At 71.2% G+C, this 57,671-nt stretch carries 51 protein-coding genes (2 of these 51 only partly in view); 42 read left to right on the forward strand and 9 right to left on the reverse strand.

Going from position 1 to position 57,671, the window contains the following annotated elements; translation table 11 throughout:
• Positions 1 to 1,000, forward strand: partial view of a RelA/SpoT family protein gene (locus tag ACFYY1_RS22080; protein ID WP_388587984.1) — the 3' end only. The gene continues 1,580 nt to the left of window position 1, outside the view; the window shows 1,000 of its 2,580 coding nt (coding positions 1,581-2,580); its start codon lies off the left edge, out of view; its stop codon occupies positions 998 to 1,000.
• Between the two features lie 64 nt (positions 1,001 to 1,064).
• Here ACFYY1_RS22080 and ACFYY1_RS22085 read toward each other — a convergent pair whose 3' ends face one another.
• The 3 genes from ACFYY1_RS22085 to ACFYY1_RS22095 form a co-directional block, all read right to left on the reverse strand.
• Positions 1,065 to 1,670 (reverse strand): ALF repeat-containing protein, encoded by a 606-nt coding sequence (locus ACFYY1_RS22085; RefSeq protein WP_388587986.1) that lies wholly within the window; start codon positions 1,668 to 1,670, stop codon positions 1,065 to 1,067.
• Positions 1,671 to 1,926: 256 nt separating this feature from the next.
• Positions 1,927 to 3,156, reverse strand: a complete 1,230-nt coding sequence (locus ACFYY1_RS22090) for a DUF349 domain-containing protein (RefSeq protein WP_266735896.1) — start codon at positions 3,154 to 3,156, stop codon at positions 1,927 to 1,929.
• Between the two features lie 196 nt (positions 3,157 to 3,352).
• Positions 3,353 to 4,144, reverse strand: coding sequence for a peptidylprolyl isomerase (locus tag ACFYY1_RS22095; RefSeq protein WP_388587988.1), 792 nt, complete (start codon positions 4,142 to 4,144; stop codon positions 3,353 to 3,355).
• 148 nt (positions 4,145 to 4,292) lie between these two features.
• On the opposite strand from ACFYY1_RS22095, the gene ACFYY1_RS22100 reads away from it, so the two are divergent.
• The 4 genes from ACFYY1_RS22100 to ACFYY1_RS22115 all read left to right on the forward strand — a co-directional run bounded on the left by ACFYY1_RS22100 (position 4,293) and on the right by ACFYY1_RS22115 (position 8,874).
• Entirely contained in the window at positions 4,293 to 4,979 is a 687-nt protein-coding gene (locus tag ACFYY1_RS22100) for an MBL fold metallo-hydrolase (protein WP_266917225.1), read from the forward strand.
• 13 nt (positions 4,980 to 4,992) lie between these two features.
• The gene (gene hisS / locus ACFYY1_RS22105; RefSeq protein ID WP_388587990.1) at positions 4,993 to 6,255 is read left to right on the forward strand and encodes a histidine--tRNA ligase; all 1,263 of its coding nucleotides are present in this window, start codon (positions 4,993 to 4,995) and stop codon (positions 6,253 to 6,255) included.
• A 536-nt stretch (positions 6,256 to 6,791) separates the two neighbouring features.
• Complete coding sequence (locus ACFYY1_RS22110; protein WP_388587993.1) at positions 6,792 to 7,427, forward strand: vitamin K epoxide reductase family protein; 636 nt, start codon at positions 6,792 to 6,794, stop codon at positions 7,425 to 7,427.
• Between the two features lie 67 nt (positions 7,428 to 7,494).
• Positions 7,495 to 8,874 carry a replication-associated recombination protein A gene (locus ACFYY1_RS22115; protein ID WP_266735889.1) on the forward strand — a complete coding sequence of 460 codons (1,380 nt, stop codon included), beginning with the start codon at positions 7,495 to 7,497 and terminating at the stop codon, positions 8,872 to 8,874.
• Between the two features lie 23 nt (positions 8,875 to 8,897).
• On the opposite strand, the gene ACFYY1_RS22120 is transcribed toward ACFYY1_RS22115, so the two are convergent.
• Positions 8,898 to 9,599, reverse strand: coding sequence for a DUF2470 domain-containing protein (locus tag ACFYY1_RS22120; RefSeq protein WP_388587996.1), 702 nt, complete (start codon positions 9,597 to 9,599; stop codon positions 8,898 to 8,900).
• Positions 9,600 to 9,787: 188 nt separating this feature from the next.
• On the opposite strand from ACFYY1_RS22120, the gene rpsD reads away from it, so the two are divergent.
• Positions 9,788 to 10,402 carry a 30S ribosomal protein S4 gene (gene rpsD / locus ACFYY1_RS22125; protein ID WP_072484525.1) on the forward strand — a complete coding sequence of 205 codons (615 nt, stop codon included), beginning with the start codon at positions 9,788 to 9,790 and terminating at the stop codon, positions 10,400 to 10,402.
• Between the two features lie 27 nt (positions 10,403 to 10,429).
• On the opposite strand, the gene ACFYY1_RS22130 is transcribed toward rpsD, so the two are convergent.
• Positions 10,430 to 12,532, reverse strand: a complete 2,103-nt coding sequence (locus ACFYY1_RS22130) for an ATP-binding protein (protein WP_388587998.1) — start codon at positions 12,530 to 12,532, stop codon at positions 10,430 to 10,432.
• A gap of 296 nt (positions 12,533 to 12,828) precedes the next feature.
• On the opposite strand from ACFYY1_RS22130, the gene ACFYY1_RS22135 reads away from it, so the two are divergent.
• The 13 genes from ACFYY1_RS22135 (at position 12,829) to nusB (ending at position 26,011) form a co-directional block, all read left to right on the forward strand.
• Positions 12,829 to 13,266 carry a DUF948 domain-containing protein gene (locus ACFYY1_RS22135; protein ID WP_388588118.1) on the forward strand — a complete coding sequence of 146 codons (438 nt, stop codon included), beginning with the start codon at positions 12,829 to 12,831 and terminating at the stop codon, positions 13,264 to 13,266.
• Positions 13,267 to 13,273: 7 nt separating this feature from the next.
• Positions 13,274 to 13,636, forward strand: coding sequence for a DUF6167 family protein (locus tag ACFYY1_RS22140; protein WP_388588000.1), 363 nt, complete (start codon positions 13,274 to 13,276; stop codon positions 13,634 to 13,636).
• Complete coding sequence (alaS, locus tag ACFYY1_RS22145; protein WP_388588002.1) at positions 13,636 to 16,305, forward strand: alanine--tRNA ligase; 2,670 nt, start codon at positions 13,636 to 13,638, stop codon at positions 16,303 to 16,305. Before ACFYY1_RS22140 ends, alaS begins: the two co-directional genes overlap by 1 nt.
• Complete coding sequence (gene ruvX, locus ACFYY1_RS22150; protein ID WP_266735879.1) at positions 16,302 to 16,787, forward strand: Holliday junction resolvase RuvX; 486 nt, start codon at positions 16,302 to 16,304, stop codon at positions 16,785 to 16,787. The genes alaS and ruvX overlap by 4 nt, the downstream gene beginning before the upstream one ends.
• Positions 16,788 to 16,882: 95 nt before the next feature.
• Complete coding sequence (gene mltG, locus ACFYY1_RS22155) at positions 16,883 to 18,586, forward strand: endolytic transglycosylase MltG (RefSeq protein ID WP_388588004.1); 1,704 nt, start codon at positions 16,883 to 16,885, stop codon at positions 18,584 to 18,586.
• On the forward strand, positions 18,573 to 19,409 hold the full coding sequence (locus tag ACFYY1_RS22160; RefSeq protein WP_388588006.1) for a shikimate dehydrogenase: 837 nt from the start codon (positions 18,573 to 18,575) through the stop codon (positions 19,407 to 19,409). The genes mltG and ACFYY1_RS22160 overlap by 14 nt, the downstream gene beginning before the upstream one ends.
• A gap of 145 nt (positions 19,410 to 19,554) precedes the next feature.
• On the forward strand, positions 19,555 to 20,739 hold the full coding sequence (gene aroC / locus ACFYY1_RS22165; RefSeq protein ID WP_388588008.1) for a chorismate synthase: 1,185 nt from the start codon (positions 19,555 to 19,557) through the stop codon (positions 20,737 to 20,739).
• A complete protein-coding gene (aroB, locus tag ACFYY1_RS22170; protein WP_388588011.1) occupies positions 20,736 to 22,382 on the forward strand; it encodes a 3-dehydroquinate synthase in 1,647 nt (548 codons plus the stop codon). Before aroC ends, aroB begins: the two co-directional genes overlap by 4 nt.
• On the forward strand, positions 22,379 to 22,819 hold the full coding sequence (gene aroQ / locus ACFYY1_RS22175) for a type II 3-dehydroquinate dehydratase (RefSeq protein ID WP_388588013.1): 441 nt from the start codon (positions 22,379 to 22,381) through the stop codon (positions 22,817 to 22,819). Before aroB ends, aroQ begins: the two co-directional genes overlap by 4 nt.
• 126 nt (positions 22,820 to 22,945) lie before the next feature.
• Positions 22,946 to 23,767 carry a Pro-rich N-terminal domain-containing protein gene (locus ACFYY1_RS22180; RefSeq protein WP_388588015.1) on the forward strand — a complete coding sequence of 274 codons (822 nt, stop codon included), beginning with the start codon at positions 22,946 to 22,948 and terminating at the stop codon, positions 23,765 to 23,767.
• Positions 23,768 to 23,853: 86 nt separating this feature from the next.
• Positions 23,854 to 24,960 carry an aminopeptidase P family protein gene (locus ACFYY1_RS22185; protein WP_388588017.1) on the forward strand — a complete coding sequence of 369 codons (1,107 nt, stop codon included), beginning with the start codon at positions 23,854 to 23,856 and terminating at the stop codon, positions 24,958 to 24,960.
• 50 nt (positions 24,961 to 25,010) lie between these two features.
• Positions 25,011 to 25,577: an elongation factor P gene (efp, locus tag ACFYY1_RS22190; protein ID WP_376624340.1), complete on the forward strand. Its 567-nt coding sequence runs from the start codon at positions 25,011 to 25,013 to the stop codon at positions 25,575 to 25,577.
• Between the two features lie 2 nt (positions 25,578 to 25,579).
• Positions 25,580 to 26,011, forward strand: a complete 432-nt coding sequence (gene nusB / locus ACFYY1_RS22195) for a transcription antitermination factor NusB (RefSeq protein WP_266735866.1) — start codon at positions 25,580 to 25,582, stop codon at positions 26,009 to 26,011.
• A gap of 183 nt (positions 26,012 to 26,194) precedes the next feature.
• Here nusB and bldD read toward each other — a convergent pair whose 3' ends face one another.
• A complete protein-coding gene (bldD, locus tag ACFYY1_RS22200) occupies positions 26,195 to 26,695 on the reverse strand; it encodes a transcriptional regulator BldD (protein WP_014044812.1) in 501 nt (166 codons plus the stop codon).
• Positions 26,696 to 26,916: 221 nt separating this feature from the next.
• On the opposite strand from bldD, the gene pyrR reads away from it, so the two are divergent.
• From pyrR to ACFYY1_RS22270, 14 genes are all read left to right on the forward strand, one after another.
• Positions 26,917 to 27,501 (forward strand): bifunctional pyr operon transcriptional regulator/uracil phosphoribosyltransferase PyrR, encoded by a 585-nt coding sequence (gene pyrR / locus ACFYY1_RS22205; protein ID WP_388588021.1) that lies wholly within the window; start codon positions 26,917 to 26,919, stop codon positions 27,499 to 27,501.
• Positions 27,502 to 27,594: 93 nt separating this feature from the next.
• The gene (locus ACFYY1_RS22210) at positions 27,595 to 28,581 is read left to right on the forward strand and encodes an aspartate carbamoyltransferase catalytic subunit (protein WP_360920546.1); all 987 of its coding nucleotides are present in this window, start codon (positions 27,595 to 27,597) and stop codon (positions 28,579 to 28,581) included.
• A 2-nt stretch (positions 28,582 to 28,583) separates the two neighbouring features.
• Complete coding sequence (locus tag ACFYY1_RS22215) at positions 28,584 to 29,870, forward strand: dihydroorotase (RefSeq protein ID WP_388588023.1); 1,287 nt, start codon at positions 28,584 to 28,586, stop codon at positions 29,868 to 29,870.
• The gene (locus ACFYY1_RS22220) at positions 29,867 to 30,445 is read left to right on the forward strand and encodes a hypothetical protein (protein ID WP_388588026.1); all 579 of its coding nucleotides are present in this window, start codon (positions 29,867 to 29,869) and stop codon (positions 30,443 to 30,445) included. The genes ACFYY1_RS22215 and ACFYY1_RS22220 overlap by 4 nt, the downstream gene beginning before the upstream one ends.
• Complete coding sequence (gene carA, locus ACFYY1_RS22225; RefSeq protein ID WP_388588028.1) at positions 30,442 to 31,584, forward strand: glutamine-hydrolyzing carbamoyl-phosphate synthase small subunit; 1,143 nt, start codon at positions 30,442 to 30,444, stop codon at positions 31,582 to 31,584. The genes ACFYY1_RS22220 and carA overlap by 4 nt, the downstream gene beginning before the upstream one ends.
• Positions 31,577 to 34,885 (forward strand): carbamoyl-phosphate synthase large subunit, encoded by a 3,309-nt coding sequence (gene carB, locus ACFYY1_RS22230; protein WP_388588030.1) that lies wholly within the window; start codon positions 31,577 to 31,579, stop codon positions 34,883 to 34,885. The genes carA and carB overlap by 8 nt, the downstream gene beginning before the upstream one ends.
• A 64-nt stretch (positions 34,886 to 34,949) precedes the next feature.
• A complete protein-coding gene (locus tag ACFYY1_RS22235; protein WP_388588033.1) occupies positions 34,950 to 36,059 on the forward strand; it encodes a quinone-dependent dihydroorotate dehydrogenase in 1,110 nt (369 codons plus the stop codon).
• On the forward strand, positions 36,056 to 36,895 hold the full coding sequence (gene pyrF, locus ACFYY1_RS22240; protein ID WP_388588036.1) for an orotidine-5'-phosphate decarboxylase: 840 nt from the start codon (positions 36,056 to 36,058) through the stop codon (positions 36,893 to 36,895). The genes ACFYY1_RS22235 and pyrF overlap by 4 nt, the downstream gene beginning before the upstream one ends.
• Positions 36,896 to 37,140: 245 nt before the next feature.
• On the forward strand, positions 37,141 to 37,464 hold the full coding sequence (locus ACFYY1_RS22245; protein WP_014157387.1) for an integration host factor: 324 nt from the start codon (positions 37,141 to 37,143) through the stop codon (positions 37,462 to 37,464).
• A gap of 38 nt (positions 37,465 to 37,502) precedes the next feature.
• Entirely contained in the window at positions 37,503 to 38,120 is a 618-nt protein-coding gene (gmk, locus tag ACFYY1_RS22250) for a guanylate kinase (protein WP_388588040.1), read from the forward strand.
• Between the two features lie 98 nt (positions 38,121 to 38,218).
• Positions 38,219 to 38,491 carry a DNA-directed RNA polymerase subunit omega gene (rpoZ, locus tag ACFYY1_RS22255; protein WP_003970369.1) on the forward strand — a complete coding sequence of 91 codons (273 nt, stop codon included), beginning with the start codon at positions 38,219 to 38,221 and terminating at the stop codon, positions 38,489 to 38,491.
• Between the two features lie 133 nt (positions 38,492 to 38,624).
• Positions 38,625 to 39,827 (forward strand): bifunctional phosphopantothenoylcysteine decarboxylase/phosphopantothenate--cysteine ligase CoaBC, encoded by a 1,203-nt coding sequence (gene coaBC / locus ACFYY1_RS22260; RefSeq protein WP_388588043.1) that lies wholly within the window; start codon positions 38,625 to 38,627, stop codon positions 39,825 to 39,827.
• A 243-nt stretch (positions 39,828 to 40,070) separates the two neighbouring features.
• Positions 40,071 to 41,279: a methionine adenosyltransferase gene (metK, locus tag ACFYY1_RS22265; RefSeq protein ID WP_266735852.1), complete on the forward strand. Its 1,209-nt coding sequence runs from the start codon at positions 40,071 to 40,073 to the stop codon at positions 41,277 to 41,279.
• A gap of 127 nt (positions 41,280 to 41,406) precedes the next feature.
• Positions 41,407 to 43,551, forward strand: coding sequence for a primosomal protein N' (locus tag ACFYY1_RS22270; protein WP_388588047.1), 2,145 nt, complete (start codon positions 41,407 to 41,409; stop codon positions 43,549 to 43,551).
• Positions 43,552 to 43,682: 131 nt separating this feature from the next.
• Here the strand turns inward: ACFYY1_RS22270 and ACFYY1_RS22275 are convergent, their stop codons facing one another.
• A complete protein-coding gene (locus ACFYY1_RS22275) occupies positions 43,683 to 44,225 on the reverse strand; it encodes a hypothetical protein (protein WP_266735848.1) in 543 nt (180 codons plus the stop codon).
• 229 nt (positions 44,226 to 44,454) lie between these two features.
• Between ACFYY1_RS22275 and fmt the strand changes: the two genes are divergently transcribed.
• The 4 genes from fmt (at position 44,455) to ACFYY1_RS22295 (ending at position 48,933) form a co-directional block, all read left to right on the forward strand.
• The gene (fmt, locus tag ACFYY1_RS22280) at positions 44,455 to 45,387 is read left to right on the forward strand and encodes a methionyl-tRNA formyltransferase (protein WP_388588051.1); all 933 of its coding nucleotides are present in this window, start codon (positions 44,455 to 44,457) and stop codon (positions 45,385 to 45,387) included.
• 73 nt (positions 45,388 to 45,460) lie between these two features.
• A complete protein-coding gene (locus ACFYY1_RS22285) occupies positions 45,461 to 46,894 on the forward strand; it encodes an RsmB/NOP family class I SAM-dependent RNA methyltransferase (protein WP_388588054.1) in 1,434 nt (477 codons plus the stop codon).
• Between the two features lie 186 nt (positions 46,895 to 47,080).
• On the forward strand, positions 47,081 to 47,764 hold the full coding sequence (rpe, locus tag ACFYY1_RS22290) for a ribulose-phosphate 3-epimerase (RefSeq protein WP_388588056.1): 684 nt from the start codon (positions 47,081 to 47,083) through the stop codon (positions 47,762 to 47,764).
• 152 nt (positions 47,765 to 47,916) lie between these two features.
• Positions 47,917 to 48,933 (forward strand): sugar-binding transcriptional regulator, encoded by a 1,017-nt coding sequence (locus ACFYY1_RS22295; protein WP_072484555.1) that lies wholly within the window; start codon positions 47,917 to 47,919, stop codon positions 48,931 to 48,933.
• A 191-nt stretch (positions 48,934 to 49,124) separates the two neighbouring features.
• On the opposite strand, the gene ACFYY1_RS22300 is transcribed toward ACFYY1_RS22295, so the two are convergent.
• Entirely contained in the window at positions 49,125 to 50,147 is a 1,023-nt protein-coding gene (locus ACFYY1_RS22300; RefSeq protein WP_388588058.1) for a terpene cyclase, read from the reverse strand.
• A gap of 307 nt (positions 50,148 to 50,454) precedes the next feature.
• Here ACFYY1_RS22300 and ACFYY1_RS22305 point away from each other — a divergent pair, with 307 nt between their 5' ends.
• From ACFYY1_RS22305 to ACFYY1_RS22325, 5 genes are all read left to right on the forward strand, one after another.
• Positions 50,455 to 51,921 (forward strand): GuaB1 family IMP dehydrogenase-related protein, encoded by a 1,467-nt coding sequence (locus ACFYY1_RS22305; RefSeq protein WP_388588061.1) that lies wholly within the window; start codon positions 50,455 to 50,457, stop codon positions 51,919 to 51,921.
• Positions 51,922 to 52,133: 212 nt separating this feature from the next.
• The gene (locus ACFYY1_RS22310) at positions 52,134 to 53,591 is read left to right on the forward strand and encodes an aldehyde dehydrogenase family protein (RefSeq protein WP_388588064.1); all 1,458 of its coding nucleotides are present in this window, start codon (positions 52,134 to 52,136) and stop codon (positions 53,589 to 53,591) included.
• Positions 53,592 to 53,705: 114 nt separating this feature from the next.
• Positions 53,706 to 54,161, forward strand: coding sequence for an Lrp/AsnC family transcriptional regulator (locus ACFYY1_RS22315; RefSeq protein WP_189543760.1), 456 nt, complete (start codon positions 53,706 to 53,708; stop codon positions 54,159 to 54,161).
• A gap of 197 nt (positions 54,162 to 54,358) precedes the next feature.
• On the forward strand, positions 54,359 to 55,156 hold the full coding sequence (locus tag ACFYY1_RS22320; RefSeq protein WP_388588066.1) for a carbon-nitrogen hydrolase family protein: 798 nt from the start codon (positions 54,359 to 54,361) through the stop codon (positions 55,154 to 55,156).
• A gap of 47 nt (positions 55,157 to 55,203) precedes the next feature.
• Positions 55,204 to 56,895, forward strand: a complete 1,692-nt coding sequence (locus ACFYY1_RS22325; RefSeq protein WP_388588069.1) for a flavin monoamine oxidase family protein — start codon at positions 55,204 to 55,206, stop codon at positions 56,893 to 56,895.
• Positions 56,896 to 56,915: 20 nt separating this feature from the next.
• On the opposite strand, the gene ACFYY1_RS22330 is transcribed toward ACFYY1_RS22325, so the two are convergent.
• Positions 56,916 to 57,671: the 3' portion of a fumarylacetoacetate hydrolase family protein gene (locus tag ACFYY1_RS22330; RefSeq protein ID WP_388588071.1), read on the reverse strand. The gene runs 93 nt beyond the window's last position; 756 of the gene's 849 nt are visible here — the last part of the coding sequence; its start codon lies beyond the right edge, outside the window; its stop codon occupies positions 56,916 to 56,918.

The raw sequence follows: 57,671 nt of genomic DNA on the forward strand, positions 1-57,671 counted from the left end.
CGTCATAGCGCTGCCCGCGGGCGCGACCCCGGTCGACTTCGCGTACGCGGTGCACACGGAGGTCGGCCACCGGACGATAGGAGCGCGGGTCAACGGGCGGCTCGTACCGCTCGAATCGACGCTCGACAACGGCGACCTGGTGGAGGTCTTCACCTCCAAGGCGGCCGGCGCCGGACCCTCCCGGGACTGGCTGGGCTTCGTCAAGTCGCCCCGCGCCCGCAACAAGATCCGGGCCTGGTTCTCCAAGGAACGCCGCGACGAGGCGATCGAGCAGGGCAAGGACGCCATCGCGCGTGCCATGCGCAAGCAGAACCTGCCGATCCAGCGCATCCTGACCGGCGACTCCCTGGTCACCCTCGCCCACGAGATGCGCTACCCCGACATCTCGTCGCTGTACGCGGCGATCGGCGAGGGACATGTCGCGGCCGCCGGTGTCGTGCAGAAGCTGGTCCAGGCGCTCGGCGGCGAGGACGAGGCCAACGAGGACATCGCGGAGAGCTCGCCGCCCTCGCGCGGCCGCGGCAAGCGCCGCTCTAACGCCGATCCGGGCGTGGTCGTCAAGGGCGTCGAGGACGTCTGGGTCAAACTGGCCCGCTGCTGCACGCCCGTTCCCGGCGACCCGATCATCGGCTTCGTCACCCGGGGCAGCGGCGTCTCCGTGCACCGCGCCGACTGCGTCAACGTCGACTCGCTGTCGCAGCAGCCGGAACGGATCCTGGAGGTCGAGTGGGCGCCGACCCAGTCCTCGGTCTTCCTGGTCGCCATCCAGGTCGAGGCCCTCGACCGGTCCCGGCTGCTCTCGGACGTCACCCGTGTCCTGTCCGACCAGCACGTCAACATCCTGTCGGCGGCCGTACAGACCTCCCGGGACCGGGTGGCCACCTCGCGCTTCACCTTCGAGATGGGCGACCCGAAACACCTCGGCCACGTACTGAAGGCGGTACGCGGCGTGGAGGGCGTCTACGACGTCTACCGGGTGACCTCGGCCCGCAGGCCGTAGGAACCGACCGGCAACCCGCCGGCGGCCGGGCCCGGGCCCCGCGCCGCCGGCGGAAGACGCCCGGCTACGCGTCGACCTCGTACTGCCCGTACTCCAGGAAGTACCGCATCTCCTCCGGCGTGCCGTCGATCGCCTCGCTGACCGCCGCGCGCATCGCCTCGCTGATGTCCGGGCGGGCCAGGATGCGGAAGAGGGCGACGCGGTCGTCCTCGGCCTGGGCGAGGCGGTAGCCGGTCTCCAGCCACTGCCGGATCTCCTGCGGGGTGCCGCTGTCGAGGAGCTGGTTCACCTCCTCGATGACCCGCTTGCCCGAGTCCGGGTCGGCGAGGATGCGGACGATGGCGACCCGGTCGTCCTCGGCCTGGGCCAGGGCATAGCCGGTGTTCAGGAAGTACCGCATGGCTTCCGTGGTGCCGATGTCCAGGGCTTCGTTGGCCTCCCGGACGACCCCCTTGCCGCTGTCCTCGTCCGCCAGGATGCGCAGGATCGCGATCCGGAGGTCGTCGTCGGACATCTCGTCCACCGGTGTGCCGGAGCCGTCGGCCGCCGCTGCCGTGGCCACGGCCGTGGACGGGGAGGCTTCCCCGGCGGCGAAAGCCGGACCGGTCAGCAGCAGCGCGGGGGCCAGTGCGGTGGCCGCGACGGTCAGGGCGGCACGGGTCAGTCTCATCTGTGGACCTGCCTCAAGGACGTAGTGATCTCGGCGGATCCGGCAGCCGCACGAAGCGCGCCGGTACGTAGATCATCTCTTCCGTCCCGTCCCCATGTCACTGCCCGTTCCCGGCAGTTGACACGGCGCCTCGCTGCCGGGTGCCCGCAGTCGGTCGCACCACGGCGGGACCGGTGAGCGCCTCGTACGGCCGGGTATGCGAGAGGGGCTTCCCCGCGCGAACGCGGGGAAGCCCCTCGGGCGAAGTCAGGAGGTGTCAGCCGCCGAACTCCTCCAGGCCCTTGAGCGCCTGGTCCAGCAGCGCCTGCCGGCCCTCCAGCTCCTTGGCGAGCTTGTCGGCGCGGGCGTTGTTGCCCGAGGCGCGGGCCGTGTCGATCTGCGAACGCAGCTTGTCCACGGCCGCCTGCAGCTGACCGGTCAGACCCGCGGCGCGCGCACGCGCCTCCGGGTTCGTCCGACGCCACTCCGACTCCTCGGCCTCCTGGAGCGCCCGCTCCACCGCGTGCATCCGCCCCTCGACCTTCGGGCGGGCGTCACGCGGTACGTGGCCGATGGCCTCCCAGCGCTCGTTGATGGCCCGGAACGCGGCCCTGGCCGCCTTCAGGTCCTTCACCGGCACCAGCCGCTCGGCCTCGACCGCGAGCTCCTCCTTCAGCTTGAGGTTCTCGCCCTGCTCCGCGTCCCGCTCGGCGAAGACCTCGCTGCGGGCGGCGAAGAAGACGTCCTGAGCACCGCGGAAGCGGTTCCACAGCTCGTCCTCGGCCTCGCGCTGGGCGCGGCCCGCCGCCTTCCACTCCGTCATCAGGTCGCGGTAGCGGGCGGCCGTGGCCGCCCAGTCGGTGGAACCGGAGAGCGACTCCGCCTCGACGACCAGCTTCTCCTTGGCCTTGCGGGCCTCCTCGCGCTGGGCGTCCAGCGACGCGAAGTGGGCCTTGCGGCGCTTGGAGAACGCCGAGCGGGCATGCGAGAAGCGGTGCCACAGCTCGTCGTCGGACTTGCGGTCGAGCCGCGGCAGGCCCTTCCACGTGTCGACGAGCGCACGGAGCCGCTCGCCCGCGGAGCGCCACTGCTCGCTCTGCGCCAGCTCCTCGGCCTCGGCGACCAGCGCCTCCTTGGCCTGCTTCGCCTCGTCGGTCTGCTTCGCCTTCTGGGCCTTGCGCTCCTCGCGCCGCGAGTCGACCGTCGCGACGAGCGCGTCGAGCCGCTTGCGCAGCGCGTCGAGGTCACCGACGGCGTGATGCTCGTCCACCTGCAGACGCAGATGCTCGATGGCGGTCGTGGCGTCCTTCGCCGACAGGTCGGTGGTCTTCACCCGCCGTTCGAGGAGGCCGATCTCGACCACAATGCCCTCGTACTTGCGCTCGAAGTAGGCCAGAGCCTCCTCGGGGGAACCCGCCTGCCACGATCCGACGACCTGCTCGCCGTCGGCTGTCCGCACGTACACGGTGCCGGTCTCATCGACACGGCCCCACGGGTCGCTGCTCACAGCGCCTCCTCCACCTGATGCCCGCGAGGGGGTTCGCCCCCCTGGCATCGTCCACAGTTTCCTGGGGCGGGCAGCGCCCGCCCTGCACAACGCCAATCTAGGCGACCGGCCGCCCGGCTGTCCGCACTCAGCGCGGCCGAAAAAAATCCGTCCCGCCCCAGGACCTGTCAGGGCCGGGCCGGCCGCCCCGGGCCGGTCACGACTTGTCGACCGCGGCCTTCGTGATCTTCACGGCCTTCTTCGGCGCACCGTCGGGGGTGCCGCCCTCCGTGCCCGCCGCGGCGATGTCCTTGAGGACCTTCATCGAGGCGTCGTCCATCGTGCCGAACGGGGTGTAGTTGGGCGGCAGCTTGCTGTCCTTGTACACCAGGAAGAACTGGCTGCCACCGGTCTGGGGGCCGGCGTTCGCCATCGCCACCACGCCCGCCGGGTAGGTCACCGTGCCGTCGGCGCCCGCCTTGCCCAGCCCCGTCAGGTTCTCGTCCGGGATCGTGTAGCCGGGGCCGCCGGTGCCGTCGCCCTTGGGGTCGCCGCACTGCAGGACGAAGATGTTCTCGGTGGTCAGCCGGTGGCACTTGGTGCCGTCGAAGAAGCCCTTGTCGGCCAGCGACTTGAAGGAGTTCGTGGTGTGCGGGGTCTTCGCCGCGTCCATCGTGAACTTGATGTCGCCCTGGCTCGTCTTGAGCGACATGGCGTACTCGGCCTTCTTGTCGATCTTCATCGCGGGCTCGGGCGCCTTGCTCTCGCTGGGCGCCGGCGACGCGTCGGCCGACGGGTTCGCGCTCGCTGCGGCGTCCGCCTTGTCCTTCTTGCCGTCGTCGTCGAGGGCGAGATAGGAGCCCACACCGATGACCGCCACCACGGCCACCGCGGACGCGATGACGGCCGTCAGCCGCTTCGTCCTGCGGCGGGCCTCCTCCCGGCGCTGCTGCTGCCGCTCGAACTTCTCCCTGGCGAGCTGCCGCCGCCGCTGATCGCTGCTGACCACCGGGTGATCTCCTTGTAGGTCGTGTGATGGGCCTTGGCTGCCCCGTACCGTATATGGGTTAGCTGTGGAATGAGGAGCGCCGGTAGGCTCTGAACTGCCGCGACCCTCTCGGTCGCCATCCGCCGTCGGACGACCATTAAGGACGATCGTGCTCATTGCCGGGTTCCCCGCAGGGGCCTGGGGGACCAACTGTTATCTGGTCGCCCCGGCCGCAGGCGAGGAGTGCGTGATCATCGACCCGGGCCACCAGGCCGCGGCCGGAGTCGAGGAAGCACTGAAGAAGCATCGGCTGAAGCCCGTCGCCGTCGTACTGACCCACGGCCACATCGACCATGTCGCCTCGGTCGTCCCCGTGTGCGGCGCGCACGACGTCCCCGCCTGGATCCACCCCGAGGACCGCTACATGATGAGTGACCCGGAGAAGGCCCTCGGCCGCTCCATCGGGATGCCGCTCATGGGCGAGCTGACGATCGGGGAGCCGGACGACGTCAAGGAGCTGAGCGACGGCGCTCTGCTGAAGCTGGCCGGTCTGGAGTTCGGTGTCGCGCATGCGCCCGGCCATACCAAGGGGTCGGTGACGTTCAGGATGCCCGAGGCCGCGGATGTTCCGCAGATCCTCTTCTCGGGCGACCTGCTCTTCGCCGGCTCCGTCGGACGCACCGACCTGCCCGGCGGCGACCATGCCGAGCTGCTCGAGTCGCTGGCCCGTGTGTGCCTGCCGCTCGACGACTCGACCGTGGTGCTGTCCGGCCACGGACCCCAGACGACCATCGGCCGTGAGCGCGCCTCGAATCCGTTCCTGAACGGTATGGACGCGCCCCGACGAGGAATGTGACGAGAGAAATCCCGTGAGCACTTTCAAGGCCCCCAAGGGCACGTACGACCTGACCCCGCCCGACTCCGCCAAGTATCTGGCTGTGCGCGAGGCCATCGCCGCCCCCCTGAAGAACTCCGGCTACGGCTACATCGAGACCCCCGGCTTCGAGGACGTCGCGCTCTTCTCGCGCGGTGTCGGTGAGTCCACCGACATCGTGACCAAGGAGATGTACACCCTCACCACCAAGGGCGGCTCCCAGCTGGCCCTGCGCCCCGAGGGCACCGCTTCGGTGCTCCGCGCCGCGCTGGAGGCCAACCTCCACAAGCTCGGCAACCTGCCCGTGAAGCTCTGGTACTCCGGCTCGTACTACCGCTACGAGCGCCCGCAGAAGGGCCGCTACCGCCACTTCTCGCAGGTCGGTGCCGAGGCGATCGGCGCCGAGGACCCGGCGCTGGACGCCGAGCTGATCATCCTGGCCGACCAGGCGTACCGCGCGCTGGGCCTGCGGAACTTCCGCATCCTGCTGAACTCGCTCGGCGACAAGGAGTGCCGCCCCGTCTACCGGGACGCGCTCCAGGGCTTCCTGCGCGAGCTCGACCTGGACGAGGAGACCCGCCGCCGCATCGAGATCAACCCGCTCCGGGTCCTGGACGACAAGCGGCCCGAGGTGCAGAAGCAGCTGGCCGGCGCCCCGGTGCTGCGCGACTACCTCTGCGACGCCTGCAAGGCGTACCACGAGGAGGTGCGGGACCTGCTCTCGGCGGCGGGCGTGGTGTACGAGGACGACGAGAAGCTCGTCCGCGGCCTCGACTACTACACCCGCACCACCTTCGAGTTCGTCCACGACGGGCTCGGCTCGCAGTCCGCGGTGGGCGGCGGCGGCCGCTACGACGGTTTGTCCGAGATGATCGGCGGACCGGCGCTCCCGTCGGTCGGCTGGGCGCTCGGCGTGGACCGTACGGTGCTCGCGCTGGAGGCGGAGGGCATCGAGCTCGAACTGCCCGCCGCCACCAGCGTCTTCGCGGTGCCGCTCGGCGAGGAGGCCCGCCGGGTGCTCTTCGGCGTCGTCACGCAGCTGCGCCGCGAGGGCGTGGCGGCGGACTTCGCGTACGGGAACCGGGGCCTCAAGGGCGCGATGAAGAGCGCGAACCGGTCGGGGGCCCGCCTCACGATCGTCGCGGGCGAGCGCGACCTGGCCGAGGGCGTCGTCCAGCTCAAGGACATGGAGTCCGGCGAGCAGACGGCCGTGCCGCTGTCCGACGCGGTCGAGGCGGTCCGCGAGCGCCTGGCCTGAGGCGTCGTCGGGGTGGCCGGCGGGAGCTTCCTCCCGTGGGCCACCCCGAAGTCATGTCCGGCCCCGGCCTTCTCCCGCAGCGGGCCGAGTGCGCCACCGCCTCCCGTACCGTCAACTCGGCGCGTGCGGATTCACCCTGACGGGAGAGGTCGAACCGGGAGCGCCCATGGCGGCCGGCGCGGACCGGATCGACGCCGGACACCGTGGCTGACCCTTCGGCACGGCTGCGACGACCCGGCGGGTGCGCCGCGCCCGTGCCCTTCCCGGCCCGTCCGGCCCGAGGGTCCTGAACATCTCGCCCCGGTGGATCCCCAGGTCCGGGCCGTACGCGGAGGCCGGTTCGCCGCAGTGCCTCCGCAGTACGCGTACTGCTGCCACGAGTTCGGTCGGGGCGCGGAGCCTCTCGTGGCCCTGAGTTCCGCGCCGGTCGTACGCGGACCTTCGGGTACACCTTTATGTCCATCGAACGGAAGAGCTGTGTCGTGGTACGGCACAATGACCGTGCCCAGCAGGCCACTCACTGATGGAACGGCGATATGACGACTGCAGCGGTTGACCATCCCTCCTCCGAACAGGACGAGGACAGCGGGAAGAGGACCATCGGCGGCAGTCGGGCGCTCGCACTGCTGCTGGTGATCACGGGGGCCGCCGGACTCCTCGCCGCCTGGGTCATCACCATCGACAAGTTCAAGTTGCTGGAGGACCCCAACTTCACACCGGGCTGCAGCCTCAACCCGGTCGTCGCGTGCGGCAACATCATGAAGAGCGAGCAGGCGGCGGCCTTCGGCTTCCCGAACCCGATGCTCGGCATGGCCACCTACCCGGTGATCATCGGAATCGGGCTCGCACTGCTCGCGGGAGCCCGCTTCCGCAGCTGGTACTGGCTCGGGATGAACGCCGGCACGCTGTTCGGCGTGGGCTTCTGCACCTGGCTCCAGTACCAGTCGCTCTACAACATCAACTCGCTCTGCCTCTGGTGCTGCCTGGCCTGGGTCGCCACGATCTTCATGTTCTGCTACGTCACCACGCACAACATCAAGCACCGGATCATCCCGGCGCCGAGCTGGCTGCGCAACGGTCTGACGGAGTTCCACTGGGTGCCGCCGGTCCTGTGGGTCGGCGTCATCGGCATGCTGATCCTGACCCGCTGGTGGGACTTCTGGACCAGCTGACCGTCCCCCTCCTGCCCGGGCGACCGGCCCGGCGGGGATGTCAGTGCCGTGGCATAGGCTTCAAAACGTGGAGCCCGACCTCTTTACCGCAGCAGCCGAAGACCGCCAGGAGAAGGACCCGTCCAGCAGCCCACTGGCTGTCCGGATGCGCCCCCGCACCCTCGACGAGGTCGTCGGCCAGCAGCATCTGCTCAAGCCGGGCTCGCCACTGCGCCGCCTGGTCGGCGAGGGCAACGGCGGGCCGGCGGGCCCGTCGTCGGTGATCCTCTGGGGCCCGCCCGGCATCGGGAAGACGACTCTGGCGTACGTGGTCAGCAAGGCCACCAACAAGCGCTTCGTCGAGCTGTCCGCGATCACCGCGGGCGTCAAGGAGGTGCGCGCCGTCATCGAGGGCGCCCGCCGTGCCACCGGCGGCTACGGCAAGGAGACCGTCCTCTTCCTCGACGAGATCCACCGCTTCTCCAAGGCGCAGCAGGACTCCCTGCTGCCGGCCGTGGAGAACCGCTGGGTGACGCTGATCGCGGCGACCACCGAGAATCCGTACTTCTCGATCATCTCGCCGCTGCTGTCCCGTTCGCTGCTGCTCACCCTGGAATCGCTCACCGACGACGATCTGCGCGGACTGCTCGGGCGCGCGCTCACCGACGAGCGGGGGCTCGGCGGCGCGGTGACGCTGCCGGAGGAGGCCGAGGCGCATCTGCTGCGGATCGCGGGCGGCGACGCCCGCCGGGCGCTGACCGCGCTGGAGGCCGCGGCCGGTGCCGCGCTGGCCAAGCAGGAGAAGGAGATCAGCCTCCTGACCCTGGAGGAGACCGTCGACCGCGCGGCCGTCAAGTACGACCGGGACGGTGACCAGCACTACGACGTGGCGAGCGCGCTCATCAAGTCGATCCGCGGGTCCGACGTGGATGCCGCGCTGCATTACCTGGCCCGGATGATCGAGGCGGGGGAGGACCCCCGGTTCATCGCCCGGCGGCTGATGATCTCGGCCAGCGAGGACATCGGTCTCGCCGACCCCACGGCGCTGCCCACCGCCGTCGCGGCCGCCCAGGCGGTCGCGATGATCGGTTTCCCGGAGGCGGCGCTGACCCTGAGCCATGCCACGATCGCCCTGGCCCTCGCCCCCAAGTCCAACGCGGCGACCCTGGCGATCTTCGCCGCCCAGGAGGACGTACGGAAGGGGCTCGCGGGCCCCGTTCCCGCCCATCTGCGTGACGGTCACTACAAGGGCGCCGCCAAGCTGGGCCACGCCCAGGGCTATGTGTATCCGCACGACGTCCCCGGCGGCATCGCCGCCCAGCAGTACGCGCCGGACGCGGTGCGCGACAAGCACTACTACCAGCCCACGCGCTACGGAGCGGAGGCGCGCTACGCGGATGTGGTGGAGCGGGTCCGCGAGCGGCTCGGCCGCACGGCCGGCGACGGCACCGGCCCGTCCGCGGGCTGAGCCCGCGCGGGGGCGCGCCCCGTTCAGCGCGCCGCGGCCTCGAAGAGCGTGTACATGGCCTCGCGCAGTTCGTCGACGTCCCGCACCGGAGCGGGGAACTCGAAGCGGGCGTCGTAGCTGCGCCCCCGGTCCTCGCACAGCCGCAGCCGCAGCCCGTACCGGTCCAGCGCGAGCGGCACGACGGAAGGCAGGTGGGCAGGGCAGCGGCCCGCCGTCCGGTCGCCCAGCAGCCCGCACAGCGTCGCCAGCTGCTCGCCGTGCGCCGCGTGCAGATGCTGCAGCAGCTCCGCCTCGTACCCGATCAGCGGATCGGGCGCCGCGTCCCGGAACGCCTCCGGCCCGACCTCCTCGGCGCCCCACAGATCGTCGACGTACGCCTCGCCCGTCTCCAGCCTGAGCGTCGTCCGGCCGGGCCCCGACAGGCCGGGTACGGTGGTGAGCCAACCCGAGACCCACGCGCGGCCGCGGATGCGGTGCGGGACGGATACCGGGGCCACGTCCGTGAGCTCCAGCACAACCGGCAGCTCGTCCTCCTCGGCGTGTGTCGCGGTCCGTACCACCGGGGAATCGGTGGGGAGTTCGAGGAACAGATCCCCGTCGGGACCGACGCTTCGGGTGAGCGGCATCAGCTGGTCCCAGGCCGTCGTATCCACCCCGGGGATGAGCAGCACCGACGAGCAGGTACTCTGTACGAGAGTTCGTGTGCGCTCGGCTGCTGACGGCATCCGAGTGTTTTCAAGCCCGCCGGGACGCGGCTGACCACGATCTGATCGGTCCTCCGTCGTATCGGCACCCCGAGGGGTGTCGACGCTGTCAGTGCTGTCCGTGATGTGACTGGTGTTCCCCGGGCGAGACATGCGATCTCCTTAAGTAAGGTGAGCCTAACCTAACCTACAACGGAGGTCTGGAGAACGTGCCTAACCAGTCGCGTCCCAAGGTCAAGAAGAGCCGCGCGCTCGGCATCGCGCTGACGCCGAAGGCCGTCAAGTACTTCGAGGCCCGCCCCTACCCGCCGGGCGAGCACGGCCGTGGCCGCAAGCAGAACTCGGACTACAAGGTCCGTCTGCTGGAGAAGCAGCGTCTGCGTGCCCAGTACGACATCAGCGAGCGCCAGATGGCGCGCGCGTACGACCGCGCCAAGAAGGCCGAGGGCAAGACGGGCGAGGCGCTGGTCGTCGAGCTCGAGCGCCGTCTCGACGCGCTGGTTCTGCGTTCGGGCATCGCCCGCACCATCTACCAGGCCCGTCAGATGGTCGTGCACGGTCACATCGAGGTCAACGGTGGCAAGGTCGACAAGCCGTCGTTCCGCGTCCGTCCCGACGACATCGTGATGGTCCGCGAGCGCAGCCGCGACAAGCACCCCTTCCAGGTGGCCCGCGAGGGTGGCTACGCCCCCGACGGCGAGACCCCGCGCTACCTGCAGGTGAACCTGAAGGCCCTGGCCTTCCGCCTTGACCGGGACCCGAACCGCAAGGAAATCCCGGTGATCTGCGACGAGCAGCTCGTCGTCGAGTACTACGCCCGCTGATCCAGGCGTAGTCGCTCCCACCAGCGCTCAGGCCCGCCCCTCCCGGATGTACGGGAGGTGGCGGGCCTCCGCGTTCTCCCGGGGACCCGGCAGCGTTCCGGGCAGCCGCCCCGGCGTCTTCGAGTGGTCCGCGGTGCCGGTCGCCAGGGCCCTGGCGACCGCCGCGTCCGCGTCCAGTTGCCCGCCCGCGCGCAGCCCCGCCTCGTACCGGCCGTCGCCCAGTGCCCGGCGGGCCAGCTCCTCGCAGCGCGCCCGGGGCTGCCCGTAGTGCGCCGATCCGAACAGCGGCAGTCCCACCGACGGCCAGATCCGGTCGGCGGCCCCCTGGAGCACCGCCGCCTCCGCGGCGTCGCCCTCGATGGCCGTGATCAGCGCCAGCAGCTCCAGGGCGAGCGCCGAGCCGAGCAGATCGTGGAAGGCGTGGCTGATCGCCAGCGACTGGCCGAGCAGTTCCCGGGCCCGCTCCGCCCGGCCGCGCTGCAACGCCGCGAAGGCCAGCACGTACAGCGCGTACGACAGGGCCCACCGCTCCCCGTGGTCCTCGCAGATCTCCTTGACCTCCTCGCAGATGGCGGCCGCACCGTCCAGATCCCCCTGGAAGCCGACCGCCATCGCGAGCTCGATCTGGGCCATCAGCACATTGCTGTTCAGCTCGCCGAGCTCCCGGTAGCGGCGCAGCGCCTCGTCCAGCAGCTCCTGGGCCCTGGCCATGTCGTCGGTGACGAGCGCCAGGCATCCCGTCCGGTGCACCGCGTACGCGAGCGCCGTGGAGTCACCGGACAGCTCCGCCTCGTCCCGGCACTCCTGCAGCGCGGAGACGGCGCCGATCGGATCGCCCTGCAGCACGGCCACGTACCCGAGCACCCACAGCGCCTTCAGCCGGGAGGAGTCGTGCGGGGTGTCCTCCTCCAGTACGTGGGCCAGCCAGTGGCGGCCTTCCGAGAGCCGCCCGCAGCCCACCCAGAGGAACCACAGGGTGCCCGCCAGATACTGCGCGAGATGGGCCTCGCCCGGACTCTCCAGCGAACATTCCATCGCCCGCCGCAGGTTCGGCAGTTCGCTCTCGGCCCGCGCGGCCACCTCGCCCTGGCGCGGGCTGAACCAGTCGAGCTCGCACCAGGTCGCCAGCCCCAGGAACCAGTCCCGGTGACGGCGCCGCAGCCGGTCCGTGTCGTCGGTGGCCGCCAGCCACTCGGCGCCGTACTCCCGCACCGTGTCCAGCATCCGGTAACGGGTGCCGTGCGCCGAGTCCTCGCGCAGGACGACGGACTGCGCCAGCAGCCCGGAGAGCACGTCGAGCACCGAGTCGGCCGGGAGATCGGCACCGCTGCAGATGTACTCGGCCGCTTCCAGGTCGAACTGTCCGGCGAAGACCGAGAGCCGCGCCCAGAGCAACCGCTGCTCCGGGGCGCAGAGTTCATGGCTCCAGCCGATGGCCGTGCGGAGCGTCTGGTGGCGTGCCGGTGCGCTGCGGCTCGAACCGGTCAGCAGCCGGAAGCGGTCGTCCAGACGCTGCAGGACCTGGGCGGTGGACAGGGCGCGCAGCCGTCCGGCGGCCAGTTCCAGCGCGAGCGGGATGCCGTCCAGGCGGCGGCACAGCTCGCGGATGGTCGAGCGGTTCTCGTCGGTCAGCCGGAAGTCCGGCCGTACGGCGACGGCCCGCTCGGCGAAGAGCAGCATCGCGTCCTCGTCCGCCATCGGCGGGAGCGGGAAGACGAACTCCCCGTCCAGCTCCAGCGGCAGCCGTCCGGCGGCCAGCACCCGCAGGTGCGGGGCCCGCCGCAGCAGTACCCGAACGAGGTCGGCGCAGGCGTCGACCAGATGCTCGAAGCCGTCGATCACCAGGAGGAGCCGGAGGCCGGCCAGGTGCTCGATCAGGGTCGTGCGGGGCGGTCTGCTGGTGTGGTCGGTGAGGCCCAGGGCGTCGACCAGGGCGTGTTCCAGCAGTTCGGGGTCGTGGACGGCGGAGAGCTCGGCCATCCGGACACCGTCGCAGTACCGTTTCTCCAGGAGTGCGGCGATCCGGGCGGCGCAGCGGGTCTTGCCCACGCCGCCCACGCCGACCATGGTCACGAGCCTGGACTCGTCCAGGAGCTGAGCGAGACGGACGAGTTCGTTCTCCCGTCCCACGAATCTGTTCAGTTCCGCCGGGAGATTTCCGGGCGCTGTGGGGGCACTCGGATCGTGGGGGGACGGAACGGAGCGCTGGGGGCGTCGCATGAGACACGCAGAGTACTGGCCCGAAAGCTCTCCGTACAATCTCCTTATGGCAACGCCCGCCCTTTCCGCGGATAATGCGGTACGGGGTGCGACCACCGGCGCGATAGGCTCGGGGGACGACGACCGGCCGCTGCGACGGCCGTCGCCGGAGAGACAGACAGAGACAGCGACAAGCTAGAGAGCGGTGCACTGTGTCCGGTGGAGAGGTGGCCGGGATCCTGGTGGCCGTCTTCTGGGCGATCCTGGTTTCGTTCCTCGCCGTCGTGCTGGTGAGGCTCGCCCAGACGCTCAGGGCGACCACCAAGCTCGTGGCGGACGTGACCGAACAGGCGGTCCCGCTGCTCGCCGACGCCTCCGCGACCGTGCGGTCCGCGCAGACCCAGCTCGACAAGGTCGACGCGATCGCCACGGACGTCCAGGAAGTCACCTCGAACGCCTCCGCGCTCTCCACCACCGTCGCCTCGACCTTCGGCGGCCCGCTCGTCAAGGTCGCCGCGTTCGGCTACGGGGTGCGGCGGGCGATCGGCCGGAAGGCCGGCCCCGAACCGGAGCCCGCCCGCCGCGCGGTGGTCGTCGGCCGCACCGTGCCGTCCGCACGGGGCAGGAAGCGCGGCGGCAGAAACCCCCGCGGACCGAAGGACTGACGCAGCCATGTTCCGCCGTACGTTCTGGTTCACCGCAGGCGCCGCCGCCGGTGTCTGGGCCACCGCCAAGGTCAACCGGAAGCTCAAGCAGCTGACCCCCGAGAGCCTCGCGGCGCAGGCCGCGGACCGGGCGATCGAGACGGGTCACAAGCTCAAGGACTTCGCCCTGGACGTCCGTGAGTCCATGGCGCGGCGCGAAGCCGAACTGGGCGAGGCGCTGGGCCTGGAGGCGCCGGTCGACCCGGACCTCCCGGTGCGGCGGCACTACGTCGTCGAGGCGTCCGAGCCCGTCGGACCCGAAAGGTCCCTCGGGGCCACCGAATACCGCAAACTCCCCTACACGTCGTACAACCGGAATGAGGACCACTGATGGAGTCGGCTGAAATTCGTCGCCGCTGGCTGAGCTTCTTCGAGGAGCGCGGTCACACCGTCGTCCCTTCGGCGTCGCTCATCGCGGACGACCCGACTCTGCTGCTCGTCAACGCGGGCATGGTTCCCTTCAAGCCGTACTTCCTCGGCGAGACGAAGCCGCCGGCCCCGCGCGCCACCAGCGTGCAGAAGTGCGTGCGCACGCCGGACATCGAAGAGGTCGGCAAGACCACCCGGCACGGCACGTTCTTCCAGATGTGCGGCAACTTCTCCTTCGGTGACTACTTCAAGGAAGGGGCCATCGCCTACGCCTGGGAGCTGCTCACCAATTCCGTGGCGGACGGCGGCTACGGCCTCGACCCCGAGCGGCTGTGGATCACGGTCTACCTCGACGACGACGAGGCCGAGCAGATCTGGCGCGAGAAGATCGGCGTTCCCGCCGAGCGCATCCAGCGCCTGGGCAAGAAGGACAACTTCTGGTCCATGGGCGTCCCCGGCCCCTGCGGTCCCTGCTCCGAGATCAACTACGACCGCGGCCCCGAGTTCGGCGTCGAGGGCGGCCCGGCCGTCAACGACGAGCGGTACGTGGAGATCTGGAACCTGGTCTTCATGCAGTTCGAGCGCGGCGCCGGTGACGGCAAGGAGGACTTCCCGATCCTCGGCGACCTGCCGTCGAAGAACATCGACACGGGTCTGGGCCTGGAGCGCCTCGCCATGATCCTGCAGGGCGTACAGAACATGTACGAGACCGACACCCTGCGCGTCGTCATGGACAAGGCCACCGAGCTGACCGGTGTCCGCTACGGCGACAAGCACGACTCGGACGTCTCGATGCGCGTGGTCGCCGACCACATCCGCACCTCCGTGATGCTCATCGGTGACGGCGTGACGCCGGGCAACGAGGGCCGCGGCTACGTGCTGCGCCGCATCATGCGCCGCGCCGTCCGCAACATGCGCCTGATGGGCGCCGACGGACCGGTCGTCAAGGACCTGGTCGACGTCGTGATCGAGACGATGGGGCAGCAGTACCCGGAGCTGATCACCGACCGCAAGCGCATCGAGACCGTCGCCCTCGCCGAGGAGGCCGCCTTCCTCAAGGCCCTCAAGGGCGGCACCAACATCCTCGACACCGCCGTCACCGAGACCAAGGCCGCCGGCGGCAGGGTCCTCGCCGGCGACAAGGCGTTCCTGCTCCACGACACCTGGGGCTTCCCGATCGACCTCACCCTGGAGATGGCCGCCGAACAGGGCCTCTCGGTGGACGAGGAGGGCTTCCGCCGCCTCATGAAGGAGCAGCGGGACCGCGCCAAGGCGGACGCCCGCGCCAAGAAGACCGGTCACGCCGACCTGTCCGCCTACCGCGAGGTCGCCGACAACTCCGGCGCCACCGACTTCACCGGCTACACCGCCACCGAGGGCGAGTCGACCATCGTCGGTCTCCTCGTCGACGGCGTGTCCTCCCCGGCCGCCTCGGAGGGCGACGAGGTCGAGGTCGTCCTCGACCGCACCCCGTTCTACGCCGAGGGCGGCGGCCAGATCGCCGACCAGGGCCGGATCAGGCTCGACACCGGCGCCGTCATCGAGGTCCGCGACGTCCAGAAGCCGGTCCCCGGCGTCCACGTCCACAAGGGTGTCGTCCAGGTCGGCGAGGTCACCGTCGGCGCTCCGGTCCTCGCCTCCATCGACGTCAAGCGCCGCCGCGCCATCGCCCGCGCCCACTCCGCCACGCACCTCACGCACCAGGCGCTGCGCGACGCGCTGGGCCCGACGGCCGCCCAGGCCGGTTCCGAGAACCAGCCCGGTCGCTTCCGCTTCGACTTCGGCTCGCCGAACGCCGTTCCCGGCTCGGTCATGACCGACGTCGAGCAGAAGATCAACGACGTGCTCTCGCGCGAACTCGACGTCCAGGCCGAGGTCATGTCGATCGACGAGGCCAAGAAGCAGGGCGCCATCGCCGAGTTCGGCGAGAAGTACGGGGAGCGGGTCCGGGTCGTCACCATCGGCGACTTCTCCAAGGAGCTCTGCGGCGGTACGCACGTCCACAACACCGCCCAGCTGGGCCTGGTGAAGCTGCTCGGCGAGTCGTCCATCGGCTCCGGCGTGCGTCGCATCGAGGCCCTCGTCGGCGTCGACGCGTACAACTTCCTCGCCAAGGAGCACACGGTCGTCGCCCAGCTCCAGGAGCTGGTCAAGGGGCGTCCCGAGGAGCTCCCGGAGAAGATCGCCGGAATGCTCGGCAAGCTGAAGGACGCCGAGAAGGAGATCGAGAAGTTCCGCGCGGAGAAGGTCCTCCAGGCCGCCGCCGGACTGGCCGAGTCCGCCAAGGACGTACGCGGCGTCGCCCTGGTCACCGGCCAGGTCCCCGACGGCACGTCCGCCGACGACCTGCGCAAGCTCGTCCTCGACGTCCGTGGCCGCATCCAGGGCGGCCGCCCGGCCGTCGTGGCCCTGTTCACCACGGCCAACGGCCGCCCGCTGACCGTCATCGCCACCAACGAGGCCGCCCGCGAGCGCGGTCTCAAGGCCGGTGACCTGGTCCGTACCGCGGCCAAGACCCTCGGCGGCGGCGGTGGCGGCAAGCCCGACGTGGCCCAGGGCGGCGGCCAGGACCCCGAGGCCATCGGCGCCGCGGTGTCCGCCGTCGAACGCCTCGTCACCGAGACGGCGTGACGACGGGAATGACGCAGATGCGCCGCGGTCGTCGTCTCGCGATCGATGTCGGGGACGCCCGGATCGGGGTCGCCTCGTGCGACCCCGACGGGATCCTCGCCACGCCGGTGGAGACCGTTCCGGGACGTGATGTCCCGGCGGCCCACCGGCGGCTCGGACAGATCGTCGAGGAGTACGAGCCGATCGAGATCATCATCGGCCTGCCGCGGTCCCTCGGCGGCGGTGAGGGACCCGCCGCCGCCAAGATCCGGGTCTTCGCCCAGGAGGTCGCCCGCGCGGTCGCACCCATTCCGGTGCGACTCGTGGACGAGAGGATGACCACAGTCACGGCCAGTCAGGGGCTGCGCGCTTCGGGCGTGAAGTCCAAGAAAGGCCGATCCGTCATCGACCAAGCTGCCGCTGTGGTGATCCTTCAGAACGCTCTGGAGTCCGAACGGGCGTCGGGCCGGGCCCCGGGCGAAGCCGTCGAAGTGGTTGTCTGATCGCGATACGGTAACGTTCCGCGCGATGCGGCGGTGCTTCGAACAAACACCGCACAGCAAGAGGCGGAACGTCGTCTCGCGGCTCTAGGGGATCGATGACTGAGTATGGCCGGGGCCCCGGCTCCGAACCGTGGCATCCCGAGGACCCGTTGTACGGGGACCAGGGATGGGGAGGACAGCAGCCCGCCCACGGCCAGAACCAGTACGGCGGGCAGCAGCAGCAGCCCTACCCGCACGATCCGTACGCGCAGCAGCAGGACCCATACGCGCAGCAGCAGCAGTACCAGCAGCAGCCCGGCTACGGAGTCCCGCAGGACCCGTACGCGCAGCAGCCCCAGCAGCCCCAGCAGCCGCAGTACGACAACGGCGGCTGGGGCACCGGGCAGCAGCCCGCCGCGATGCCCTACGACGCCCAGCCGGCTGCCGACCCGTACGGCGGGGGACAGGGCGGCTACGGCGAGACGCAGGACCACTACGGCACGTCGGAGGCCTACCCGCCGCCGCAGCCCCCGGGCCGTCGTGAGGCCGCTCCCCAGCAGGCCCCGGCGCAGACTCCCGACTGGGACCCGGAGGTCCAGCCGGAGGAGACCCACCCGTTCTTCACGGGCACCGACGACAGCGGTGACGGCAAGGACGACGACTACGACGACCACGACGACGACCCGCGCGAGTCGCGCCGTGGCAGCCGCGGCGGCAACGAGCGCCGCGGCAAGGGCAAGAAGAAGAACCGCAGCGGCTGCGCCTGCCTGGTCGTCTCGCTGATCCTGGTCGGCGGCCTCGGCGGGGTCAGCTACTTCGGCTACTCGTACTGGAAAGACCATTACGGCGCGGCGCCCGACTACGAGGGCAGCGGCTCGGGGTCGGTCGAGGTGGAGATCCCCAAGGGCTCGTACGGGACCGACATCGGCAACATCCTCAAGAAGCAGGGTGTGGTCAAGAGCGTCGACGCGTTCGTCGCCGCGCAGGGCGAGAACCCCAAGGGGAAGTCGATCCAGGCCGGGGTGTATCTCCTCCACGAGAAGATGTCCGCGGCCGAGGCCGTGAAGATGATGGTCGACCCCAACAGCCAGAATCTCCTGGTGATTCCCGAGGGCTACCGCAATGCCTACGTCTACGACCTGGTCGACAAGAAGCTGAGCCTCAAGAAGGGCACGACCAAGGAAGTCGCCGCGGCCAAGAGGTCCCAACTCGGCCTGCCCGACTGGGCGGTCAACGGCAGGAACGTCAAGGATCCGCTGGAAGGGTTCCTCTACCCGGCCGCGTATCCGGTCACGAAGGAAACCAAGCCCGAGGCCATTCTCAAGAAGATGGTCGAGCGGTCCAACGAGGAGTACAAGAAGCTCGACCTCGAAGGAGCCGCGAAGAAGTACAAGCTGGACGGCCCGTGGCAGGTGCTCACCGTCGCCAGCCTGGTGCAGGCGGAGGGGCTCACGCACGACGACTTCCGCAAGATGGCCGAAGTCGTCTACAACCGCTTGAAGCCCGACAACATCGCCACGAACCGCAAGCTCCAATTCGACTCTGCCTTCAATTACCTCAAGGGGCAGAGCAAGATCAAGATCAGTTCGAACGAGATCCTGACCAACCCGGATCCCTACAACACCTATTACCACGCGGGACTTCCGCCGGGTCCGATCAGCAATCCGGGCGACGAAGCCCTGCGGGCCACGCTCAGCCCCACCGGCGACGGGTGGATGTACTTCATCTCGCTCGACGGCAAGAAGACGCAGTTCACCAAGACGGCCGCCGAGCACGAGAAGCTCAACAAGAAGTTCAAGGAAAAGCATGGCCTCGAATGACGGGCCCCGCCGGGCGGCCGTCCTCGGTTCGCCCATCGCGCACTCGCTCTCCCCGGTGCTGCACCGGGCCGCGTACGCCGAACTCGGCCTCGACGGCTGGACGTACGACCGGTTCGAGGTCGACGAGGCCGCGCTCCCCGGCTTCGTCCAGAGGCTCGACGCCACCTGGGCCGGGCTCTCGCTGACCATGCCGCTCAAGCGGGCGATCATCCCGCTGCTGGACTCCGTCAGTGAGACCGCGTCGTCGGTGGAGGCCGTCAACACGGTCGTTCTCACCGAGGACGGCCGGCGGACCGGCGACAACACCGACATCCCCGGGATGATCGCCGCGCTGCGCGAGCGCGGGGTGGAGAAGGCCGAGTCCGCCGCCGTGCTCGGCGCCGGCGCCACCGCCTCGTCCGCGCTCGCCGCGCTCTCGCGGATCTGCACGGGGCCGGTCACGGCCTATGTCCGCAGCCGCGAGCGCGGTGACGAGATGCGCGGCTGGGGCGAACGCCTCGGCATGGACGTCCGGATCGCCGACTGGGCGGAGGCCGCGCAGGCGCTGCGCGCCCCGCTGGTCGTCGCGACGACGCCGGCCGGGGCCACGGACGGGCTGATGGACGACGTACCGGAGCATCCCGGCACGCTCTTCGACGTGCTGTACGAGCCCTGGCCCACCGGACTCGCGTCGGCCTGGGCGGCTCGCGGCGGTCCGGTCATCGGAGGTCTTGACCTCCTGGTGCACCAGGCCGTCCTCCAGGTCGAGCAGATGACGGGCCGTTCGCCGGCCCCGCTGGCCGCCATGCGCCGGGCCGGCGAGCAGGCGCTGGCCGCCCGCTGAGTGCGGATCCGGCCCGCTGATCCGTCCGTCTGATGGACCGGCGGCGGGCCGGGGCCCCTGGCCGTGGGAGGATCGAAGGCGGCGGGCCAGGGCCGCGCACCCGGTCGCGCCGTTGCAGTTCCAGGCGCGAGCATGAGGAGCACCGTTGAGCAGGTTGCGCTGGCTGACCGCGGGGGAGTCGCACGGCCCCGCACTCGTGGCGACGCTGGAGGGTCTTCCGGCCGGCGTCCCGATCACCACGGAGATGGTGGCGGACGCACTCGCCAGGCGGCGGCTCGGTTATGGCCGCGGTGCGCGGATGAAGTTCGAGAAGGACGAGGTCACCTTCCTCGGCGGGGTGCGCCACGGTCTCACCATGGGCTCCCCGGTCGCCGTGATGGTGGGCAACACCGAGTGGCCCAAGTGGGAGCAGGTCATGTCGGCCGACCCGGTCGACCCCGAGGAGCTGGCCGCGCTGGCCCGCAACGCCCCGCTGACCCGCCCCAGGCCCGGCCACGCCGACCTCGCGGGCATGCAGAAGTACGGCTTCGACGAGGCCCGGCCGATCCTGGAGCGCGCCAGCGCCCGGGAGACGGCGGCCCGCGTCGCGCTCGGCGCCGTCGCCCGGTCGTACCTCAAGGAGACCGCCGGCATCGAGATCGTCAGCCATGTCGTCGAGCTGGCCTCGGCCAGGGCGCCCTACGGCGTCCTCCCGACCCCCGCCGACGTGGAGAAGCTCGACGCCGACCCGGTGCGCTGCCTGGACGCCGACGCGAGCAAGGCGATGGTCGCCGAGATCGACCAGGCCCACAAGGACGGCGACACCCTCGGCGGCGTCGTCGAGGTGCTGGCGTACGGCGTGCCCGTCGGCCTCGGCTCGCACGTCCACTGGGACCGCCGGCTCGACGCCCGCCTCGCCGCCGCGCTCATGGGCATCCAGGCCATCAAGGGGGTCGAGGTCGGCGACGGCTTCGACCTGGCCCGGGTCCCCGGTTCCAAGGCGCACGACGAGATCCTGGTCACCGAGGACGGCATCAAGCGCGCCTCCGGCCGCTCCGGCGGCACCGAGGGCGGTCTGACCACCGGCGAGCTGCTGCGGGTCCGGGCCGCGATGAAGCCCATCGCGACCGTGCCGCGCGCCCTCGCCACCGTCGACGTGGTCACCGGCGAGCCCGCCAAGGCCCACCACCAGCGCTCCGATGTCTGCGCCGTTCCGGCTGCGGGCATCGTCGCCGAGGCGATGGTCGCGCTGGTCCTGGCCGACGCCGTCGCGGAGAAGTTCGGCGGCGACAGCGTCGCCGAGACCCACCGGAACGTGCAGTCGTACCTCGACCACCTCCAGATCCGATGAGCGGCCCGCTGATCGTCCTCGTCGGCCCGATGGGCGTCGGCAAGTCCACGGTCGGTGAGCTGCTCGCCGACCGCCTCGGCACCGGCTACCGCGACACCGACGCGGACGTCGTGGCCGCGGCGGGCAAGCCGATCCCGGAGATCTTCTACGACGAGGGCGAGGAGCACTTCCGCGAGCTGGAGCGGCGCGCGGTGCACACCGCCGTCGCCGAGCACACCGGCGTCCTCTCCCTCGGCGGCGGCGCCGTGCTCGACGCGACGACCCGCGAGCTGCTCGCCGGCCGCCCCGTCGTCTATCTCTCGATGGACGTGGAGGAGGCTGTCAGGCGGGTCGGCCTGAACGCCGCCCGCCCGCTGCTCGCCGTCAACCCTCGCCGGCAGTGGCGCGAGCTGATGGACGCCCGCCGCCACCTGTACACCGAGGTGGCCCGGGTGACCGTCGCCACCGACGAGCGCACCCCCGAAGAGGTCGCCCAGGCGGTCCTCGACGCACTGGAACTGCCGGAGCGCACGGACGATCCCGTCGCGCCCGGCCGGGAGAACACACCCATGACCGAGCAGGGCCTCATCCGTATCCCGATCGCAGGCAGCGCGGGCACCGACCCGTACGAGGTGCTGGTCGGCCGGCAGCTGCTGGGCGAGCTGCCCACGCTCATCGGCGACCGTGCCAAGCGTGTCGCGGTGCTGCACCCGGAGGCGCTCGCCGAGACCGGTGAGGCGGTCCGCCAGGACCTCGCCGAGCAGGGCTACGAGGCCATCGCCGTCCAGCTGCCCAACGCCGAGGAGGCCAAGACCGCCGAGGTCGCGGCGTACTGCTGGAAGGCGCTCGGCCAGACCGGCTTCACCCGCACCGACGTCATCGTCGGCGTCGGCGGCGGCGCCACCACCGACGTGGCCGGATTCGTCGCGGCGACCTGGCTGCGCGGCGTGCGCTGGATCGCCGTGCCCACGACCGTGCTCGCCATGGTCGACGCGGCCGTCGGCGGCAAGACCGGCATCAACACCGCCGAGGGCAAGAACCTCGTCGGTGCCTTCCACCCGCCGGCCGGGGTGCTCTGCGACCTGGCCGCGCTGGACTCGCTGCCCGTGAACGACTACGTCAGCGGCATGGCCGAGGTCATCAAGGCCGGCTTCATCGCCGACCCGGCCATCCTCGACCTGGTCGAGGCGGACCCGGAGGGCGCCCGCAGGCCCACCGGGCCGCACACCGCCGAGCTGATCGAACGCGCCATCAGGGTCAAGGCCGAGGTCGTCTCCAGCGACCTGAAGGAATCCGGGCTGCGCGAGATCCTCAACTACGGCCACACCCTGGCCCACGCCATCGAGAAGAACGAGCGCTACAAGTGGCGGCACGGCGCCGCGGTCTCGGTCGGCATGGTCTTCGCCGCCGAGCTGGGCCGGCTGGCCGGGCGGCTCGACGACGCCACCGCCGACCGGCACCGCGCCGTCCTGGAGTCCGTCGGACTGCCGCTCACCTACCGCGGCGACCAGTGGCCCAAGCTGCTGGAGAACATGAAGGTCGACAAGAAGTCCCGCGGCGACCTGCTGCGCTTCATCGTCCTGGACGGCCTGGGCAAGCCCACCGTCCTGGAGGGCCCCGACCCGGCCGTGCTGCTGGCCGCCTACGGGGAGGTGTCGGCGTGACCCGCAAGGTGCTCGTCCTCAACGGCCCGAACCTCGGCCGGCTCGGCTCCCGCGAGCCGGACGTGTACGGCGCCACGTCCTACGCCGGACTCGTCGAGACCTGCCAGGCGCTCGGCAAGGAGCTCGGCTTCGACGTCGACGTCCGCGAGACCAACGACGAGGGCGAGCTGATCCGCTGGCTCCACGAGGCCGCGGACGGTTCAATTCCGGTCGTTCTCAACCCGGGTGCCTTCACCCACTACTCGTACGGGATGCGGGACGCGGCGGCCCAGCGCACCGCCCCGCTGATCGAGGTGCACATCTCGAACCCGTACGCGCGGGAGGAATTCCGTCACGACTCCGTGGTCGCGCCGGTCGCCACGGGGACCGTGGCCGGATTCGGCATCGGCTCCTACCGCCTCGCCCTGCGCGCCCTCGCGGACGAGCCGACCGGCTGACGGACCGGTTTCCCGGCCATCCGGGCACTGTCACGCGTCCCCGGCCGTTGTCCCAGCGGCGGCCGGGGACGGTACGGTTGCCGTTCCACCAGCGCCAGTTGACTGTACGAGACGGAGTGGCACCGGATGCAGCACGCAGTGGGGGCCCCGCTGCCGCCGCCCCAAGGACCCGGAAGCGGACCTGCCGGCTGGTCGCACCAGGCCCAGCACCCCGGCCACCCCGGTCCGCCGGGGCCGCCGCCCATCACCCCGCCGGCGCCCGGCGGGTGGAGCGGGCCCGCCCCGCACCACGCCCCGGGCCCTCCCCTCAGGGAGACCACGGGACACGTCCAGCTGCCGCCCGGCGGCCCGGTCCCGCTGCCCGCGCCGCCCGCCGAGCCCGGCACCGGCAGCACGACCCTCGCGGTCCTGCTGATCGGCCCCGCGGGCGCCGGCAAGACCACCGTGGCCAAGCTGTGGGCCAGCCGCCGCCGGGTGCCCACCGCCCATGTCAGCCTCGACGACGTGCGCGAATGGGTCTGCTCCGGTTTCGCCGACCCGCAGTCCGGGTGGAACGACCACTCCGAGGCCCAGTACCGCCTGGCCCGCCGCACCTGCGGCTTCGCCGCCCGTAATTTCCTCGCCAACGGCATCTCCTGCATCCTCGACGACGCCGTCTTCCCCGACCGCCCGGTCGTCGGGCTCGGCGGCTGGAAGCGCCACGTCGGCCCCGGGCTCCTGCCCGTCGTCCTGCTGCCCGGCCTGGAGATCGTGCTGGAGCGCAACGCCGCCCGAAGCGGCAACCGCCGCCTCTCGGACGAGGAGGTCGCCAGGATCCATGGCCGGATGGCCGGCTGGTACGGCTCCGGCCTGCCGATCATCGACAACTCGACGTACGACGTGGAGACCACAGCCCGCGTCCTGGACGACATCCTCGCCCGCTCCATAGCCAGCCCGCCGACCTGGTGAACCGGGTGGTGCATCCGGTGCCCGTCAGCCCCCCGGTCGGGCGCGCTGACCGAGCAGGCCCGCGCCGTCGCTCGTAGGCTCGTGACATGTCAGAGGTGTACGCCGTCCGCCGCGGGCTGCTTCGCGACCGGTGCGCCGCCGTCGGATCCGCGGCCGCCCTGGTCTCCCGCCCCGCCAACGTCCGCTATCTCGCGGGCGGTGCACCGCCGGGCGCCGTGCTGTTGCTCGGACCCGCCGGGGACGTCCTGGTCTCTCCCCGGGCCTCGGGCGGCGACCCGGCCGACGGGCGCACCGACGATCAGCTGCGGGTCGCCCTGCTGCCGCCCTCCGACGGCGATCCGGTGGTCGCGGCCGCCGATCTGGCCGGTTCCTCGGGCGCCGAGTCGCTGGCCGTCGAGGAGCACCATCTGACGGTCGCCCGCCACCGGGCCATGGGCTCGGTCGCCCCGCGGCTGAGGCTGGAAGATCTCGGGGCCACCGTCGAGCAGCTGCGGGTGGTCAAGGACGAGGAGGAGATTGCCTGCCTGCGGATCGCCGCCGAGATCACCGACCAGGCCCTGGGCGAACTCCTCGAATCCATCCTGGTGGGCCGCACCGAACGGCATCTCGCCCTGGAGCTGGAGCGCCGCCTGGTGGACCACGGCGCCGACGGCCCCGCCTTCGCCACCTCCGTGGCCACCGGCCCGAACTCGGGCCAGGGCCGCCACCGCCCCTCGGACCGGCGGGTGGAGGAAGGAGATTTCCTCTCCGTCTGCCTCGGCGCGAACTATCGCGGCTACCGCTGCGAGATCGGCCGCACGTTCGTCATCGGGACGACGCCCGCCGACTGGCAGATCGAGCTCTACGACCTGGTTTTCGCCGCTCAGCGGGCCGGGCGCGAGGCCCTCGTACCGGGCGCCGCCTACCGCGACGTGGACCGCGCGGCCCGCCATGTCCTGGACTCGGCGGGGCACGGAGGGGGCCTGGCACCCTGGACCGGGCACGGGGTGGGACTCGAAATCGACGAGGACCCGCAGTTGGCACCTGCGGCCATGGGTAAACTGGACGCTTGTGTGCCGGTCACCGTCGAACCGGGGGTCCACCTCCCGGGCCGGGGCGGGGTCCGGATCGATGACACGCTCGTCGTGCGCCCCGAGGCGGACGGCGGACCCGAGCTACTCACCATTACGACCAAGGAGCTGCTCGCGCTCTAGCGCGCATCCTCGGTCGTTCCACCAGCTTCAGTCCAGGAGATTCCGCAACCGTGGCTTCCACGAACGACCTCAAGAACGGCATGGTGCTCAAGCTCGACGGAGGCCAGCTCTGGTCCGTCGTCGAGTTCCAGCACGTCAAGCCCGGCAAGGGCCCGGCCTTCGTGCGCACCAAGCTCAAGAACGTGCTCTCCGGCAAGGTCGTCGACAAGACGTTCAACGCCGGTGTGAAGGTCGAAACGGCCACCATCGACCGTCGCGACATGCAGTTCTCGTACATGGACGGCGAGTACTTCGTCTTCATGGACATGGACACCTACGACCAGCTCATGGTCGACCGCAAGTCCGTCGGTGACGCCGCCAACTTCCTGATCGAGGGCTTCACCGCCTCCGTGGCGCAGCACGAGGGCGAGGTGCTCTACGTCGAGCTCCCGGCCGCCGTCGAGCTCGTCATCAAGGAGACCGAGCCGGGCGTCCAGGGCGACCGCTCCACCGGTGGCACCAAGCCCGCCACCCTGGAGACCGGTTACCAGATCCAGGTCCCGCTCTTCATCACCACCGGTGAGAAGGTCAAGGTCGACACCCGCACCAGCGACTACCTCGGCCGGGTGAACAGCTAACCGTGGCTGCCCGGAACAAGGCCCGCAAGCGCGCCTTCCAGATCCTCTTCGAGGCCGACCAGCGCGGCGAGTCCGTGCAGACGGTCCTCGCGGACTGGGTGCGGCACTCGCGGGCCGACAACCGTCAGCCGCCGGTCACCGAGTACACGATGGAGCTCGTCGAGGGGTACGCGCAGTACGCGGACCGGATCGACGACCTCATCGTGACCTACGCGGTGGACTGGGAGATCGACCGCATGCCGGTCGTCGACCGGAACATCCTGCGGCTCGGCGCCTACGAGCTGATCTGGGAGGACGGCACCCCGGACGCAGTGGTGATCGACGAGGCGGTCCAGCTCGCCAAGGAGTTCTCCACCGACGACTCCCCGTCCTTCGTCAACGGGCTGCTGGCCCGCTTCAAGGACCTCAAGCCGAACCTCCGCCGGGAGCAGTAGCTCCGGCGGCCGTTCAGCCGCCGAAGGGCCCGCGGTCGCTCGACCGTGGGCCCTTCGGCGTGCGTGGGCCCGTCACACGCGTACCGTCGCGCGCGGCCCGGAGCACACGAAAAAGCCGTGCCGGCGCGGGCACCCGTTGGGGTGAACCGCACCGACACGGCGGTACGTTTCTTCAGGGGGCCGTCAGCCCTCTTCGTGGGCCACGGCGCGACGCGCGTCCGCGTCCAGCACACCCCAGCTGATCAGCTGCTCCGTGAGCACGGACGGCGACTGGTCGTAGATCACGGCCAGTGTGCGCAGGTCGTCCTGGCGGATCGAGAGCACCTTGCCGTTGTAGTCACCGCGCTGGCTCTGGATCGTCGCCGCGTAGCGCTGCAGCGGACCGGCCTTCTCCGGCGGGACGTGGGCGAGGCGCTCCAGGTCCAGGACGAGCTTCGGCGGCGGCTCGGCGGCACCGCCGGGCGTCGTACCGGGCAGGAGCTCCTGGACCGGGACCCCGTAGAAGTCCGCGAGCTCAGCGAGGCGCTGCACGGTCACGGCACGGTCGCCGCGCTCGTACGAGCCGACCACGACGGCCTTCCAGCGGCCCTGGGACTTCTCCTCCACGCCATGGAGGGAGAGGCCCTGCTGGGTGCGGATGGCACGGAGTTTGGCCCCGAGCTGTTTTGCGTATTCGCTGGACATAAGGCTCCCCGGACGCTGGGATATTTCGCGGCTCCGCCGCGTTGCTGGTAACTCACTGTGAGGTTACGCAGCGTTACTTGGATGCGTCAAGCCGAATGGTCCGGACCGGCATCTCCCGGGGGTGGGAGCGGGGGCCGGTGCAAGCCCTGGTAACGTGGATGACGCAATTTCGACGTCCTTTAAGGTCCGTCCCGTGAGACGGAGAAGGAGGTCCGTTTCTTATGGACGCACAGCACGAAGCCCCCGGCAATGCGGCACGCCCCGTTCTGGAGGCTCCCGACATCGCCCGGGTACTGACCCGGATCGCCCACGAGATCGTCGAACGCGCCAAGGGCGCCGACGACGTGGTTCTCCTCGGCATCCCGACGCGAGGCGTCTTCCTCGCCCGCCGGCTCGCCGAGAAGCTCGAAGAGATCACTGGCGGGAAGATGCCGGTCGGTTCCCTCGACATCACCATGTACCGCGACGACCTGCGGCTGCGCCCGGCGCGTGCCCTGGCCCGCACCGACATCCCCGGCGAGGGCATCGAGGGCCGCCTGGTCGTCCTCGTCGACGACGTCCTCTTCTCGGGCCGCACGATCCGCGCCGCCCTCGACGCCCTGGGCGACATCGGCCGGCCCCGCGCGGTGCAGCTCGCCGTCCTCGTCGACCGCGGTCACCGCGAACTCCCGATCCGTGCCGACTACGTCGGCAAGAACCTCCCCACGTCGCTGCGGGAGACGGTCAAGGTCCAGCTCGCCGAGGAGGACGGCCGGGACGCCGTGCTGCTCGGCGTCGAGCGGACCGCCCCCACGGGCGAGCAGTAGCCCCACCACACCCGTACGGCGCACCACGAGCCCGTACCGCGGCTTCCGCACGCCCGCATGCCTGAATCCTCCAGCCACCCGGAGAACACCCAGATGAAGCGCCACCTCATCTCGGCCGCCGACCTCACCCGCGACGACGCCGTCCTGATCCTCGACACCGCCGAGGAGATGGCCAGGGTCGCGGACCGGCCGATCAAGAAGCTCCCCACCCTGCGCGGCCGTACCGTCGTCAACCTCTTCTTCGAGGACTCGACCCGCACCCGCATCTCCTTCGAGGCCGCCGCCAAGCGCCTCTCCGCGGACGTCATCAACTTCTCCGCGAAGGGCTCGTCCGTCTCCAAGGGCGAGTCGCTCAAGGACACCGCGCTGACCCTGGAGGCGATGGGCGCCGACGCCGTCGTCATCCGGCACGGCGCCTCCGGCGCCCCGTACCGCCTCGCCACCTCCGGCTGGATCGACGGCGCCGTCGTCAACGCCGGTGACGGCACCCACGAGCACCCCACCCAGGCCCTCCTGGACGCCTTCACGATGCGCCGCCGCCTGGTCGGGACCGACAGCGGTCTCGGCCGGGACCTCGAAGGCCGCCGGATCACCATCGTCGGCGACATCCTGCACAGCCGGGTGGCCCGCTCCAACGTGCACCTGCTGACCACGCTCGGCGCCCACGTCACCCTGGTGGCCCCGCCGACCCTCGTCCCGGTCGGCGTGGAGCGGTGGCCCTGCGACGTCAGCTACAGCCTCGACGACGTGCTGCCGAAGTCCGACGCGGTGATGATGCTGCGTGTGCAGCGTGAACGGATGAACGCCGCGTACTTCCCGACCGAGCGCGAGTACTCCCGCCGCTACGGCCTGGACGCCGACCGCATGGCGCGGATGCCCGAGCACGCCGTCGTCATGCACCCCGGCCCGATGGTGCGCGGCATGGAGATCACCGCCGAGGTCGCCGACTCCGACCGGTGCACGGTCGTCGAGCAGGTCGCCAACGGCGTCTCGATCCGCATGGCCGTCCTGTACCTGCTGCTGGGCGGGTACGAATCCGCCGCCCCCGCCGCCCCGTCCCGTACCGAGGAGAACAAGTAACCATGAGCAAGATCCTTATCCGCGGCGCGAAGATCCTCGGCGGCGAACCCCAGGACGTCCTGATCGACGGCGAGACCATCGCCGCCGTCTCCACCGGCATCGAGGCCGGCGACGCGACCGTCGTCGAGGCCGAGGGCCAGATCCTGCTGCCCGGCCTGGTCGACCTCCACACCCACCTGCGCGAGCCCGGCCGCGAGGACTCCGAGACCGTCCTCACCGGTACCAAGGCCGCGGCCGTCGGCGGCTTCACCGCCGTGCACGCCATGGCCAACACCTTCCCGGTCGCCGACACCGCCGGTGTCGTCGAGCAGGTCTGGCGGCTCGGCAAGGAGTCCGGCTACTGCGACGTGCAGCCGATCGGCGCCGTCACCGTCGGGCTGGAGGGCAAGAAGCTGGCCGAGCTCGGCGCCATGCACGACTCGGCCGCCGGGGTGAAGGTCTTCTCCGACGACGGCAAGTGCGTCGACGACGCGGTGATCATGCGCCGCGCGCTGGAGTACGTGAAGGCCTTCGACGGCGTCGTCGCCCAGCACGCCCAGGAGCCCCGCCTCACCGAGGGCGCCCAGATGAACGAGGGCGTCGTCTCCGCCGAACTCGGTCTCGGCGGCTGGCCCGCCGTCGCCGAGGAGTCGATCATCGCCCGCGACGTGCTGCTCGCCGCCCACGTCGGCTCCCGGGTGCACATCTGCCACCTGTCGACCGAGGGCTCCGTCGAGATCGTCCGCTGGGCCAAGTCCAAGGGCTGGAACGTCACCGCCGAGGTCACCCCGCACCACCTGCTCCTGACCGACGAGCTCGTACGGTCCTACAACCCGGTCTACAAGGTGAACCCGCCGCTGCGCACCGAGGCCGACGTCATGGCCCTGCGCGAGGCGCTCGCCGACGGCACCATCGACTGCGTCGCCACCGACCACGCCCCGCACCCGCACGAGGACAAGGACTGCGAGTGGGCCGCCGCCGCCATGGGCATGGTGGGTCTGGAGACCGCGCTCTCCGTCGTCCAGCAGACGATGGTCGAGACCGGAATGATCGACTGGGCGGGCGTCGCCGACCGGATGTCGTTCCGCCCGGCCGCCATCGGACGGCTCGACGGACACGGCCGGCCCGTCTCGGCCGGTGAGCCCGCCAACCTCACCCTGGTCGATCCGGCTTACCGTGGTGTCGTGGACCCCGCGGGCTTCGCCTCCCGCAGCCGCAACACTCCGTACGAGGGGCGCGAGCTGCCGGGCCGAGTCACCCACACCTTCCTGCGGGGCCGTGCCACGGTCGTCGACGGGAAGCTCGCGTGACATCACTCACCCCTCTGTACCACCTCGCCGCCGAACGGAAGTCGGCAGAGGTGACCGACTGGTCCGCCCGGATCAGCTGGGTCATCGCCCTGATCGTCCTCATCGCCTTCGTCTACTGGCTGATGCGCCAGGGATGGAAGTGGCGGGGCAGCCTCCAGTCCGGCCTGCCGGAGCTCGCCGCCACCCCCGAGGGGTTCGCGGACGGCGAGAAGCTGCTCGCGCTGACCGGCCGGTACCACGCCTCGACCACCGCCGGGCAGTGGCTCGACCGGATCGTCGCCCACGGCCTGGGCACCCGCAGCCGCGTCGAGCTCACCCTGACCGAACAGGGCCTGGACGTCGTACGGCCCGGGGCCGCCGACTTCTTCGTGCCGGCCGCCGCCCTGCGCGGGGCCCGGCTCGACAAGGGCATCGCGGGCAAGGTCCTCCCCGAGGGCGGCCTGCTGATCATCACCTGGGCGCACGGCGACAAGCTGATCGATTCCGGATTCCGCTCCGACCGCTCCGCCGAGCACCCGGCCTGGGTCGAGGCCATCGACCAACTCACCAGAACTACGGAAGGCACCGCACGATGACGATCTCCACCCGGGGAGCCGCCAAAGCTCCCGCCGTACTCGTCCTGGAGGACGGCCGCGCCTTCCGCGGCCGTGCCTACGGGGCCGTGGGGGAGACCTTCGGCGAGGCGGTTTTCTCCACCGGCATGACCGGCTACCAGGAGACGCTGACCGACCCCTCCTACCACCGCCAGGTCGTCGTGATGACCGCCCCGCACGTCGGGAACACCGGGGTGAACGACGAGGACCCCGAGTCCGGACGGATCTGGGTCTCCGGCTACGTCGTCCGCGACCCCGCCCGGGTCCCCTCCAACTGGCGCGCGCAGCGCTCGCTGGACGAGGAGCTGGAACGCCAGGGCGTCGTCGGCATCAGCGGTGTCGACACCCGCGCGCTCACCCGCCACCTGCGTGAGCGCGGCGCCATGCGCGTCGGCATCTTCTCCGGTGACGCCGTCGCCGACGAGGCCACGCTGCTGGCCCGGGTCCTGCGGGCCCCCGAGATGGTCGGCGCCGACCTCTCCGCCCAGGTCGCCACCAAGGAGACGTACGTCGTCCCCGCGATCGGCACCAAGAAGTTCACCGTCGCCGCGATCGACCTCGGCATCAAGGGCATGACCCCGCACCGGATGGCCGAGCGCGGCATCGAGGTGCACGTGCTGCCCGCCACCGCCACCCTGGAGGACGTGTACGCGGTCGAGCCCGACGGCGTGTTCTTCTCCAACGGCCCCGGCGACCCGGCCACCGCCGACCACCCGGTCTCCGTCATGCAGGGCGTCCTGGAGCGGAAGACCCCGCTCTTCGGCATCTGCTTCGGCAACCAGATCCTCGGCCGCGCCCTCGGCTTCGGCACCTACAAGCTGAAGTACGGCCACCGCGGCATCAACCAGCCCGTGCAGGACCGTACGACCGGCAAGGTCGAGGTCACCGCGCACAACCACGGCTTCGCCGTCGACGCCCCGCTCGACAAGGTGTCCGAGACGAAGTTCGGCCGCGCCGAGGTCTCCCACGTCTGCCTGAACGACCAGGTCGTCGAGGGGCTCCAGCTCCTCGACCAGCCCGCCTTCAGTGTCCAGTACCACCCCGAAGCAGCCGCCGGCCCGCACGACGCCGCGTACCTCTTCGATCGTTTCGTCTCCCTGATGGAGGGCCAGCGTGCCTAAGCGCTCCGATATCCAGTCCGTCCTGGTCATCGGCTCCGGCCCGATCGTCATCGGCCAGGCCGCCGAATTCGACTACTCCGGCACCCAGGCCTGCCGCGTCCTCAAGGCCGAGGGCCTGCGCGTCATCCTGGTGAACTCCAACCCGGCGACGATCATGACCGACCCGGAGATCGCCGACGCCACGTACGTCGAGCCGATCACCCCCGAGTTCGTCGAGAAGATCATCGCCAAGGAGCGCCCCGACGCGCTGCTCCCCACCCTGGGCGGCCAGACCGCGCTCAACACCGCGATCTCCATGCACGAGAACGGTGTCCTGGAGAAGTACGGCGTCGAGCTCATCGGCGCCAACGTCGAGGCCATCCACAAGGGCGAGGACCGCGACCTCTTCAAGGGCGTCGTCGAGGCCGTCAAGGCGAAGATCGGTTACGGCGAGTCCGCCCGCTCGGTCATCTGCCACTCCATGGACGACGTCCTCGCCGGCGTCGAGACGCTCGGCGGCTACCCCGTCGTCGTCCGCCCCTCCTTCACCATGGGCGGCGCCGGCTCCGGCTTCGCGCACGACGAGGACGAGCTGCGCCGCATCGCCGGACAGGGCCTCACGCTCTCGCCGACCACCGAGGTGCTCCTGGAGGAGTCCATCCTCGGCTGGAAGGAGTACGAGCTGGAGCTGATGCGCGACAAGAACGACAACGTCGTGGTCGTCTGCTCCATCGAGAACTTCGACCCGATGGGCGTCCACACCGGTGACTCGATCACCGTCGCCCCGGCGATGACGCTCACCGACCGCGAGTACCAGCGGCTGCGCGACATCGGCATCGCGATCATCCGCGAGGTCGGCGTCGACACCGGCGGCTGCAACATCCAGTTCGCCATCGACCCGACCGACGGCCGGGTCATCGTGATCGAGATGAACCCGCGCGTCTCCCGCTCCTCGGCGCTCGCCTCCAAGGCCACCGGCTTCCCGATCGCCAAGATCGCCGCCAAGCTGGCCGTCGGTTACACGCTCGACGAGATCCCCAACGACATCACCGAGAAGACCCCGGCCTCCTTCGAGCCGACCCTCGACTACGTCGTGGTCAAGGCCCCGCGGTTCGCCTTCGAGAAGTTCCCCTCCGCCGACTCCACCCTCACCACCACCATGAAGTCGGTGGGCGAGGCCATGGCGATCGGCCGGAACTTCACCGAGGCGCTCCAGAAGGCGCTCCGCTCGCTGGAGAAGAAGGGCTCGCAGTTCACCTTCGTCGGCGAGCCCGGCGACAAGGCCGAGCTGCTGGCCGAGGCGGTCCGCCCGACCGACGGCCGGATCAACACCGTCATGCAGGCGATCAGGGCCGGCGCCACCCAGGAAGAGGTCTTCGACGCCACGAAGATCGACCCCTGGTTCGTCGACCAGCTCTTCCTGATCAAGGAGATCGCCGACGAGCTCGCCGCCGCCGACGAGCTGGGCCCCGAGCTGCTGGCCGAGGCCAAGCGGCACGGCTTCTCCGACGCGCAGATCGCCGAGATCCGCAGCCTGCGCGAGGACGTCGTGCGCGAGGTGCGGCACGCGCTGGGCATCCGCCCGGTCTACAAGACGGTCGACACCTGCGCCGCCGAGTTCGCCGCGAAGACGCCGTACTTCTACTCCTCCTACGACGAGGAGAACGAGGTCGCGTCCCGCACCAGGCCCGCGGTGATCATCCTCGGCTCCGGCCCCAACCGCATCGGCCAGGGCATCGAGTTCGACTACTCCTGCGTCCACGCCTCCTTCGCGCTGAGCGACGCGGGCTACGAGACCGTGATGGTCAACTGCAACCCGGAGACCGTCTCCACCGACTACGACACCTCCGACCGCCTGTACTTCGAGCCGCTGACGCTGGAGGACGTGCTGGAGATCGTGCACGCGGAGACCCTCGCCGGACCGGTCGCCGGTGTCGTCGTCCAGCTCGGCGGCCAGACCCCGCTGGGCCTGTCGCAGGCGCTCAAGGACAACGGTGTGCCGGTCGTCGGCACGTCCCCGGAGGCCATCCACGCCGCCGAGGACCGCGGTGCCTTCGGCCGCGTCCTGGCCGAGGCCGGACTCCCCGCCCCGAAGCACGGCACGGCCACCACCTTCGACGAGGCCAAGGCCATCGCCGACGAGATCGGCTACCCCGTCCTCGTCCGCCCCAGCTACGTGCTCGGCGGCCGCGGCATGGAGATCGTGTACGACGAGATGCGCCTCTCCTCGTACATCGCCGAGTCCACCGAGATCAGCCCCACCCGGCCGGTCCTGGTCGACCGCTTCCTCGACGACGCCATCGAGATCGACGTCGACGCGCTCTACGACGGCACCGAGCTCTACCTCGGCGGCGTCATGGAGCACATCGAGGAAGCCGGCATCCACTCCGGCGACTCCGCCTGCGCGCTGCCCCCGATCACGCTCGGCGGCTACGACATCAAGCGGCTGCGGGCCTCCACCGAGGGCATCGCCAAGGGCGTCGGCGTACGCGGACTGATCAACATCCAGTTCGCGCTCTCCGGCGACATCCTCTACGTCCTGGAGGCCAACCCGCGCGCCTCCCGCACCGTCCCCTTCACCTCGAAGGCGACCGCGGTCCCGCTCGCCAAGGCCGCCGCCCGCATCTCGCTGGGCGCGACCATCGCCGAGCTGCGCGCCGAGGGCCTGCTCCCGGCCGAGGGCGACGGCGGCACCCTGCCGCTGGACGCGCCGATCTCCGTCAAGGAGGCCGTCATGCCGTGGTCGCGCTTCCGCGACATCCACGGCCGCGGCGTCGACACCGTCCTCGGCCCGGAAATGCGCTCCACCGGTGAGGTCATGGGCATCGACTCGGTCTTCGGCACGGCGTACGCCAAGTCGCAGGCCGGCGCGTACGGCCCGCTGCCCACCAAGGGCCGCGCCTTCATCTCCGTCGCCAACCGCGACAAGCGCTCGATGATCTTCCCGGCGCGCGAACTCGTCGCCCACGGCTTCGAGCTGCTCGCCACCTCCGGCACCGCCGAGGTCCTCAAGCGCAACGGCATCAACGCCACGGTCGTGCGCAAGCAGTCCGAGGGCGTGGGCCCGCAGGGCGAGAAGACCATCGTCCAGCTGATCCACGACGGCGAGGTCGACCTCATCGTCAACACGCCGTACGGGACGGGCGGCCGCCTCGACGGCTACGAGATCCGTACCGCGGCCGTGGCCCGGTCCGTGCCGTGCCTGACGACGGTCCAGGCGCTCGCCGCCGCCGTCCAGGGCATCGACGCGCTCACCCACGGGGGCGTCGGCGTCAGGTCCCTCCAGGAACACGCGGAGCATCTGACCGCGGCCCGCGACTAGCAGAACGGCAGGGGGACACCGGAAACGGTGTCCCCCTCTCCGTGAGGACACCGAGGACACCCCGATGTACAAGTTCTTCTTCCGCCTGGTCTTCAAGCGGATGGACCCGGAACAGGCCCACTACCTGGCCTTCCGGTGGATCCGCCTCGCCGCCCGGATCCCCGTGCTGCGCACCTTCGTCGCCGCCGCGCTCGCGCCCCGGTACGAGGAACTGCGCACCGAGGCCCTCGGCCTGCGGATGCACGGCCCGTTCGGCCTCGCCGCCGGCTTCGACAAGAACGCCGTCGCGATCGACGGCATGTCGATGCTCGGCTTCGACCACGTCGAGATCGGAACGGTCACCGGCGAGCCGCAGCCCGGCAACCCCAAGAAGCGCCTCTTCCGGCTCGTCCAGGACCGCGCGCTGATCAACCGCATGGGCTTCAACAACGAGGGCTCGGCCGCCGTCGCCGCCCGCCTCGCCGCCCGCAGGCCGGTCTTCCGGACCACGGTCGGCGTCAACATCGGCAAGACGAAGGTCGTGCCGGAGGCCGAGGCGGCCGCCGACTACGTGAAGTCCACCGAGCGGCTCGCCGCCCACGCCGACTACCTCGTCGTGAACGTCTCCTCGCCCAACACCCCGGGGCTGCGCAACCTCCAGGCCACCGAGGCGCTGCGGCCCCTGCTCGGCGCCGTGCGCGAGGCGGCCGACCGGACCGTCACCGGACGCCGGGTCCCGCTGCTCGTCAAGATCGCCCCGGACCTCGCGGACGAGGACGTCGACGCGGTCGCGGACCTCGCGGTCGAGCTGGGCCTGGACGGCATCATCGCCACCAACACCACCATCGCCCGCCAGGGCCTCGGCCTGAAGTCCTCGCCGTCCCTGGTCCAGGAGACCGGCGGACTCTCCGGCGCCCCCCTCAAGGCCCGCTCCCTGGAGGTGCTGAGCCGCCTCTACGCCCGCGTGGGCGACCGGATCACCCTGGTCGGCGTCGGGGGCATCGAGAACGCCGAGGACGCCTGGCAGCGCATCCTGGCCGGCGCCACCCTCGTCCAGGGCTACAGCGCCTTCATCTACGAGGGGCCGTTCTACGCCCGCGCCATCCACAAGGGCCTGGCCGCGCGCCTGGCCGCCTCCCCGTACGCCACCCTCGCCGAGGCCGTCGGCGCAGAGACCAGGAAGGCCACCGCATGAGCACCGAACACTTCGGCGCGCGCCTGCGCCGCGCCATGGACACCCGGGGCCCGCTGTGCGTCGGCATCGACCCGCACGCCTCGCTGCTCACCGCCTGGGGGCTGAACGACGACGTCGCCGGGCTCGAACGCTTCACGCGCACCGTCGTGGAGGCACTGGCCGACCGGGTCGCCGTGCTCAAGCCGCAGTCCGCGTTCTTCGAGCGCTTCGGCTCGCGCGGCATCGCCGTCCTGGAGAAGGCGGTCCAGGAGGCGCGGGCGGCCGGCGCGCTGGTGCTGATGGACGCCAAGCGCGGCGACATCGGCTCCACCATGGGCGCCTACGCGGCGACCTACCTGGAGAAGGACTCGCCACTGTTCTCGGACGCGGTCACCGTCTCGCCGTACCTCGGCTTCGGCTCGCTGCGTCCGGCGCTCGACGCGGCGGTCCTGTCCGGCGCGGGCGTCTTCGTGCTGGCCCTCACCTCCAACCCGGAGGGCGCCGAGGTGCAGCGCGCCACCGCCGCCGACGGCCGCTCGCTGGCCCAGCTCATGCTCGACCACATGGCCGCCGAGAACGAGGGGATGGCCCCGCTCGGCTCCGTCGGCGCGGTGGTCGGAGCCACGCTCGGGGACGCGGGGGCGAACCTGGCGATCAACGGCCCGCTGCTCGCTCCCGGCATCGGGGCGCAGGGCGCGACGCCCGCGGATCTGCCCGGAGTCTTCGGCGCCTCGGTGGGCAATGTGGTGCCCAGCGTGAGCCGCGGCGTACTGAGTCAGGGACCGGACGTGGCGGGGCTGCGGGGTGCCGCCGAACGGCTCACGGACGAGATCCGGGCGGCCGTGACGGGTGGCTGACCATGCCACGTAACCGGGTGTTGACTCTTTCCTGACCAAAAAACTCGGTTGTTATGCCAGAAATGTCCTGGTCGGCCAAGGCTGACCAGGACTTTTCGTTGGTTCTCGCTGACTCCGGCGGCCTTGGCCGCTAGTCTCCGACGAGAGCCGACGTACACAAGTTGTCCGTCGCTCACCTGGTGTGGAGCTTTCCGGCTTCCTCACCGGTCCGTATCCGACAGATCGACATCCGAGGTGACGTAGGCGTGGCTCTTCCGCCCCTTACCCCTGAACAGCGCGCAGCCGCGCTCGAAAAGGCCGCCGCGGCTCGCCGGGAGCGGGCCGAGGTCAAGAATCGACTCAAGCACTCCGGCGCCTCCCTCCACGAGGTCATCAAGCAGGGCCAGGAGAACGACGTCATCGGCAAGATGAAGGTCTCCGCCCTTCTGGAGTCCCTGCCGGGCGTGGGCAAGGTCCGCGCCAAGCAGATCATGGAGCGGCTCGGCATCTCCGAGAGCCGCCGGGTCCGGGGTCTCGGCTCCAACCAGATCGCATCACTGGAGCGTGAGTTCGGCGGCAGCGCCGCCTGACGTTCTCAGGCACTCCTGAGAACCTGGATAATCGCTCCATGGCTGCAACATCCCGGGGGACGTCCCCCGTACCCCCGGACGTACGTCCGCGGCTGACCGTGCTCTCCGGCCCCTCCGGGGTCGGCAAGAGCACGGTCGTCGCTCATATGCGCAAGGTCCACCCCGAGGTCTGGCTCTCGGTGTCGGCGACGACCCGCAAGCCGCGCCCCGGCGAGCGCAACGGTGTCCACTACTTCTTCGTGGACAACGAGGAGTTCGACAAGCTGATCGCCAACGGCGAGCTGCTGGAGTGGGCCGAGTTCGCGGGCAACCGCTACGGCACGCCCCGCCGCGCCGTGCTCGACCGCCTGGAGGCGGGCGAGCCGGTGCTGCTGGAGATCGATCTCCAGGGTGCCCGGCTGGTCCGGCAGTCGATGTCGGACGCCCGGCTGGTCTTCCTGGCCCCGCCGAGCTGGGAGGAGCTGGTCCGCCGGCTCACCGGCCGCGGCACCGAGGCGCCCGAGGTGATCGACCGCCGGCTCGCCGCCGCCAAGGTCGAACTGGCCGCCGAGGCCGAGTTCGACATGACGCTGGTCAACACCTCCGTCGAGGACGTGGCCCGTGAGCTGCTAGCCTTGATGCTGGAGGCTTCCGGCCAGCGTGCCGACAGCGACTGATAAACGCTGAGGAATGCTGACGCATTCGGTACGCGCCACCGCGGAACTCCGCACCGTCAAAGATTTCTTTGATCTTTACCCCCTTCGGAAGGCAGAGAGTGTCCTCTTCCATCACCACGCCCGAGGGCATCATCAACCCGCCGATTGATGAGCTCCTCGAGGCCACCGACTCGAAGTACAGCCTCGTGATCTACGCCGCCAAGCGCGCGCGCCAGATCAACGCGTACTACTCGCAGCTCGGCGAGGGTCTCCTGGAGTACGTCGGTCCGCTCGTCGACACCCACGTGCACGAGAAGCCGCTCTCGATCGCGCTCCGCGAGATCAACGCGGGCCTGCTCACCTCCGAGGCCATCGAGGGCCCCGCGCAGTAAGCAGGAATTGCACCTTCACCTCAGGCCCGGCGGCCGCGACCGCCGGGCCTGAGGTGTGTCCGGGGCGACAGCGGCGGACCGGCCCCGGTGAGGCAGCATGGGGGGTGTTCGTATCCGAGTGCGGGGAGACGCAGTGGACAAGCCGAAGGTCGTTCTGGGGGTCAGCGGAGGCATCGCCGCGTACAAGGCGTGCGAACTGCTGCGCCGGCTGACCGAGTCCGGTCATGACGTGCGCGTCGTACCGACCGAGTCGTCGCTGCACTTCGTGGGAGCGGCCACCTGGTCCGCGCTCTCCGGCCACCCGGTCTCCACCGAGGTCTGGAACGACGTCCACGAGGTGCCGCACGTCAGGATCGGGCAGGGCGCCGATCTGGTGGTCGTCGCCCCCGCCACCGCCGACATGCTCGCCAAGGCGGCCCACGGCCTCGCCGACGACCTGCTCACCAACACGCTGCTCACCGCCCGCTGTCCGGTCGTCTTCGCGCCCGCCATGCACACCGAGATGTGGGAGCACCCCGCCACCCAGGAGAACGTCGCCACGCTGCGCCGCCGGGGCGCCGTCGTGATCGAGCCCGCCGTCGGCCGGCTGACCGGTGTCGACACCGGCAAGGGCCGGCTGCCCGATCCCGGGGAGATCTTCGAGGTCTGCCGCCGGGTACTGGCCCGCGGACCCGTCGAACCCGACCTGGCCGGCCGCCATGTGGTGATCAGCGCGGGCGGTACGCGCGAGCCGCTCGACCCGGTGCGCTACCTCGGCAACCGCTCCTCCGGCAAGCAGGGCTACGCCCTGGCCCGTACCGCGGTCGCCCGCGGCGCCCGGGTCACCCTCGTCGAGGCCAACACCGGCCTGCCCGACCCGGCAGGCGCCGACGTCCTGCACGTGGGGACCGCAGTGCAGCTCCGCGAGGTCGTGCTCAAGGCGGCGGCGGACGCCGACGTGGTCGTGATGGCGGCGGCGGTCGCCGACTTCCGCCCCGCCGAGTACGCCACAGGGAAGATCAAGAAGAAGGACGGCCAGGAGCCCGCGCCCATCACGCTGGTCCGCAACCCCGACATCCTCGCCGAGGTGGCCGGTGAACGCGCCCGGCCGGAGCAGATCGTCGTCGGATTCGCCGCCGAGACCGACGACGTCCTCGCCAACGGCCGGGAGAAGCTCCGCCGCAAGGGCTGCGACCTCCTCGTCGTCAACGAGGTGGGGGAGCGCCGGACCTTCGGTTCGGAGGAGAACGAGGCGGTGGTGCTCGCCGCCGACGGTGGAGAGACCCAGGTGCCGTACGGTCCCAAGGAAGCGCTCGCCGACACGGTCTGGGATCTCGTGTCGTCACGTCTCGGATGAATTTCTCGTGACGTGTCCGTGGCCGGGCCGAAACCCTTGGGATATGGGCGTAAATGGCATCGCCCGAGGGGAATCGGCCCGCTCCGCAGGGCCGTGCCGCAGGTCACAGAACTCCCAAAGGGCGAGACACGTGGTCCGCCGGACGGGCGCGAACGATAAACTGACCCCCGGACCGTGCCGGGCGCAGCTCCCGGCCGTCCGCCAAATGATCAGCCAGCAGCCGCTGCAACCCCAGGGAGCGATGTGTCCCGCCGTCTCTTCACCTCGGAGTCCGTCACCGAGGGTCACCCCGACAAGATCGCTGACCAGATCAGCGACACCATTCTCGACGCGCTGCTGCGCGAGGACCCCCGGTCCCGCGTCGCCGTCGAGACCTTGATCACCACCGGTCTGGTGCATGTTGCGGGTGAGGTCACGACCAAGGCCTACGCCGACATTCCGACCCTCGTACGCAACAAGGTCCTGGAGATCGGCTACGACTCCTCGAAGAAGGGCTTCGACGGTGCCTCCTGCGGTGTCTCGGTGTCCATCGGGGCGCAGTCTCCCGACATCGCGCAGGGTGTCGACACCGCTTACGAGAAGCGGGTCGAGGGCGACGAGGACGAGCTCGACAAGCAGGGCGCCGGCGACCAGGGCCTGATGTTCGGCTACGCCTGCGACGAGACGCCCGAGCTGATGCCGCTCCCGATCCACCTCGCGCACCGGCTCTCCCGCCGGCTCTCCGAGGTCCGCAAGAACGGGACCATCCCGTACCTGCGCCCCGACGGCAAGACGCAGGTCACCATCGAGTACGACGGCGACAAGGCCGTCCGCCTCGACACGGTCGTCGTCTCCTCGCAGCACGCCAGCGACATCGACCTCGACTCGCTGCTCGCGCCCGACATCCGCGAGTTCGTCGTCGAGCACGTGCTCGGGCAGCTGATCGAGGACGGCATCAAGCTGGACACCGACGGCTACCGGCTGCTGGTCAACCCGACCGGGCGCTTCGAGATCGGCGGCCCGATGGGCGACGCGGGTCTGACCGGCCGCAAGATCATCATCGACACCTACGGCGGCATGGCCCGTCACGGCGGCGGTGCCTTCTCGGGCAAGGACCCGTCGAAGGTCGACCGCTCCGCCGCCTACGCCATGCGCTGGGTCGCCAAGAACGTCGTCGCCGCGGGCCTCGCCGCCCGTTGCGAGGTGCAGGTCGCGTACGCGATCGGAAAGGCCGAGCCGGTCGGTCTGTTCGTCGAGACGTTCGGCACCGCCGCCGTCGACACCGAGAAGATCGAGCACGCCATCGGCGAGGTCTTCGACCTCCGCCCGGCCGCGATCATCCGCGACCTCGACCTGCTCCGCCCGATCTACGCCCAGACCGCGGCCTACGGCCACTTCGGCCGTGAGCTTCCCGACTTCACCTGGGAGCGCACCGACCGCGTGGACGCGCTGCGCGCGGCGGCCGGACTGTAGGCCCGCCGCCTTTTGGTCCGTACGCCGGGGCCCGGACACCGCACATGGTGTCCGGGCCCCGGCGCGTCCGGGCCCCGGCACCGCCTCGACGGGGCCGCTGTCAGTCGTGTCTGGTAGGAATTTGGCTGTGAGCAGCGACAACGAGCGATCCGAGGACCCCGGCGACGGGGCCCCGGAGCAGCTTGCGCTGATCCGGGAGACGGTGCGCAAGGCCAAGGTGCCCCGGGCCAAGCCGCGGACCTGGCGCGGCGCCGCGCTCGCCAAGGAGCTTCCCGTTGCCCGGGTGCTGGTCAACAAGGGCGTGCTCCACCTCGACCAGTACTTCGACTACGCGGTGCCCGAGGAGCTCGACGCCGAGGCCCGGCCGGGAGTGCGGGTGCGGGTCCGCTTCGGGGCCGGGGGACGCAATGTGCGCGGCGGCCGGCGCGAGGGCGGCGGGCTGATCGACGGCTTCCTCGTCGAGCGGCTCGCCGAGTCGGACTACCCGGGCGCCCTCGCCGCGCTCGCCTCCGTCGTCTCGACCGAACCGGTGCTGGGCCCCGAGCTGCTCGCGCTCGCGCGGTCCGTCGCCGACCGCTACGCGGGCAGCCTCGCCGATGTGCTCCAGCTCGCCGTGCCGCCACGCAACGCGAGGGCCGAGTCCAGACCCTCGCCCGAGCCGCTGCCCCCGCCGCCCGCGCCGTCGCCGGGGAGCTGGGAGCGGTACGCACAGGGGCCGGCGTTCCTGCGGGCACTGGCCGAGGGCGGTGCCCCCCGGGCCGTCTGGACCGCGCTGCCCGGACCCCACTGGCCCGAGGAGATCGCCAGGGCCATGGCCGCGACGCTCGCGTCCGGGCGCGGCGCCCTCGTCGTCGTCCCCGACGGCCGGACCGCCGCTCGGGTGGACGCCGCACTCACCGCGCTGCTCGGCCCCGGGCGCCACGCGCTGCTGACCGCCGACTCCGGACCGGAGAAGCGGTACCGGGAGTGGCTCGCCGTGCGGCGCGGCTCGGTACGGGCGGTCGTCGGGACGCGAGCGGCGATGTTCGCCCCGGTCGCGGACCTCGGCCTGGTCGCGGTCTGGGACGACGGGGACGCCAGTCACAGCGACGACAACGCGCCCTTCCCGCACGTCCGCGAAGTGCTCGAACTGCGGGCCGCGCACGGCCGCTGCGCCTTCCTGCTCGGCGGTACGAGCTGCACGGTGGAGGCCGCCCAGCTGGTCGAGAGCGGCTGGGCGCTGCCGCTGCGCGCGGACCGGGAGCAGCTGCGGACCGCGGCGCCCCTGGTCCGTACGGTCGGCGACGGCGAGCTGGTGCGGGACGGCGCCGCGCGGGCCGCCCGGTTGCCCAGCCTGGCCTGGCAGACGGTACGGGACGGGCTGCGCAGTGGCCCCGTCCTGGTCCAGGTGCCGCGCCGGGGATACGCGCCGCGCCTCGCCTGCGAGCGCTGCCGCGAGCCCGCCCGGTGCCGGCACTGCGCGGGACCGCTTCAGGCACCGGACCAGCAGGCGCTCGACTGCGCCTGGTGCGGTCGGGCCGAGACGTCCTGGCACTGCGCCGCCTGCGGATCCCACCGGCTGCGGGCCCAGATCGTCGGCGCCCGCCGTACGGCCGAGGAGCTCGGCCGGGCGTTCCCCGCCGTGCCGGTGCGGACCTCCGGCCGCGACCACATCCTCGACTCGGTGCCGGACGTCCCCGCGCTGGTCGTCAGCACCCCCGGCGCCGAGCCGGTGGCCGAGGGCGGCTACGCGGCCGCCCTGCTGCTGGACGGCTGGGCCATGGTGGGACGACCCGACCTCAGGGCCGGCGAGGAGGCGCTGCGCCGCTGGACGGCCGCGGCCTCGCTGGTGCGCGGCCAGCCGGAGGGCGGCACGGTGGTGGTCGTCGCCGAGCCGACGCTGCGGCCGGTGCAGGCCCTGGTGCGCTGGGACCCGGTCGGCCACGCCCGTCGTGAGCTGGCGGAGCGGGCCGAGCTGGGCTTCCCGCCGGTGTCCCGGATGGCCGCGGTGACCGGCGGGCCCGAGGCGCTGACCGCGTTCCTCGCGGCGGCCGAGCTGCCGCCGGAGGCGGAGGTGCTGGGCCCGGTCCCGGTACCGGTCACCGGACCGGGCAGGCCCCGCAGACCCGGGGACGCGCCCCACGGGGAGTCCTGGGAGCGGGTCCTGCTCAGGGTGCCTCCGGGCAGCGGGGCGGGGCTGGCGGCCGCGTTGAAGACCGCGCAGGCGGCCCGGATGTCCCGGGGGAGCGGCGAGCAGGTCCGGATCAGGGTGGATCCGCCGGACATCGGGTGACGCGGTGGGCCCGGGGCCGGGCGGCGCTGCGGAGCGCGCGGCGTCCGGCGCCGTCCGGGGGCCGGGAGCCCGGGTGCGGGTATGCGGCTGCCCCGCCGGGCGTCGGCGCGGCGGGGCAGGGAGCGGGGCGGTCAGCCGTTGCGCGGGCCGGGGAAGACGCCGGGGCGCAGGTCCTCGCGCAGTGACGGGCGGTCCGCCGAAGGCTGCGGAGGCATGGAGCGCGCGGCAGGCACGACGGGCGGCAGCGCGGACGGGTTGGCGGAGCCGGGCAGCGGGCGCGGCACCGCGGTCTCCGCGCCGGATTCGGCCGCCCCCGGCTGGCGGGCGTTGCGGCGTGCACCGTAGCGGCGGTGCACCGCCTGCTTGGTGACCCCGAGCGCGGAGCCCACCGCGTCCCAGGAGAAGCCCAGCGAGCGGTCGAAGTCGACCGCCGCGGTGACCAGGGTCTCGACGCTGTCGCGCAGTTCCTGGGCGAGCCTGACAGTGGGGGCCGGGGCCCTGCCGTAGACGACGAAGCCCGTGGACGGGCCGGAGCGGCGCGGACGGTAGACGTTGCCCAGTTGGGCGGTGAGCGTGCGCAGCGCGTCCACCTGCCGCCGGACCCGCTCGATGTCGCGCACCAACAGATGCAGACTGGCCCTCGCTTGGGCGTCGTGGGTTGCGTGGTCGGCCATGAAGAAGCCTCTCGAACCGGCGTTGAAAGGGATCGGGCCGCACCGTGGCGGCTCGCTTCGGTCAATCTCTCTTGACCAACGCCTCACCTGTGGATCTGGTCACGCTTCAGGGGCGCGTGCGGCCTTCAGAGGGGCGCGCAGTCATGCGTACGCCCCCCGGCCGCCGGGCCCATAGACTGGTGCGTTGCTCGTCACCGTACGTTCCGGCCCGAGAGGCAGTCAGCCACCCATGAAGCTCGTCTTCGCAGGCACCCCCGAGGTAGCCGTACCCGCCCTGGACGCCCTGATCGCCTCCGACCGGCACGAGGTGGCCGCCGTCGTGACCCGGCCCGACGCCCCCGCCGGGCGGGGCCGCCGCCTGGTCGCCAGCCCCGTCGCCGAGCGCGCCGAGGAAGCCGGCATCGAGGTGCTCAAGCCCGCCCGGCCGCGCGACGAGGACTTCCTCGCCCGGCTGCGGGAGATCGCCCCGGACTGCTGCCCGGTCGTCGCCTACGGTGCGCTGCTCCCCAAGGAGGCGCTCGCCGTCCCCGCCCGGGGCTGGGTCAACCTCCACTTCTCGCTGCTGCCCGCCTGGCGCGGTGCGGCCCCCGTGCAGCACGCGGTCATGGCCGGGGACGAGGTGACCGGCGCGTCGACCTTCCTGATCGAGGAGGGGCTCGACTCCGGCCCGGTCTACGGCGTGCTCACCGAGGAGGTGCGTCCCACCGACACCAGCGGCGACCTGCTCACCCGGCTGGCGTTCGCCGGTGCCGGGCTGCTCGTCGCCACGATGGACGGCATCGAGGACGGCACCCTGCACGCCGTGCCGCAGCCCGCCGACGGGATCACCCTCGCACCGAAGATCACGGTCGAGAACGCCCAGGTGGACTGGTCCGCCCCGGCCCTGCGGGTCGACCGCGTGGTGCGCGGCTGCACGCCCGCGCCCGGCGCGTGGACGCTGTTCCGGGGGGAGCGGCTGAAGCTGATCCAGGCGGTGCCCGTGCTGGACCGTGCCGATCTGGCGCCCGGCGAGCTGTCGGCGGCCAAGAACAACGTGTACGTGGGCACCGGATCGCACGCGGTCGAGCTGCTCTGGGTCCAGCCCCAGGGCAAGAAGCCGATGCGGGCCGCGGACTGGGCCCGCGGGGTGCGGATCGCCCACGGCGAGCTGCTGGAGGGCTGAGGCTCTCCGGGGCCGGGGCGGCGACGTAGGCTGGGAGGGTTCGCCCCCTCACCATCAGCGGAGCACCTTTCACGTGAACGACCAGCAGCGTCGCCGTCCCGCCAAGCCGCATCGCCGCCCCAAGAAGGACCCCGTCCGGTTCCTCGCCTTCGAGGCCCTCAGGGCCGTCGACGAACGGGACGCGTACGCCAACCTCGTCCTGCCCCCGCTGCTGAAGAAGGCCCGTGCCAAGGGCGACTTCGACAACCGGGACGCGGCGCTGGCGACCGAGCTGGTCTACGGGACGTTGCGCCGCCAGGGGACGTACGACGCGATCGTCGCGGCCTGCATCGACCGGCCGCTGCGCGAGGTCGACCCGCCGGTCCTGGACGTGCTGAACATGGGCGTCCACCAGCTGCTCGGCACCCGGATCCCCACCCACGCCGCGGTCTCCGCCAGCGTGGAGCTGGCGCGGGTGGTGCTCGGCGAGGGACGGGCCAAGTTCGTGAACGCGGTACTGCGCAAGGTCTCCGCGAACGACCTCGACGGCTGGGTGGCCGAGGTGGCCCCCTCGTACGAGGAGGACGCCGAGGACCACCTCGCGGTCGTGCACTCGCATCCGCGGTGGGTCGTCTCCGCGCTGTGGGACGCGCTGGGCGGCGGCCGCGCCGGGATCGAGGACCTGCTGGAAGCGGACAACGAGCGGCCCGAGGTCACCCTGGTCGCCCGCCCCGGCCGCTCCACCACCGAGGAGCTGCTGACCGCACTCGGCGACGAGAACGGCCTGCAGGGCCGCTGGTCCCCGTACGCCGTACGGATGGCGGAGGGCGGTGAGCCCGGCGCGCTGACCGCTGTCCAGGAGGGCCGCGCGGGGGTCCAGGACGAGGGCAGCCAGCTGGTGGCCGCCGCCCTCGCCGACGCACCCGTGGAGGGCAGCGACAGCCGCTGGCTCGACGGGTGCGCCGGCCCCGGCGGCAAGGCGGCCCTGCTCGCCGCGCTCGCCGCCGAACGGGGCGCCGCGCTGCTCGCCGCCGAGAAGCAGCCGCACCGGGCCCGCCTCGTCGAGCGCGCGCTGGCCGGCAACCCCGGCTCCTACCAGGTGATCACCGCCGACGGCACCCGCCCGCCGTGGCGGCCCGGCAGCTTCGACCGGGTCCTCATGGACGTGCCGTGCTCGGGTCTGGGTGCCCTGCGGCGCCGCCCGGAGGCGCGCTGGCGCCGCCGCAAGGAGGACCTGGAGAACTTCGCCCCGCTCCAACGCGGCCTGCTGCGCGAGGCGTTGAAGGCGGTGCGGGTCGGCGGCGTCGTCGGCTACGCGACCTGCTCGCCGCACCTCGCGGAGACCCGGGTGGTCGTCGACGACGTACTCAAGGGGCGCGGCGGCCCGCCCGTGGAGGCCGAGTGGGTGGACGCCCGCCCGCTGATGCCGGGTGTGCCCGCGCTGGGCGACGGCCCCGATGTCCAGCTGTGGCCGCATCTGCACGGCACCGACGCGATGTACCTGGCGCTGCTGCGACGTACCGCCTGATCCCTTCGAGGGCGGCACTCGGGGCCCGCACCCGTTCCGACGGCGGGCCCCGAACCACCCGCCCGGGACCGAAACGCCCGGATCGTGCGGCCGGGAGCGCCCGGATCGCGCGAACTGTAATGATCCCGTGAGGCTTTGGCCCGCACCGGGGCGGGGAAGTGGCGCGGAGCATGGCAGGCTTGGGACATGGCCCAGATCAACCCCAGCATCCTGTCCGCCGACTTCGCCCGTCTCGCCGAGGAGGCGAAGGCGGTCGAAGGCGCCGACTGGCTCCACGTCGATGTGATGGACAACCACTTCGTGCCCAATCTGACCCTCGGCGTGCCCATCGTCGAATCGCTCAGCCGGGCCACGGAGACCCCGCTGGACTGCCATCTGATGATCGAGGACCCGGACCGCTGGGCGCCCCAGTACGTCGAGGCCGGCGCGGGCTCCGTCACCTTCCACGTGGAGGCCGCGGCGGCCCCCGTGCGGCTGGCGCGGGAGATCCGGGCCAAGGGCGCCCGCGCCTCCATGGCGCTCAAGCCCGCGACGCCCATCGAGCCGTACGAGGACCTGCTCCCCGAGCTCGACATGCTTCTGATCATGACGGTGGAGCCGGGCTTCGGCGGCCAGGCCTTCCTGGACATCATGCTGCCGAAGATCCGCCGCACCCGTGAGCTCATCTCCAAGCACGGCCTCGAACTGTGGCTCCAGGTCGACGGCGGCGTCTCCGCCTCCACCATCGAGCGGTGCGCCGAGGCCGGAGCGGACGTCTTCGTCGCGGGTTCGGCGGTGTACGGGGCGAGCGACCCGGCCGAAGCCGTGCGGGCCCTGCGTACCAAGGCCGACGGGGCCACCGCCTCGGCGGCCTGGGCGTGCGGCCACTGACACCGGAACCGGTTCCCGTACCCGATCGCGGGTCGGCCCGGACAAGGGCAGATGAACTCGGTCCGACGGGATCGGGCAAGGAACGCCGGATCTGACAGGATGAACGGCGTATCGAGAGTGTGAACAGCAGTGAGGAGATCGCGGTGTCTGCAATGTCGGCGGGCCGGTCCGCCCTGCGGATGGGGCCCGCGGAGCTGGTGCAGGCGGCGGCCATGGCCCGCCGCTTCTACCTCGAGGGAAAGTCGAAGATCCAGATCGCCGAGGAGTTCGGCGTCAGCCGCTTCAAGGTGGCCCGGGTCCTGGAGACGGCCCTTGAGCGCGACCTCGTACGGATCGAGATCCGCGTCCCCGCCGAACTGGACGCCGAGCGCTCCGACGCGCTCCGCGCCCGCTACGGGCTGCGCCACGCGGTCGTCGTCGAGTCACCGGCCGAGGAGCAGGACGACGCACCGGACCCGGAGAACCTGGGCGAGGTCGCGGCCGATCTTCTCGGCGAACTGGTGAACGAGGGCGATGTGCTCGGGCTGGCCTGGGGCCGGTCCACCATCCACATGGCCGCGGCGCTCGACCGGCTGCCGCCGTGCACGGTGGTCCAGCTGACCGGGGTGTACGACGCGGGGACGGCCGAGCGCGGCTCCGTCGAGGCGGTCCGGCGGGCCGCCCAGGTGTCCGGCGGCGAGGCCCACCCCATCTACGCCCCGATGCTGCTGCCCGACCCGGCGACGGCCGCCGCGCTGCGCCACCAGACCGGGATCGCCCGCGCCTTCGAGTACTTCGACAAGGTGACCGTCGCAGCGGTCTCCATCGGCTCCTGGGAGCCGGGCATCTCGACCGTGCACGACATGCTCAGCGACGAGGAGCGGGCGCACTACGCCTCGCTCGGCGTCGCGGCGGAGATGTCGGCGCACCTCTTCGACACCGAGGGGCGGCGGGTCGGCCGGGACCTGGGGGAGCGGTGCATCACGGTCGAGGCCGACCGGCTGCGCCGGATCCCCGAGGTGGTGGCGATCGCGGGCGGCCAGCGCAAGGCCGCGGCGATCGGGGCGGTGCTGAGGTCCGGGCTGGTCACCAGCCTGGTGACGGACACGGCGGCGGCCGACTACCTGCTGACGGAGTCGGCGGCACCGCAGCGGCCGGCCCTGGAGCGGGCCGACCCGGACGGCGACTGAGCGGCGCCGGGGCGACGCCCGCCGCCCCGGCGCTCGCGGAACACGCGACGCCCGGAACGCGCGATGCCCGGAACGCGCGATGCCCGGAACACGCGACGCCCGGAACGCGCGATGCCCGGACAGCGCGACGCCCGGACAGCGCGACGCCCGGACGGCGTACGCGTCGTCCGGGCGTCGCGTGTTCCGGCGGCTCAGTCCCCGACCGTGCCCAGGACCGTCGCCTCCAGGTACTCCTCGGGCTCCTCGTACTGGCTCACGTCGGCGGGGTTGTAGCGCGGGGTCTGCCGCGACCAGTCCAGGTTGCCGCGCATCCAGCTCTGCATCCCCTCCAGGTACGGGGTGAGCATCCAGGACAGCTGTGGGTACGCCGCCAGCAGCTCGGCCTCGGCGGAGAGGAAGCGCTCCGTCTCCGTGGCGATCCGCGCGCAGACGTGTTCGAGCGCCTGCCGCTCGCCGTAGCCGCGGTGGTGCCGGACCAGATGGACGAGATTGTGGATCTCGCCGAGCACCTGCTCCTTCTCGTACGAGTACACGTCGTTGGCCCAGCACACGACGTTGCACGAGGCTTCCAGCGCGGTGATGAACCGGGAGTCGTTGTGGATCGACTCGGGGGCCTCGATCCCGGCCACGATCTCTATCAGGTCCATGCAGACATGTATCGCGCCGGTGTGGCGCCGCTTGGCGATGTACGTCTCCTCGGACGGCACCACCCCGGCGGCCCGGTTCCCCGCCTCCCAGGTGGTCGTCGTCATGAGATACGTGGTGAGGTGCCACCCGAACCGGGTGCGCCAGTGCGGGGCCGCGGCCGGTGCCGTCCGCTCCCACAGGTCGGCCAGGGCGACCACGGCGGCGGGCAGCCGCCCGTCCGGCAGCGGGGCCGGCTGCTCGCCCGCGATGACGGTCCGCATCAGCTCGACCACGTCCCGCACCCGCTCCGGGCTGCGGCCGAGATGGCCGTCGTCGAGCTGGTCATCGACGAGAAACAGCCATACGAACCAGTCCGCGACGAGGTCGAGATTCTTGCTGTCGGCGGTCGGGTACACCATGCCGACGAAGGAGCCGAAGTCCGCCTGCTCGAAGCGGTCCCTGGCCGAATCACGGTGCACCAGACCGGTGTTGCGGGTCCATTCGTCGAGATGGGCCCGGGTGTTGCCGACGTTCGGGTTGGTGCGCTGGGGGAACGGGCAGTAGATGTCCGGCAGTTCGCTCTCCACGAGTGGGTCGTGATCCTCTCCGGTCGTACGGGTGACGGAAGTTGTGACCCTTCCGGCTGTTCCTCCGAGGCGTCGTCGAGACCCACGGGACCTGCGAGTTTGAAGCTACCCGACCCCTCGTCACCAGGTCCAGGGAAGATGATCGCGAATGATTCGAATGCCTTGCGGGTAGGGTCCGCGAGCAAGGCAGGTGCCACTTGCCCGGGACGCCCGTCCGGTTCCCTCGGAGGAACATACGAACGCGGGTGCCCTTTGCTGTGTCTTCGTGGAAGCGACCTGCTCCGTTTCGTATGAAAAAATGAGCGTTATGCGTTTTCTTGAGCCCGGTACTGGTCGTTACACAGAGTCCCCCTCGGTCCCGTACGACCTCACGTACGACGACGTCTTCATGGTCCCGGGCCGTTCGGCAGTCGGTTCCCGCCAGGGTGTCGATCTCTCCTCGCCCGACGGCACCGGCACCACCATCCCCCTCGTCGTCGCCAACATGACGGCCATCGCGGGCCGCCGGATGGCCGAAACGATCGCCCGCCGCGGCGGCATCGTCGTCATCCCGCAGGACATCCCGATCGAGGTCGTCACCGACGTCATCTCCTGGGTGAAGACGCGCCACCTGGTGCTCGACACACCGATCGTGCTGGCCCCGGGCCAGACGGTCGCCGACGCCCTGTCGCTGCTGCCCAAGCGCGCGCACGGCGCGGGCGTCGTCGTCGACGAGGAGCAGCGGCCCCTCGGCGTCGTCACCGAGCACGACCTGACCGGAGTCGACCGCTTCACCCAGCTCTCCGAGGTCATGTCCAAGGACCTGGTGCTGCTCGACGCGGACATCGACCCGCGCGACGCGTTCAACAAGCTGGACGGCGCCAACCGCAAGCTCGCCCCCGCGGTCGACGCGGACGGCCGGCTCGTCGGCATCCTCACCCGCAAGGCCGCCCTGCGCGCCACCCTGTACACCCCCGCCACCGACGCCGAGGGCAGGCTGCGGATCGCCGCCGCCGTCGGGATCAACGGCGATGTCGCGGGCAAGGCCAAGCAGCTTCTGGACGCGGGCGTCGACACGCTCGTCGTGGACACCGCCCACGGCCACCAGGAGTCCATGATCAACGCGGTCCGGGCCGTGCGCGCGCTCGACCCGCAGGTCCCGATCGTCGCGGGCAACATCGTCGCCGCCGAGGGCGTGCGCGACCTCGTCGAGGCCGGCGCGGACATCATCAAGGTGGGTGTCGGCCCCGGCGCCATGTGCACCACCCGGATGATGACCGGCGTGGGCCGGCCCCAGTTCTCCGCCGTCCTGGAGTGCGCCGCCGAGGCGAAGAAGTACGGCAAGCACGTCTGGGCGGACGGCGGCGTCCGGCACCCGCGCGATGTCGCCATGGCGCTCGCCGCGGGCGCGTCCAACGTGATGATCGGCTCCTGGTTCGCCGGTACGTACGAGTCGCCCGGCGACCTCCAGCAGTCCGCCGACGGCCGCTTCTACAAGGAGTCCTTCGGCATGGCGTCCGCGCGCGCCGTGAAGAATCGCACCTCGGACGAGTCCGCCTACGACCGGGCCCGCAAGGCGCTCTTCGAGGAGGGCATCTCCACCTCGCGGATGTTCCTCGACCCGGCCAGGCCCGGTGTCGAGGACCTGATCGACTCGATCATCGCGGGTGTCCGCTCCTCCTGCACCTACGCCGGCGCGGCCTCGCTGGCGGAGTTCGCCGAGAAGGCGGTCGTCGGGGTGCAGAGCGCCGCCGGCTACGCCGAGGGCAAGCCGCTGCACGCCAGCTGGAGCTGATCCCACGACCCGATGGATTCCGGTGCCCCTCCCGGCCGCTTCGGCCCGGAGGGGCACCGGCGTTTCCGGGCGGCTGCGACGGGCGGCTGCGACGGGCGGCGCGGATGACCGGTTCCGGTCCTCCGGCGGCGCGTCGGCCCGCTTCAACCCCATTGAAATATAAGTAACATGAAGCCCAGTCAGCCGCCCGTTCCTCAGTGGTAAGGGATCTCATGTCCTTCTTCACCGACCTGGCCCATCAGTACATCGACGGAGAGTGGAGGCCGGGCAAGGGGTCCTGGGACATCATCGACTTCAATCCGTACAACGGTGAGAAGCTCGCCTCGATCACGGTCGCCACGGCCGACGAGGTGGACCAGGCGTACCGGTCCGCGCAGGACGCCCAGCGGGCCTGGGGCGACACCAACCCGTACAAGCGGCGGGCGGTGCTGGAGCGGGCGCTGCGGATCGTCGAGGAGCGCGAGTCCGAGATCGGTGACGCGATCGTCGCGGAGCTGGGCGGCACCCGGCTGAAGGCGGCCTTCGAGCTGCACCTGGCCAAGGAGTTCCTGCGGGAGTCGGTCCAGCTCGCGCTGCGGCCCTCCGGGCAGATCCTGCCCTCGCCGACCGAGGGCAAGGAGAACCGGGTCTACCGGGTGCCCGTCGGCGTCGTCGGCGTCATCAGCCCCTTCAACTTCCCGTTCCTGCTGTCCCTGAAGTCGGTCGCCCCCGCCCTGGCGCTCGGCAACGCGGTGGTGCTCAAGCCGCACCAGAACACCCCGGTCTGCGGCGGCACGCTGGTGGCGAAGGTGTTCGAGGAGGCCGGGCTGCCGGCCGGCCTGCTCAACGTCGTGGTCACCGACATCGCCGAGATCGGCGACGCCCTGCTGGAGCACCCCGTTCCGCAGGTCATCTCCTTCACCGGCTCGGACAAGGTGGGGCGGCACGTCGCCACGGTCTGCGCGGCCAACCTCAAGCGCGCCGTGCTCGAACTCGGCGGCAACAGCGCGCTGATCGTCCTCGACGACGCCGATCTCGACTACGCCGTGGACGCGGCCGTCTTCAGCCGGTACGTGCACCAGGGCCAGGTCTGCATGGCCGCCAACCGGATCCTGGTCGACCGGGCGGTGGAGAAGGAGTTCACCGAGAAGTTCGTCGCCAAGGTCGCCTCGCTCAAGGTCGGGGACCCGGCGGAGCCGGACACCGTGATCGGCCCGCTGATCAACTCCTCGCAGGCCGAGGCGATTTCCTCGCTCGTCGACCAGACCGTGGCGGCCGGCGCGACGGCGCTGCTGCACGGCCGGGCCGACGGCAATCTGGTGAGCCCGTCCGTGCTGACCGGGCTGGCCGCCGATTCCCCCGTCCTGTCCCAGGAGATCTTCGGGCCGGTCGCGCTCGTCGTCCCGTTCGACGGCGAGGACGAGGCGGTACGGATCGCCAACGACACCCCGTACGGCCTGAGCGGCGCGGTGCACACCGGCGACATCGAGCGCGGCGTACGGGTCGGGCAGCGCATCCACACCGGCATGATCCACATCAACGACGGCACGGTCCACGACGAGCCGATCGTCCCCTTCGGCGGCGAGAAGAGCTCCGGCCTCGGCCGGCTCAACGGCGAGGCCATGATCGAGGCCTTCACCACCCAGAAGTGGATCTCGGTGCAGCACGGCCGCTCGCGGTTCCCGTTCTGACCGGTCGCACAACGCCGTGGGCGGGCCCGGGAGCGGGCGGCGCCGTGGTCTACTTCGGGGGCGGCCCGCGGCCGCGCCCGAAGCAGACCATCGCAGAGAAGTGAACCGCCCGAAGTGCGCCTGAACGACCTCGACGAACGCATCGTCCACGCCCTCGCCGAAGACGCCCGGCGCTCCTACGCGGACATCGGCGCGATGATCGGCCTGTCCGCGCCCGCCGTGAAACGCCGGGTGGACCGGCTGCGCGCCGAGGGCGCCATCACCGGCTTCACGGTCCGGGTCGACCCGGCGGCGCTGGGCTGGGAGACCGAGGGGTTCATCGAGATCTACTGCAGCCGCAACACCTCGCCGGAGGCGATCAAGCAGGGCCTCGCGCGCTACCCGGAGATCGCCTCGGCCTCCACGGTGACGGGGGAGGCCGACGCGATCGTGCAGGTCTTCGCCGCCGACATGCGCCACTTCGAACAGGTCCTGGAGCGGATCGCGGGCGAGCCGTACGTGGAGCGGACGAAGTCCGTGCTGGTGCTGTCTCCGCTGCTGCGGCGGTACTCCTCGGGCGCGCCGGAGTAGGTTCCCGCAGCCGGTCCCGGTGAGACCCAGATCACCCTTTTGACCTGCGCGGACGTCCCACGCAATGAATCACCGCCGGTGGCCTCCGGCGCGCAATGGATCGACGGTGCACGCGCAACGCTCGCGCCTTGTCCGGTGTGATCGGCGGACCGTACCTTCGATACGTCCCCGCCAGCCCGCACCGCCCGAGGTCAGCCATGCCGCCGTTGCGCACCGCCCTGCTCCAGAACTCCGGACGACCCGGGCACGTGGCCGGGAACATCGAGGTGCTCGACGGCGCGGCGCGGCGGGCGGCGGACGCCGGGGCGCGGCTCCTGGTCTGCCCCGAGCTGTTCCTGACCGGGTACGCGATCGGGGACGCGGTACCCCGGCTGGCCGAGCCGGCCGACGGGCCGTCCGCCCTGGCCGTCGGCGAGATCGCCGCCCGGCACCGGCTCGCCGTCCTCTACGGATACCCGGAGCGCGCCGGCGAGCGGATCTTCAACGCCGCACAGCTCATCGGCCCGGACGGGACACCGCTCGCCAACTACCGCAAGACCCATCTCTTCGGCTCCTTCGAGCACGAGTGGTTCACCCCGGGCGAGCGGACCGTGGTCCAGGCCGAGCTGGACGGCGTACGCATCGGGATCATGATCTGCTACGACGTCGAGTTCCCGGAGAACGTCCGCGCCCACGCGCTGGCCGGCACCGATCTGCTCCTGGTGCCCACCGCGCAGATGCATCCCTTCCAGTTCGTCGCCGAGTCCCTCGTGCCGGTCCGCGCCTTCGAGAACCAGATGTACGTGGCGTACGTCAACAGGACCGGTCCGGAGGGCGAGTTCGAGTTCGTCGGGCTGAGCTGCCTGGCCGGTCCCGACGGCGCCGTCCGCAGCCGCGCCGGACGCGCAAAGGAACTCGTCGTCGGCGAGGTGGACCCCGCGCTGCTGAGCGCCTCGCGGGCCATGAACCCGTATCTGCACGACCGCCGCCCCGGCCTGTACGGCTCCCTCGTCTGAGCCCGCCCCACCGTTCCACCGCCCTTCGCGCAAGGAGTCCCCACCCCATGACGTCCACGGTGCCCAACGCCGTCCAGCACACCGACGCCGCCGAGCCGATCACCATGTTCGGGCCGGACTTCCCCTACGCGTACGACGACTTCCTGGCGCACCCCGCCGGCATCGGGCAGATACCGGCGACCGAGCACGGCACCGAGGTCGCCGTCATCGGCGGCGGGCTCTCCGGCATCGTGGCCGCCTACGAGCTGATGAAGATGGGGCTCAGGCCCGTCGTCTACGAGGCGGACCAGATCGGCGGCCGGCTGCGCACCGTCGGCTTCGACGGCTGCGATCCGCAGCTCACCGCCGAGATGGGCGCGATGCGCTTCCCGCCCTCCTCCACCGCGCTCCAGCACTACATCGACCTGGTCGGCCTGGAGACGAAGCCGTTCCCCAACCCGCTCTCCCCGGCCACTCCCTCGACCGTCGTCGACCTCAAGGGCGAGTCCCACTACGCACGGACCATCGACGACCTGCCGCAGGTCTACCGGGACGTGATGGACGCCTGGAACCGCTGCCTGGAGGAGGGCGCGGACTTCTCCGACATGAACCGCGCGATGCGGGAGCGCGACGTGCCGCGCATCCGGGAGATCTGGGCGAAGCTCGTCCAGAAGCTCGACAACCAGACCTTCTACGGATTCCTCTGCGACTCCGACGCCTTCAAGTCCTTCCGCCACCGGGAGATCTTCGGCCAGGTCGGCTTCGGCACCGGCGGCTGGGACACCGACTTCCCCAACTCCATCCTGGAGATCCTCCGCGTCGTCTACACCGAGGCGGACGACCACCACCGGGGCATCGTCGGTGGCAGCCAGCAGCTCCCGCTGCGGCTCTGGGAGCGCGAACCGCGCAAGATCGTCCACTGGCCGCTCGGTACGTCGCTGTCCTCGCTGCACGACGGCGAGCCGCGCCCCGCCGTGACCCGGCTGACCCGCACCGCCGGCAACCGGATCACGGTCACCGACGCCACCGGCGACATCCGCACCTACCCGGCCGCGATCTTCACCGGGCAGTCCTGGCTGCTGCTCTCGAAGATCGACTGCGACGACGCGCTGTTCCCGATCGACCACTGGACGGCGATGGAGCGCACCCACTACATGGAGTCGTCCAAGCTCTTCGTCCCCGTCGACCGGCCGTTCTGGCTCGACCAGGACGAGGCCACCGGGCGGGACACCCTGTCGATGACGCTCACCGACCGGATGACCCGGGGGACGTACCTCCTGGACGACGGCCCCGACGAACCCGCCGTCATCTGCCTCTCGTACACCTGGTGCGACGACAGCCTGAAGTGGCTGCCGCTCTCCCCGAACGAGCGCATGGACGTCATGCTCAAGTCGCTCGGCGAGATCTATCCGGACGTCGACATCAGGAAGCACATCATCGGCAACCCGGTGACGGTGTCCTGGGAGAACGAGCCGTGGTTCATGGGCGCGTTCAAGGCCAACCTGCCGGGCCACTACCGCTACCAGCGGCGGCTGTTCACCCACTTCATGCAGGACCGGCTGCCCGCCGACCGCCGGGGCCTGTTCCTCGCGGGCGACGACATCTCCTGGACGGCCGGCTGGGCCGAGGGCGCCGTACAGACCGCGCTGAACGCCGTGTGGGGTGTGATGACCCGGTTCGGCGGCGCGACCGATGCGACGAACCCCGGCCCCGGCGACGTCTTCGACGACATCGCCCCGGTCGAACTCCCGGAGGACTGAGAGGCGTTACGGCCTTTCCGTCACGCAGGGCGGCAGACGCTGCGCTGCCGGCCGAGGCCCGAGATCTCGACCTCCATCACATCGCCCGGACCCAGGTACGGAAAGCGGCCGGACAGCGCCACGCCCTGCGGGGTGCCGGTGTTGATGACGTCGCCGGGCTCCAGCACCAGGTACTGCGACAGGTGGTGCACCAGGTGCGCCACGCTGAAGATCATGTCCGCGGTGGAGGAGTCCTGCCGGGACTCGCTGTTGACGTAGCTGCGCAGCCGCAGCTGCTGCGGGTCGCCCACCTCGTCGGCCGTCACCAGCACCGGGCCCAGCGGATTGAACGTGGCGCAGCTCTTGCCCTTGGACCACTGTCCGCCCGACTCCTCCAGCTGGAAGGCCCGTTCGGAGACGTCGTTGCTGACGGCGTAGCCCGCGATGTGGGCGGCGGCGTCGGCGGGGGAGTCCAGGTAGGAGGCGCGGCGGCCGATGACGACGGCCAGCTCCACCTCCCAGTCCGTCTTCTTCGAGCCGCGCGGGATCAGCACGTCGTCGTACGGGCCGACGACGGTGTTCGGCGACTTGTAGAAGAGGATCGGCTGCTCGGGCGGCTCGGCCCCCGACTCCGCCGCGTGGGCCGCGTAGTTCTGGCCGATGCAGAGCAGCGCGGAGGGCCGGGCCACGGGGGCGCCGATCCGTTGGCCGGTGATGTCGGTCTCCGGGAGCACCGGCTCGGCGGGCACCAGGTGCGGGTTGTCGGCGAGCGCGGCGAGGAACGCTCCGTCGATGTC

The sequence above is a fragment of the Streptomyces sp. NPDC001890 genome (genome assembly GCF_042891445.1).
In the GTDB taxonomy this organism is placed as follows: domain Bacteria; phylum Actinomycetota; class Actinomycetes; order Streptomycetales; family Streptomycetaceae; genus Streptomyces.

What these genes read in the sequence shown, in the direction of transcription:
- ACFYY1_RS22085 (WP_388587986.1), bottom strand. Translation starts at nt 1,670, where the DNA reads ATGAGACTGACCCGTGCCGCCCTGACCGTCGCGGCCACCGCACTGGCC.
- ACFYY1_RS22110 (WP_388587993.1), top strand. Translation starts at nt 6,792, where the DNA reads ATGACGACTGCAGCGGTTGACCATCCCTCCTCCGAACAGGACGAGGAC.
- ACFYY1_RS22120 (WP_388587996.1), bottom strand. Translation starts at nt 9,599, where the DNA reads ATGCCGTCAGCAGCCGAGCGCACACGAACTCTCGTACAGAGTACCTGC.
- ACFYY1_RS22140 (WP_388588000.1), top strand. Translation starts at nt 13,274, where the DNA reads ATGTTCCGCCGTACGTTCTGGTTCACCGCAGGCGCCGCCGCCGGTGTC.
- alaS (WP_388588002.1), top strand. Translation starts at nt 13,636, where the DNA reads ATGGAGTCGGCTGAAATTCGTCGCCGCTGGCTGAGCTTCTTCGAGGAG.
- mltG (WP_388588004.1), top strand. Translation starts at nt 16,883, where the DNA reads ATGACTGAGTATGGCCGGGGCCCCGGCTCCGAACCGTGGCATCCCGAG.
- ACFYY1_RS22160 (WP_388588006.1), top strand. Translation starts at nt 18,573, where the DNA reads ATGGCCTCGAATGACGGGCCCCGCCGGGCGGCCGTCCTCGGTTCGCCC.
- aroB (WP_388588011.1), top strand. Translation starts at nt 20,736, where the DNA reads ATGAGCGGCCCGCTGATCGTCCTCGTCGGCCCGATGGGCGTCGGCAAG.
- ACFYY1_RS22180 (WP_388588015.1), top strand. Translation starts at nt 22,946, where the DNA reads ATGCAGCACGCAGTGGGGGCCCCGCTGCCGCCGCCCCAAGGACCCGGA.
- ACFYY1_RS22185 (WP_388588017.1), top strand. Translation starts at nt 23,854, where the DNA reads ATGTCAGAGGTGTACGCCGTCCGCCGCGGGCTGCTTCGCGACCGGTGC.
- bldD (WP_014044812.1), bottom strand. Translation starts at nt 26,695, where the DNA reads ATGTCCAGCGAATACGCAAAACAGCTCGGGGCCAAACTCCGTGCCATC.
- pyrR (WP_388588021.1), top strand. Translation starts at nt 26,917, where the DNA reads ATGGACGCACAGCACGAAGCCCCCGGCAATGCGGCACGCCCCGTTCTG.
- ACFYY1_RS22210 (WP_360920546.1), top strand. Translation starts at nt 27,595, where the DNA reads ATGAAGCGCCACCTCATCTCGGCCGCCGACCTCACCCGCGACGACGCC.
- ACFYY1_RS22215 (WP_388588023.1), top strand. Translation starts at nt 28,584, where the DNA reads ATGAGCAAGATCCTTATCCGCGGCGCGAAGATCCTCGGCGGCGAACCC.
- carA (WP_388588028.1), top strand. Translation starts at nt 30,442, where the DNA reads ATGACGATCTCCACCCGGGGAGCCGCCAAAGCTCCCGCCGTACTCGTC.
- ACFYY1_RS22235 (WP_388588033.1), top strand. Translation starts at nt 34,950, where the DNA reads ATGTACAAGTTCTTCTTCCGCCTGGTCTTCAAGCGGATGGACCCGGAA.
- pyrF (WP_388588036.1), top strand. Translation starts at nt 36,056, where the DNA reads ATGAGCACCGAACACTTCGGCGCGCGCCTGCGCCGCGCCATGGACACC.
- gmk (WP_388588040.1), top strand. Translation starts at nt 37,503, where the DNA reads ATGGCTGCAACATCCCGGGGGACGTCCCCCGTACCCCCGGACGTACGT.
- ACFYY1_RS22275 (WP_266735848.1), bottom strand. Translation starts at nt 44,225, where the DNA reads ATGGCCGACCACGCAACCCACGACGCCCAAGCGAGGGCCAGTCTGCAT.
- fmt (WP_388588051.1), top strand. Translation starts at nt 44,455, where the DNA reads ATGAAGCTCGTCTTCGCAGGCACCCCCGAGGTAGCCGTACCCGCCCTG.
- rpe (WP_388588056.1), top strand. Translation starts at nt 47,081, where the DNA reads ATGGCCCAGATCAACCCCAGCATCCTGTCCGCCGACTTCGCCCGTCTC.
- ACFYY1_RS22295 (WP_072484555.1), top strand. Translation starts at nt 47,917, where the DNA reads ATGTCGGCGGGCCGGTCCGCCCTGCGGATGGGGCCCGCGGAGCTGGTG.
- ACFYY1_RS22305 (WP_388588061.1), top strand. Translation starts at nt 50,455, where the DNA reads ATGCGTTTTCTTGAGCCCGGTACTGGTCGTTACACAGAGTCCCCCTCG.
- ACFYY1_RS22310 (WP_388588064.1), top strand. Translation starts at nt 52,134, where the DNA reads ATGTCCTTCTTCACCGACCTGGCCCATCAGTACATCGACGGAGAGTGG.
- ACFYY1_RS22320 (WP_388588066.1), top strand. Translation starts at nt 54,359, where the DNA reads ATGCCGCCGTTGCGCACCGCCCTGCTCCAGAACTCCGGACGACCCGGG.
- ACFYY1_RS22325 (WP_388588069.1), top strand. Translation starts at nt 55,204, where the DNA reads ATGACGTCCACGGTGCCCAACGCCGTCCAGCACACCGACGCCGCCGAG.